46 protein-coding genes and 1 pseudogene (1 of these 47 only partly in view) are annotated in these 51128 nt (G+C 73.0%); 19 read left to right on the top strand and 28 right to left on the bottom strand.

The window, feature by feature from the left end; translation table 11 throughout:
• Nucleotides 1-381: 381 nt before the first annotated feature.
• The 6 genes from ACLQ2X_RS22930 to ACLQ2X_RS22905 are packed head-to-tail and all read left to right on the top strand — an operon-like array spanning nt 382 to nt 5617.
• A complete protein-coding gene (locus ACLQ2X_RS22930; RefSeq protein ID WP_425683142.1) occupies nt 382-870 on the top strand; it encodes a YbaK/EbsC family protein in 489 nt (162 codons plus the stop codon).
• Entirely contained in the window at nt 867-1595 is a 729-nt protein-coding gene (locus tag ACLQ2X_RS22925) for a monooxygenase (protein ID WP_425683141.1), read from the top strand. Before ACLQ2X_RS22930 ends, ACLQ2X_RS22925 begins: the two co-directional genes overlap by 4 nt.
• Nucleotides 1592-2146, top strand: coding sequence for a GNAT family N-acetyltransferase (locus ACLQ2X_RS22920; protein ID WP_425683140.1), 555 nt, complete (start codon nt 1592-1594; stop codon nt 2144-2146). Before ACLQ2X_RS22925 ends, ACLQ2X_RS22920 begins: the two co-directional genes overlap by 4 nt.
• Nucleotides 2143-2994: a carotenoid biosynthesis protein gene (locus ACLQ2X_RS22915; protein ID WP_425683139.1), complete on the top strand. Its 852-nt coding sequence runs from the start codon at nt 2143-2145 to the stop codon at nt 2992-2994. Before ACLQ2X_RS22920 ends, ACLQ2X_RS22915 begins: the two co-directional genes overlap by 4 nt.
• Nucleotides 2991-4118 (top strand): glycosyltransferase, encoded by a 1128-nt coding sequence (locus tag ACLQ2X_RS22910; RefSeq protein WP_425683138.1) that lies wholly within the window; start codon nt 2991-2993, stop codon nt 4116-4118. Before ACLQ2X_RS22915 ends, ACLQ2X_RS22910 begins: the two co-directional genes overlap by 4 nt.
• 11 nt (nt 4119-4129) lie before the next feature.
• Nucleotides 4130-5617: a phytoene desaturase family protein gene (locus ACLQ2X_RS22905; protein WP_425683137.1), complete on the top strand. Its 1488-nt coding sequence runs from the start codon at nt 4130-4132 to the stop codon at nt 5615-5617.
• A 122-nt stretch (nt 5618-5739) separates the two neighbouring features.
• On the opposite strand, the gene ACLQ2X_RS22900 is transcribed toward ACLQ2X_RS22905, so the two are convergent.
• Nucleotides 5740-6429 (bottom strand): CDP-alcohol phosphatidyltransferase family protein, encoded by a 690-nt coding sequence (locus ACLQ2X_RS22900; RefSeq protein ID WP_425683136.1) that lies wholly within the window; start codon nt 6427-6429, stop codon nt 5740-5742.
• 44 nt (nt 6430-6473) lie between these two features.
• Nucleotides 6474-7391, bottom strand: coding sequence for a methylenetetrahydrofolate reductase [NAD(P)H] (gene metF / locus ACLQ2X_RS22895; protein ID WP_425683135.1), 918 nt, complete (start codon nt 7389-7391; stop codon nt 6474-6476).
• A 226-nt stretch (nt 7392-7617) separates the two neighbouring features.
• Between metF and ACLQ2X_RS22890 the strand changes: the two genes are divergently transcribed.
• Nucleotides 7618-9009, top strand: a complete 1392-nt coding sequence (locus ACLQ2X_RS22890) for a helix-turn-helix domain-containing protein (RefSeq protein WP_425683134.1) — start codon at nt 7618-7620, stop codon at nt 9007-9009.
• A 71-nt stretch (nt 9010-9080) separates the two neighbouring features.
• The gene (locus tag ACLQ2X_RS22885) at nt 9081-10163 is read left to right on the top strand and encodes a polyprenyl synthetase family protein (RefSeq protein ID WP_425683133.1); all 1083 of its coding nucleotides are present in this window, start codon (nt 9081-9083) and stop codon (nt 10161-10163) included.
• Nucleotides 10164-10306: 143 nt separating this feature from the next.
• On the opposite strand, the gene ACLQ2X_RS22880 is transcribed toward ACLQ2X_RS22885, so the two are convergent.
• Entirely contained in the window at nt 10307-10687 is a 381-nt protein-coding gene (locus ACLQ2X_RS22880) for an Rv2175c family DNA-binding protein (protein ID WP_425683132.1), read from the bottom strand.
• 141 nt (nt 10688-10828) lie between these two features.
• Here ACLQ2X_RS22880 and pknB point away from each other — a divergent pair, with 141 nt between their 5' ends.
• Together pknB and ACLQ2X_RS22870 are read left to right on the top strand one after the other, a co-directional pair.
• Nucleotides 10829-12811: a Stk1 family PASTA domain-containing Ser/Thr kinase gene (gene pknB, locus ACLQ2X_RS22875; protein WP_425683131.1), complete on the top strand. Its 1983-nt coding sequence runs from the start codon at nt 10829-10831 to the stop codon at nt 12809-12811.
• A gap of 23 nt (nt 12812-12834) precedes the next feature.
• Nucleotides 12835-13677 carry a deoxyribonuclease IV gene (locus ACLQ2X_RS22870; protein ID WP_425683130.1) on the top strand — a complete coding sequence of 281 codons (843 nt, stop codon included), beginning with the start codon at nt 12835-12837 and terminating at the stop codon, nt 13675-13677.
• Nucleotides 13678-13724: 47 nt separating this feature from the next.
• On the opposite strand, the gene ACLQ2X_RS22865 is transcribed toward ACLQ2X_RS22870, so the two are convergent.
• The 4 genes from ACLQ2X_RS22865 to ACLQ2X_RS22850 all read right to left on the bottom strand — a co-directional run bounded on the left by ACLQ2X_RS22865 (nt 13725) and on the right by ACLQ2X_RS22850 (nt 18590).
• Entirely contained in the window at nt 13725-14744 is a 1020-nt protein-coding gene (locus ACLQ2X_RS22865) for a threonine aldolase family protein (RefSeq protein WP_425683146.1), read from the bottom strand.
• A 60-nt stretch (nt 14745-14804) separates the two neighbouring features.
• A complete protein-coding gene (locus tag ACLQ2X_RS22860) occupies nt 14805-16211 on the bottom strand; it encodes a class II 3-deoxy-7-phosphoheptulonate synthase (protein WP_425683129.1) in 1407 nt (468 codons plus the stop codon).
• 57 nt (nt 16212-16268) lie between these two features.
• On the bottom strand, nt 16269-16790 hold the full coding sequence (locus ACLQ2X_RS22855) for a hypothetical protein (protein ID WP_425683128.1): 522 nt from the start codon (nt 16788-16790) through the stop codon (nt 16269-16271).
• A 174-nt stretch (nt 16791-16964) separates the two neighbouring features.
• On the bottom strand, nt 16965-18590 hold the full coding sequence (locus tag ACLQ2X_RS22850; RefSeq protein ID WP_425683127.1) for a glycosyl hydrolase family 18 protein: 1626 nt from the start codon (nt 18588-18590) through the stop codon (nt 16965-16967).
• Nucleotides 18591-18733: 143 nt separating this feature from the next.
• Here ACLQ2X_RS22850 and ACLQ2X_RS22845 point away from each other — a divergent pair.
• Nucleotides 18734-19221 (top strand): annotated as a pseudogene (locus tag ACLQ2X_RS22845) (glutathione peroxidase).
• 61 nt (nt 19222-19282) lie between these two features.
• On the opposite strand, the gene ACLQ2X_RS22840 reads toward ACLQ2X_RS22845, so the two are convergent.
• The 12 genes from ACLQ2X_RS22840 to ACLQ2X_RS22785 form a co-directional block, all read right to left on the bottom strand.
• Complete coding sequence (locus ACLQ2X_RS22840; protein WP_425683126.1) at nt 19283-20086, bottom strand: SGNH/GDSL hydrolase family protein; 804 nt, start codon at nt 20084-20086, stop codon at nt 19283-19285.
• Between the two features lie 227 nt (nt 20087-20313).
• Nucleotides 20314-20664 (bottom strand): DUF2203 domain-containing protein, encoded by a 351-nt coding sequence (locus tag ACLQ2X_RS22835; protein WP_425683125.1) that lies wholly within the window; start codon nt 20662-20664, stop codon nt 20314-20316.
• Between the two features lie 122 nt (nt 20665-20786).
• The gene (locus ACLQ2X_RS22830) at nt 20787-22433 is read right to left on the bottom strand and encodes an ammonium transporter (RefSeq protein ID WP_425683124.1); all 1647 of its coding nucleotides are present in this window, start codon (nt 22431-22433) and stop codon (nt 20787-20789) included.
• Nucleotides 22411-23481 carry an urea transporter gene (gene yut / locus ACLQ2X_RS22825; protein WP_425683123.1) on the bottom strand — a complete coding sequence of 357 codons (1071 nt, stop codon included), beginning with the start codon at nt 23479-23481 and terminating at the stop codon, nt 22411-22413. Before yut ends, ACLQ2X_RS22830 begins: the two co-directional genes overlap by 23 nt.
• Nucleotides 23482-23494: 13 nt before the next feature.
• Nucleotides 23495-24412, bottom strand: coding sequence for an urease accessory protein UreD (locus ACLQ2X_RS22820; protein ID WP_425683122.1), 918 nt, complete (start codon nt 24410-24412; stop codon nt 23495-23497).
• On the bottom strand, nt 24409-25038 hold the full coding sequence (gene ureG / locus ACLQ2X_RS22815) for an urease accessory protein UreG (RefSeq protein WP_425683121.1): 630 nt from the start codon (nt 25036-25038) through the stop codon (nt 24409-24411). The genes ACLQ2X_RS22820 and ureG overlap by 4 nt, the downstream gene beginning before the upstream one ends.
• A 28-nt stretch (nt 25039-25066) precedes the next feature.
• Nucleotides 25067-25753: an urease accessory protein UreF gene (locus tag ACLQ2X_RS22810; RefSeq protein WP_425683120.1), complete on the bottom strand. Its 687-nt coding sequence runs from the start codon at nt 25751-25753 to the stop codon at nt 25067-25069.
• 10 nt (nt 25754-25763) lie between these two features.
• Nucleotides 25764-26327: an urease accessory protein UreE gene (gene ureE / locus ACLQ2X_RS22805; RefSeq protein ID WP_425683119.1), complete on the bottom strand. Its 564-nt coding sequence runs from the start codon at nt 26325-26327 to the stop codon at nt 25764-25766.
• 48 nt (nt 26328-26375) lie between these two features.
• On the bottom strand, nt 26376-28094 hold the full coding sequence (locus ACLQ2X_RS22800) for an urease subunit alpha (RefSeq protein WP_425683118.1): 1719 nt from the start codon (nt 28092-28094) through the stop codon (nt 26376-26378).
• A 38-nt stretch (nt 28095-28132) separates the two neighbouring features.
• Entirely contained in the window at nt 28133-28606 is a 474-nt protein-coding gene (locus ACLQ2X_RS22795; protein WP_425683117.1) for an urease subunit beta, read from the bottom strand.
• A 43-nt stretch (nt 28607-28649) separates the two neighbouring features.
• A complete protein-coding gene (locus ACLQ2X_RS22790) occupies nt 28650-28952 on the bottom strand; it encodes an urease subunit gamma (RefSeq protein ID WP_425683116.1) in 303 nt (100 codons plus the stop codon).
• Nucleotides 28953-29052: 100 nt separating this feature from the next.
• On the bottom strand, nt 29053-30306 hold the full coding sequence (locus ACLQ2X_RS22785) for a sugar porter family MFS transporter (RefSeq protein WP_425683115.1): 1254 nt from the start codon (nt 30304-30306) through the stop codon (nt 29053-29055).
• 361 nt (nt 30307-30667) lie between these two features.
• On the opposite strand from ACLQ2X_RS22785, the gene ACLQ2X_RS22780 reads away from it, so the two are divergent.
• The 3 genes from ACLQ2X_RS22780 (at nt 30668) to ACLQ2X_RS22770 (ending at nt 32081) form a co-directional block, all read left to right on the top strand.
• Nucleotides 30668-31414, top strand: coding sequence for a YoaK family protein (locus ACLQ2X_RS22780; protein ID WP_425683114.1), 747 nt, complete (start codon nt 30668-30670; stop codon nt 31412-31414).
• A gap of 75 nt (nt 31415-31489) precedes the next feature.
• Nucleotides 31490-31684, top strand: coding sequence for a helix-turn-helix transcriptional regulator (locus ACLQ2X_RS22775; RefSeq protein ID WP_425683113.1), 195 nt, complete (start codon nt 31490-31492; stop codon nt 31682-31684).
• Nucleotides 31671-32081: a hypothetical protein gene (locus ACLQ2X_RS22770; RefSeq protein ID WP_425683112.1), complete on the top strand. Its 411-nt coding sequence runs from the start codon at nt 31671-31673 to the stop codon at nt 32079-32081. Before ACLQ2X_RS22775 ends, ACLQ2X_RS22770 begins: the two co-directional genes overlap by 14 nt.
• A 118-nt stretch (nt 32082-32199) precedes the next feature.
• Here the strand turns inward: ACLQ2X_RS22770 and proC are convergent, their stop codons facing one another.
• Nucleotides 32200-33018, bottom strand: a complete 819-nt coding sequence (proC, locus tag ACLQ2X_RS22765) for a pyrroline-5-carboxylate reductase (protein ID WP_425683111.1) — start codon at nt 33016-33018, stop codon at nt 32200-32202.
• 77 nt (nt 33019-33095) lie between these two features.
• A complete protein-coding gene (locus ACLQ2X_RS22760; RefSeq protein WP_425683110.1) occupies nt 33096-36290 on the bottom strand; it encodes a VWA domain-containing protein in 3195 nt (1064 codons plus the stop codon).
• Between the two features lie 350 nt (nt 36291-36640).
• Between ACLQ2X_RS22760 and ACLQ2X_RS22755 the strand changes: the two genes are divergently transcribed.
• The 3 genes from ACLQ2X_RS22755 to ACLQ2X_RS22745 all read left to right on the top strand — a co-directional run bounded on the left by ACLQ2X_RS22755 (nt 36641) and on the right by ACLQ2X_RS22745 (nt 39135).
• Complete coding sequence (locus tag ACLQ2X_RS22755; RefSeq protein ID WP_425683109.1) at nt 36641-37975, top strand: TrkH family potassium uptake protein; 1335 nt, start codon at nt 36641-36643, stop codon at nt 37973-37975.
• Complete coding sequence (locus tag ACLQ2X_RS22750; protein WP_425683108.1) at nt 37965-38633, top strand: potassium channel family protein; 669 nt, start codon at nt 37965-37967, stop codon at nt 38631-38633. The genes ACLQ2X_RS22755 and ACLQ2X_RS22750 overlap by 11 nt, the downstream gene beginning before the upstream one ends.
• Before the next feature lie 151 nt (nt 38634-38784).
• Nucleotides 38785-39135, top strand: coding sequence for a hypothetical protein (locus tag ACLQ2X_RS22745; protein ID WP_425683107.1), 351 nt, complete (start codon nt 38785-38787; stop codon nt 39133-39135).
• Between the two features lie 223 nt (nt 39136-39358).
• Here ACLQ2X_RS22745 and ACLQ2X_RS22740 read toward each other — a convergent pair whose 3' ends face one another.
• The 7 genes from ACLQ2X_RS22740 to ACLQ2X_RS22710 form a co-directional block, all read right to left on the bottom strand.
• Nucleotides 39359-40966 (bottom strand): serine/threonine-protein kinase, encoded by a 1608-nt coding sequence (locus ACLQ2X_RS22740; protein ID WP_425683106.1) that lies wholly within the window; start codon nt 40964-40966, stop codon nt 39359-39361.
• A gap of 71 nt (nt 40967-41037) precedes the next feature.
• Entirely contained in the window at nt 41038-42588 is a 1551-nt protein-coding gene (locus ACLQ2X_RS22735; protein ID WP_425683105.1) for a fused MFS/spermidine synthase, read from the bottom strand.
• A gap of 34 nt (nt 42589-42622) precedes the next feature.
• Nucleotides 42623-43660, bottom strand: a complete 1038-nt coding sequence (locus ACLQ2X_RS22730) for a coiled-coil domain-containing protein (protein WP_425683104.1) — start codon at nt 43658-43660, stop codon at nt 42623-42625.
• A 199-nt stretch (nt 43661-43859) separates the two neighbouring features.
• A complete protein-coding gene (locus ACLQ2X_RS22725) occupies nt 43860-44669 on the bottom strand; it encodes an inositol monophosphatase family protein (RefSeq protein ID WP_425683103.1) in 810 nt (269 codons plus the stop codon).
• Entirely contained in the window at nt 44662-45114 is a 453-nt protein-coding gene (locus ACLQ2X_RS22720; RefSeq protein ID WP_425683102.1) for a response regulator, read from the bottom strand. Before ACLQ2X_RS22720 ends, ACLQ2X_RS22725 begins: the two co-directional genes overlap by 8 nt.
• Entirely contained in the window at nt 45111-46886 is a 1776-nt protein-coding gene (locus ACLQ2X_RS22715; RefSeq protein ID WP_425683101.1) for a sensor histidine kinase, read from the bottom strand. The genes ACLQ2X_RS22720 and ACLQ2X_RS22715 overlap by 4 nt, the downstream gene beginning before the upstream one ends.
• A gap of 28 nt (nt 46887-46914) precedes the next feature.
• On the bottom strand, nt 46915-48108 hold the full coding sequence (locus ACLQ2X_RS22710) for a PP2C family protein-serine/threonine phosphatase (RefSeq protein ID WP_425683100.1): 1194 nt from the start codon (nt 48106-48108) through the stop codon (nt 46915-46917).
• A 312-nt stretch (nt 48109-48420) separates the two neighbouring features.
• Between ACLQ2X_RS22710 and ACLQ2X_RS22705 the strand changes: the two genes are divergently transcribed.
• Together ACLQ2X_RS22705 and ACLQ2X_RS22700 are read left to right on the top strand one after the other, a co-directional pair.
• Nucleotides 48421-50799, top strand: a complete 2379-nt coding sequence (locus ACLQ2X_RS22705; protein ID WP_425683099.1) for a M28 family peptidase — start codon at nt 48421-48423, stop codon at nt 50797-50799.
• 74 nt (nt 50800-50873) lie between these two features.
• A protein-coding gene (locus tag ACLQ2X_RS22700; RefSeq protein ID WP_425683098.1) for a fluoride efflux transporter FluC crosses the window boundary here: on the top strand, nt 50874-51128 show its 5' portion. 144 nt of this gene lie beyond the right edge of the window; 255 of the gene's 399 nt are visible here — the first part of the coding sequence; its start codon is at nt 50874-50876; its stop codon lies off the right edge, out of view.

Below are 51128 nucleotides of genomic sequence, written 5' to 3'. Positions count from 1 at the left end.
GGGGGGGGGGGGGGCGGGCGCCCCCCCCCCCCCCCCCCCCCCCGCGCGGGGGGGGGGGGGGGGGGGCGGGGCCCGGGGGGGGGGGGGGGGGCGGGGCCCCCCACGACCTGCCTGACGGGCCCGGACTCGCGACTGTCCGGAACCCAGGTGCGGCCCGCGGTGCCGCACCTCCCGGAAGCCGATGCCGCGAAACACCGCTTCCGGAGCGTGTCACGGGTGTGCGACCGGCTCAGGGGAGTCAGGAGCCGTATCGAACACTCGTTCTAACTGCCCTGACAGTACACCTCCCCCCCGACAAAAACGCAACGTGTGACGCGCCCCGGCGGATCGCGGCGGATGCCCTCGACGAGGACGCGCGGCGGTGGGGGGAAGAATGGAGTCATGCAGCCACACCCGAACGTGCAGGCGGTGCAACGGGCGCTCGACGACGCGGGCGCCCGCAACGGATCGGGCGGGACCAGCCTCGTCCGACTGCTGCCCGATGCGGTGCACACCGCCGCCGCGGCGGCCGAGGCGCTCGGCGTCGAGGTCGGCGCCATCGCCAACTCGCTGATCTTCGACGCCGACGACGCGCCGCTGCTGGTGCTCACCTCCGGCGCGCACCGGGTGGACACCGCCGCGCTGTCCGCCGGCCTCGGGGTGACCCGCCTGCGCCGAGCCACCCCCGACTTCGTCAAGCGGCACACCGGACAGGTGATCGGCGGCGTCGCCCCGGTCGGCCACCCCCAGCCGCTGCGCACCCTGGTCGACACCGACCTGGCCGGGTACGCCGAGGTGTGGGCGGCCGGCGGCGTGCCGCAGGCGGTCTTCCCCACCACGTACGCGGAACTGCTGCGGATCACCGCCGGCACCCCGGCCGAGGTGGCGTGAACCCCGAACACGTCACGCTGCACGTGTGGCGCATCCCCCGCCGGGCCGTACCCGGGGCGCTGACCCGGATGGCCACCCACCCGGCACGGCTGCGCCGGCTGCCCGGCGTCCGCTTCGCCAAGCTGCTCGGCACCGGTACCGGCACCGGCTTCGGCCCCGGCGACGCCGACCTGACCCGGTGGGCGGCGCTCGTGGTCTGGGACTCCCCCGCCGCGGCGGCCGGCTTCGACACCTCCCCGGTCGCCCGCTCCTGGGCCCGGATCGCCCGCGCCCGCGTACGGGTGGAACTGCGCCCGCTGACCAGCCGCGGCCGGTGGTCCGGCCGGGAGCCGTTCGGCACGCCGCCCGGCGGACGGGTCACCGGCCCGGTGCTGGCGCTGACCCGGGCCCGGCTGCGGGCCCGCCGGGCGGGCACGTTCTGGCGGGCCGTCCCGCCGGTCGCCACCGCCCTGCACGCCGCGCCCGGACTGCTCGCCCGGTTCGGCGTCGGCGAGGCGCCGCTGGGCTGGCAGGGCACGGTGAGCGTGTGGCGCGACCCGACGGACCTCGTCGCGTTCGCGTACCGTTCCCCGGAGCACCGCGCCGCGATCACCCGCACCCCCACCGAGGACTGGTACGCGGAGGAACTGTTCGCGCGGTTCGCGGTGGGCGACGTGGTCGGCGACCGCGCGGTGCTCGGCTGGGTCGCCGCCGAGGGCGACCCGACAGCGAGAGGGTACGCATGAGGCTGGTGCGGTGGACACCGGACGACCTGGTCCGGCGGCTGGACGACGTGGTGGCCGTCTACGGCGAGGCGATGGGTTACCGGACCGATCTGCTGGAGTCCCGACGTGGCTATATCGCCACCCACGTGCGCCGGCCCGGTTTCCGCGCCGTCGCCAGCCTGACCACCGAGGGCCACCTGGCCGGCTTCGGGTACGGCTACCGGGGCGCCGCCGGACAGTGGTGGCACGACCAGGTGCACCGGGCGTTGGACACGCAGGCCCGGCAGCGCTGGCTGACCCACCCGTTCGAGGTGGTCGAGCTGCACGTGCGGCCACCCGCGCAGGGGCACGGCCTGGGCGCCCGCCAGTTGCGCGCGCTGCTCGCCGTGGCCGAGGGCGACACCACGCTGCTCTCCACCCCGGAGGCCGACGAGCGGACGTCCCGGGCCTGGCGGCTGTACCGCCGGTTCGGCTTCGTCGACGTCCTGCGCCACTTCCACTTTCCCGGTGACGAACGACCGTTCGGTGTGCTCGGCCGGGACCTGCCGCTGCCCCCGCCGGAGCAGTCGTGAGGGCCGCCCGGCTGCCGTGGGCGCTGCTGGCCGTCCTGGTCCTCGCCCAGATCTGCTACCCGCTCACCGGCGGCGCGACCCGCGCCGGGCTGACCGTGGCCACGGTGGCGCTCGGCTGGCTGCTCTCCGTCGGCCACGCGCTGCTCACCCGGGGCGCCCGGACCGCCGCCGCGCTGGTCGCGGTCGTCACCGGCGGCGGGTTCGCGGTCGAGGCGCTCGGGGTGGCCACCGGATTCCCGTTCGGCAGCTACGACTACTCGGGCGAGCTGGGCCCGAAGCTGGCCGGGGTGCCGTTGATCATCCCGCTCGCCTGGACCTGGATGGCCTGGCCGGCCTGGCTCGCCGCGGTCCGGCTCACCCGGCCGCCGGGCGGGAGCCCGACCGGCACCGGGCACGTCGGGTGGGGAACCCGCCTGACCCGCATCGGGCTCGCGGCGGTGGGGCTGGCCGCGTGGGACCTGTTCCTCGACCCGCAGATGGTCGCGGAGGGCTACTGGACCTGGCGGAACGCCACCCCGGCGCTGCCCGGCCTGCCCGGCATCCCGGTCAGCAACTACCTCGGCTGGCTGGGCTTCGGGGTGCTGCTGGCCGTCGCGCTGCGCCCGCTCGCCGGGGCGGCCGTGGACCGGGTCGACGGCCGGGACGCCCCGATGTTCGCGCTCTACCTCTGGACGTACGCCTCCAGCGTGCTCGCGCACGCGGTGTTCCTGCGGCTGCCGGTGTCCGCGCTGTGGGGCGCGGCCGGCATGGCGGTCACCGCGGTGCCGCTGGCGGTGACGCTGTGGCGGGCCCGCCGGGACCGGGCCGGCATGCCGGAACCGGCGTCCCGCGTCGACATCCCGGTATGACCGCCGTCCTCGCGCTGTTCGTGGCGGTCGCCGCGCTTACCGGGCACACGCTCGTCAACGCCCTGGCCTGGCTGCGCCGTCCCCCCGCCGGGCCGGGCGGGGTGACCGAGGCGGTGGCGGTGCTGCTGCCGCTGCGCGACGAGGCCGACCGGGTCACCCCGTGCCTGCGCGCGCTGCTCGCCCAACGCGGGGTGCCCGGGCTGCGGATCGTGGTGCTCGACGACGGCTCGGCCGACGGCACCGCCGACGTGGTCCGCGCGGTGGCCGGCGCCGATCCCCGGGTCACGCTGCTCGACGGCGGCGCACCCCCGCCGGGCTGGCTGGGCAAGCCGCACGCCTGCTGGCAGTTGGCCACCCGCACCGACCCGGAACCGACCGTGCTGGCCTTCGTCGACGCGGACGTGGTGCTCACCCCGTACGCGGTCGCGGCGGCGGTGACCGAGTTGCGCGCCGCGGGCGCGACGCTGCTGTCGCCGTACCCCCGGATCGTGGTGCGGACGGCGGCGGACCGGCTGGTGCAGCCGCTGTTGCAGTGGTTGTGGCTGACGTTCCTGCCGCTGCGCGCGATGGAACGCTCGCCGCGGCCGTCGCTGGCCGCGGCGGGCGGGCAGTTCCTGGTCGTGGACCGGGCCGGCTACCTGCGGGCCGGCGGGCACGCCGCGGTGGCGGACAAGGTGCTGGAGGACATCGAACTGGCCCGGGCGGTGAAGCGGGCCGGCGGCCGCATCGCGCTGGCCGACGGGTCCCGGTTGGCCTCCTGCCTGATGTACGACACGTGGCCGCAACTGCGCGACGGCTACACCAAGTCGCTCTGGGCCACGTTCGGGCACCCGGGAGCCGCCGCCGCCGTGCTGGCCCTGCTGCTCCTGCTCTACACCGCGCCGCCGCTGCTGGCCGTCGGGGCGCTGCTGGCCGGCGCGCCGACGGTGGCCGCGGTGGCGTTCCTGGCCTACCTGGCCGGGGTCGCCGGGCGGGCGGTCAGCGCCCGGGCCACCGGCGGGCGGGCCTGGCCCGACGCGCTGGCACACCCCGTGTCGGTCGTGGTCCTCGGTTGGCTGACCATCCGGTCGTACCATCTGCGGAAGCGGCGTCGGCTCACCTGGCGGGGTCGCCCGGTCACCTAGGAGGGCACGTCATGGCGCGCATCGTGGTCATCGGCGCCGGCGTGGGCGGCCTCGCCGCCGCCGCCCGGCTCGCGGTCACCGGGCACGAGGTCACCGTCCTGGAACGGGCGGGCACGGTCGGGGGCAAGCTCGGACGCCACGTCCACCACACCCCGGAGGGGGTGTGGCACTTCGACACCGGCCCGAGCCTGTTCACCCTGCCGCAGGTCTTCCACGACCTGTTCGAGGCGACCGGGGCGAAACTCGACGAATACCTCGACCTGGTTCCGCTGGACCCGATCGTGCGGCACGTCTTCTCCGACGGCGGGCCCACCCTGGACTCGTGCGCCGACCCGGACGAGTTCGCCGCCCGCGTCGGCGCCGCGTTCGGCGACCGCTCCGCCGCCGACTGGCGGGGGCTGTGGCGCCGCGCCGACCGGGTGTGGGCGGCCTCCCACCGGGACATCCTGCGCCGCACCGTCGACTCGCCCCGGGACCTGGCCGCGCTGGCCTGGCGGCTGGGCGACCTGGCCGCCATCGGCCCGGGCCGCACGCTGCGCGGGCTGGGCCGCCGACACCTGTCCGACCCGCGGCTGCGGATGCTGCTGGACCGGTACGCCACGTACACCGGCGCCGACCCGCGGCGCGCCCCGGCCGCGCTGGTCGCCGTCCCCTACGCCGAGTTGACGTACGGCGGCTGGTACCTGCGCGGCGGGTTGGGCACGCTCGCCGACGCGCTGCTGTCCCGCTGCCTGGACCTGGGCGTGGTGGTACGCACCGACACCGAGGTCACCCGGATCGACGCCGCCGGAGGGCGGGTGCACGGGGTACGCGTGGCCGGCTCGCCGGTGCCCGTACCGGCCGACGTGGTGGTGGCGAACGTGGACGCGTTGACCGTCTACCGGGACCTGCTGCCCGACCCGCGCCGGCTGGCCGCGCTCACCGACCGCAGCCTCGCCGGGTTCGTGCTGCTGCTCGGCGTACGCGGGGACTCCGGGCTGGCCCACCACACCGTCTTCTTCCCCCGCGACTACGACGCCGAGTTCGACGCGGTCTTCGGCGACCCGGGTCGCGGCCGGCGGGCCCGCCCGGCGACCGACCCGACGGTGTTCGTCACCGCGGCCGACGACCCGGCGGTCCGGCCGGACGGCCACGAGGCGTGGTTCGTGCTGGTCAACGCGCCCCGGCACGGCACCGCCGCGGGCGCGGTGGACTGGCGGCGGCCCGGCCTGGCCGAGGCGTACGCGGACCGGATCCTGGACGTGCTGGCCGAGCGGGGGGTCGACGTGCGGGACCGGCTGGTGTTCCGGGAGATCCGCACCCCGGCCGACCTGGACGTGGCCACCGGCGCGCCGGGTGGGGCGATCTACGGCACCGCGGGTGGGCTGCTGCGTCCCGCGAACCGGGGCCCGGCCGCCGGGCTGTGGCTGGTCGGCGGTTCCAGCCATCCGGGCGGCGGCCTGCCCATGGTGGCCCTGTCCGCGGAGATCGTCGCCGACGCGGTCGGCCCCGCCTGGTGAGGTGTAAAGGAAGGGCCCCTTCTTAACGCCTCCGGTAGAGGCGGGGCCCCTTCTTAACACCCGCCGCCGCACGCCGCGCACCCGCCGCCGGCGTCTCTCGTGCGGCCTCTCTCGTGCGGCGCTCAGCCGGCGTCGACCAGGGCGCGGCGGACCGTGGAGAGCAGTTGCCCGAGGCCGAACCCGGCGAGCAGCACCCACACCGTGGTGGCCATGGTGATGGTGCCCGCGGTCAGGTCGGCGTCGACCAGCCCGGTGAGCCCGGCCACCACCAGCCCGACCAGGGCGACGCAGACCCGGGTGGGCCGCTCCCCCATGGTCACCGCGCCGATCTCCCGCATCCCGGCCGAGACGGCCCGCGCCCGCACGTACTCGTGCAGCCAGGACAGGCCGCCGGCTGCGGCGACCAGCGCGCCCGGCGCGCCGAGCAGCCAGAACGCGATCAGCCAGGCCACCTCGCCGAGCCGGTCGGCGACCGAGTCGTAGACGTACCCCAACCGGGTGGTCCGGCCGGTCGCCACCGCCACCGCGCCGTCGACGCTGTCCGCCACGGCGGCCAGCAGCACGAACAGCGCGCCCAGGAACGGCCCGTCGCCGACCCGACCCACCAGCAGGGGTACGCAGAAGCAGAGCAGCACCCCGAACACGGTCACCGGGGTCGGTCCGATCCGTAGTCGGCCCAGCACGTAGCCGAGGTGATAGGCGAAGCGCAGCCAGGCGCGCACCACCGGCGCGGCGCTACGGGGATCGAACCCGCCGTGCAGCCGCGCCCACGCGGTCGCGTACTGGTCCCAGTTCAGCTGTGTGCCCACCACGGATCAACCGTAGAAGGGCGGCGCGGGTGGCGTGCGGCCGGTGGTCACACTCGCGCGTCGGCGCGCAGCCGCTGCCAGACCTCGCGGGTGGCCGTGGACCGGTTGAGCGTGATGAAGTGGATCCCCGGCACGCCCTCGGCCAGCAGTTTCGCGCACATCTCGCCGGCCTGCTCGACGCCGAGCCGCCGCACCGCCTCAGGGTCGTCGGCCACCTGCGCGAACCGTTGCGCCAGCGCCCGGGGGAACGGCGCGCCGGACAACTGCACCGACCGCTCGATCGTGCTCATCTGGGTCACCGGCATCACCCCGGCCAGGATCGGGGTGTCGCAGCCGGCGGCGGCCACCCGGTCGCGCAGCCGCAGGTAGTCGTCGGCGTCGAAGAACATCTGGGTGACCGCGAACTCGGCGCCGGCCCGGCACTTGCGGACGAAGTACGCGGTGTCGCTGGCCACGTCGGGCGACCGCGGGTGTTTGTACGGGAAGGCCGCCACCCCGACGCTGAAGTGGCCGCTGTCGCGGACCAGCCGGACCAGGTCCTCGGCGTACCGGACGCCCTCGGGGTGGGCGATCCACTCGCCGCCCGGGTCACCCGGGGGGTCACCCCGCACGGCCAGCACGTTGCGGACGCCGACGGAGGCCAGCCGACCGATGACGTGCCGCAGCTCGGCGACCGAGTGGTTGACCGCGGTGAGGTGCGCCATCGGCAGCAGCGTCGTCTCGGTGGCGATCCGCTCGGTCACCGCCACCGTGGTGTCGCGGGTCGAGCCGCCCGCGCCGTAGGTGATCGAGACGAACGAGGGGCGCAGCGGCTCCAACTCGCGGATGGCCTGCCAGAGCAGCTTCTCCCCGGCGGGGGTCTTCGGCGGGAAGAACTCGAAGGAGAACGTGGGACGGCCGTCACGGATCAACTCCCCGATGCCCGGCTGGGGGTTGGGCAGGACCGAGGGAAGACCGAGCGCCACGGACCGACTGTAACCGGACCGGCACGACTTGCCGAGGATCTTCCCAGTCCGCGAGCACCTTCCCGGCGCGACGTCGTACCCCGGGGGTAGAAAGACGGCAGCGCGGTGGGGCGGGCGGTGGCCAGCCCCCGGGGTCCGCGCGGGGGTCGCCAACCACGACGACGCGCCGGTGCGCCACGGCCGGAGGTCCGCGTCGCCACCCGTGCCGTCACCCCCGGAGGTCCCGATGATCCCGTCCGCGCCGTCCGGTCCGCTTCCGCTCGGGCCGTTGCTGGCCGAGTTGCGGGCCGCCCGCGGCTGGAGCCAGCAGCGGGTCGCGGCCGAGCTCTGCGCCGCGTCCGGCGTGCCCACGTTGACCCGGCACGAGGTGTCCCGGTGGGAGCGTCAGCTCCGGTTGCCCGGGGATTTCTGGTCCGCCTGGCTGGCGACGGTCCTGGGCGTTCCGGGTGAGCTGCTCGCCGAGGCGGCTGCGCGCAGCCGGTGGCTCGGTGCGACACCCGCGACGGTCGACCCGCCCGGTTCCCGCGCGCGGGTGGCGTTGCTCACCCTGGCCCACCGGTGGGCCGCCGACCCGACCGGCGGGACGCTTGCCGGCCCGTTCGCCGCCCGGGAGGCGACGCCGCCCGCGCCGACCTCGGGTGGGGACCGGGCCGGGGCGGGCGACGGGCACGCCCCGGCCGACGCCGGCGCCGGGCCCGGTCCGGCCGACCCGGGGCGGCGCCTCCCGGCCGGCCGGGCCGCCCTGGCCACGCTGCGGCGCTGGGACGACCTGCTCGGCGGCGGCGACCTGGCCGGGCACGGGGCGCGCGGGCTGCGCCACGCGGTGCGCGGTTACCGGCGTGCCGGGCCGGCCGGCCGCCGCCGGCTGCTGCCCGGGCTGGCGGAGTCGGCGCAGCTCGCCGGCTGGCTGGCCGCCGACGCCGGCGACCTCACCGGTGGGCTGGTCGCCTACCGGCTGGCGTTGCGGGCCGCGGTGGCCGCCGGGGACGTGCCGCTGGCCGGGCACGTGCTCGGGTCGGCCAGCCACCTGCTGGCCGGCGCCGGCGACCCGGCCGGGGCGCTCGTCCTGGCCCGGATCGGGTACGCCACCTGCCGTGTGGCCGCCTCACCGGGCCTGCGGGTGCTGCTGCTGCACCGGGTGGCGCTCGCCGCGGCGCTCGACGGTCGGCGGGCCGCGGCCGGCCGGGCGTTGGCCGACGCCGAGCGGGTCGGTCCGCCGGATCCGGGCGGGGAGCCGCCCTGGCTCTACTGGCTCGACCCGGCCGAGCTGGCCGCGATGACCGGACGCACGCTTGTCGCGTTGGGCCGACCGGCCGCCGCCGTACCGCTGTTGACCCCGGTGGTGACGGCGCGGGGCGGGCCACGCCGGGCGGCGGTCTACGGCGGCTGGCTGGCCCGCGGGCACCTGGCGCTCGGCGCCGCGCCGCTGGCCTGCGCGGTGGCCGGGGAGGCGCTGCTCGACGCGGTCCGCTCCGGCTCCCCGCGGGCCGTCGACCAGCTCACCGGGTTCCGCCGTGGGCTGGCCGGCCACCCGCCGGGGCCGGCCACCCGGCGGCACGCGGAACTGGTCGCGGCGGCCCGCCCGTACCTGCCGGTCGCCGCCCACCGACGCGGCTGACGGCGGTGCGCGGCGTGGCACGCCGGGGCCGGGACACGACGGGAGGGGGTGGGACCGGCTAGCGTCGTGGCGTGACCCACGCTGCTCCCGTCTCCCCCGTCGACCGCGCCGGTCTGCGCGAACGCATCGACAAGGCGCTCACCGAGTTCCTCGCCGGCCAGCGCGGCTGGCTGACCGCCGTCGACGACGGCCTGTTGCCGGTCGCCGAGGCGATCGAGGCGTTCGTGCTGGGCGGCGGCAAGCGGCTGCGCCCGGCCTTCGGCTACTGGGGTTACCGGGGCGCCGGCGGGATCGACTCCGACCAGGTCGTCGCCACCCTGGCCGCGTTGGAGTTCGTGCAGGCCAGCGCGTTGATCCACGACGACCTGATGGACCGGTCGGACACCCGGCGGGGCGAGCCGGCGATGCACCGGCGGTTCGCCGCCCGGCACCGCGCGGCGGGCTGGGGCGGCGACGCGGACTCCTTCGGCGACGCCGCGGCGATCCTGCTGGGTGACCTCTGCCTGGTCTGGTCCGACGAGCTGCTGCACTCCGCCGGGCTGCCACCGGCGACGGTGGCCCGCGCCCGGCCGGTCTTCGACGAGATGCGCACCGAGGTGACCGTCGGGCAGTACCTGGACGTGCTGACCCAGGCCACCGGCGACACCTCGGTGAGCCGGGCCGGCAAGGTGGCCCGGTACAAGTCGGCGAAGTACACCGTGGAGCGTCCGCTGCTGCTGGGCGCCGCGCTGGCCGGCGCGCCGGCCGAGGTGCACGCCGCGTACTCGGCGTACGGCCTGCCGCTGGGCGAGGCGTTCCAGCTCCGCGACGACGTGCTCGGGGTGTTCGGCGACCCGGAGCGCACCGGCAAGCCGGCCGGCGACGACCTGCGGGAGGGCAAGCGCACCTATCTGGTGGCGGCGGCCCTGGAGACGCTCGACCCGGCCGGCCGGGACCTGCTGCTGGCCGGGCTCGGCGCGGCGGGCCTGGACGCCGCCGGGGTGGACCGGCTACGCGAGCTGATCACCACGAGCGGCGCGGTGGAGCGCACGGAGCGGCGGATCGCGGCGCTCACCGAGAGCGCCCTGGCCGCGCTCACCGCCGTCGACCTGGACACCGAGGCCCGCCAGGCCCTGGTCGACCTGGCCATCGCCGCCACCCGCCGGCCCGCCTGACCGGCCCACCACCGGCTGCCCCGCACCTGTCGATCACGAAGCTGACGGCTCGATCACCGAACTGACGGCTCGATCACGAATCTGACGGCCACGTCGAGCCGGGTCGGGCCGCCGGGTTCGTGATCGACCGGTTCGGGTGCGGGCTAGAAGGCCGTGGCCTGGGCGCGGCGTTTGACCTCACGGGCCAGGTCGCCGCCGAGCGCGGCGGCCGGGGTGCCGGGCAGCGTCGGGTCCTCCCGGTAGAGCCAGCGCAGCGCCTCCTCGTCGTCGTACCCGGCGTCGCCGAGGAGGTTCAGCACGCCGGGCAGGTGCTTGAGCACAATCTCGTTGGCCACCAGGTCGGCCGGGATGCGGCGTACGCCGTCGCGGCGCACCGCGAGCAGCTCACGGTCCCGGATCATCTGGTGCACCTTGCTGATCGACAGGTCGAGGCGCTCGGCCACGTCCGGCAGCGTCAGCCAGTCGGCCGGATCGGTCGGTCCGGCCAGGTCGGGGCCGGTCTCGGCGGGTACGGAATCGGTCACCCGATCAGCCTGCCACGCGCTTGTCGTGCCGGGTCACGGCACCCCCGGCCGGCCCGCCGTGCGCGGCGACCCCCACGGGTGGCATCCCGGCGGTAGCATCCGGTTCTGCGTTCACCCGTCCGACACATAGACTGCCTACCGATGGACACACAGGTCGCCGACACGTTGCTGGGCTCGCTGATCGAGGGGCGCTACCGCATTCGCGGGCGCGTCGCCCGCGGCGGCATGGCGACCGTGTACACCGCCACCGACGAGCGCCTGGAGCGCACCGTGGCGGTCAAGATCATTCATCCGACCCAGGCGCCGCAGGCACAGGCGCAGATGGCCGGCTTCGTCGAGCGCTTCACCGACGAGGCGAAGACCATCGCCCGACTCACCCACCCGAACGTGGTGGCGGTCTACGACCAGGGCGTCCACGCCGGCCTGCCCTACCTGGTGATGGAGTACGTGCGCGGTCGCACACTGCGCGACGTGCTCGCCGAGCGCCGCCGGTTGAACCCGGACGAGGCGCTCGCGATCGCCGAGCAGGTGCTCGCCGCGCTCGCCGCCGCGCACCGGGCCGGCCTGGTGCACCGCGACGTCAAACCGGAGAACGTGCTGGTCGCCGAGGTGCCCACCGGCGGCAGCCGCAACCTCGTCGACAGCGTGGTCAAGGTGGCCGACTTCGGGCTGGCCCGGGCCGTCGAGGCCAGCGCCGAGGACGAGAACGGCAACCAGCTCATGGCGACCGTTGCCTACGTCGCGCCCGAGCTGGTCACCCACGGCCACTCGGATGCGCGTACCGACGTCTACTCCGCCGGCATCGTGTTGTTCGAGATGCTCACCGGCCGGGTGCCGTACGACGGCGACCGCCCGGTGGAGGTCGCCTGGCAGCACGTCGACCGGGACGTGCCGGCCCCGTCGACGCTGGTGCCGGCGCTGCCGTCGGCCCTCGACGCGCTCGTCACCCGGGCCACCCGGCGGGACCCGGCCGCCCGGCCGGCCGACGCCGCCGCGCTGCTCGCCGAGGTGCAGACGGCCCGCGAGCAGCTGGGCGACCCCAACGCGCACACCGCGGTGCTGCGCAAGCTCAGCGACGACACGGCCGTGTTGAGTCAACCCACCCAGATGGTGGCCGCGGTCCAGCCGGTCGAGCGCCCACCGTGGGCCCGGCTGCCCGAGGGCGCCGCGCCGCGTCCGCACCACCGCCGGGCCGGCGACGCCGACGGTACGGCGACCGGGTTCGCCGCCCTACGTACCCGCATCATGGGTTCGCCGCGCGGCCGGCTGGCCGTCGCCGCGGCGGTCGTGGTGCTCGGCCTGGTCGCCGCCGTGGGTGGCTGGTGGTTCGGCGTGGGCCGGTACACCGTCGCGCCGCAACTGGTGAACCTGACCAAGGCGGAGGCGCAGGCGCAGGCGCAGCGTGGCGGTTTCGCCCTGCGCTACGACACCCCCCGCTACGACGAGAAGGTCCCCAAGGACGCCGTGCTCGGGCAGGCCCCGAGTTCGGCCACCCGCATCGTCAAGGGCGGCACGATCACGCTGACCCTGTCGCTCGGCCCGGAACGGCTGCCGGTGCCGGACGTGGTGGGCAAGGACTTCACGCTGGCCCAGGCCGAGCTGGAGGGCCTCAAACTGGTGGCGGCCAAGGGCGGCTCCCGCTACGACGACGCGCTGCCGGCGGGCGTGGTGCTGGCCACCGACCCGAAGGTGGGCACGGTGGTCAAGCCGGGGGCGAAGGTGACGCTGATCCTGAGCAAGGGCCGCGCCCCGGTGACCGTGCCCAACCTGGTCGGCAAGAGCCTCGCCGAGGCACGCGCCACCCTCGCGCGGCTCGGGCTGACGCCTGTGGAGACGGTGAAGGAGTCCGACAAGCCGAAGGACGAGATCCTCGCCCAGAGCCCGGCCGACGGCACCGGTGTGGAGAAGGGCACCCAGGTCAAGCTCGAGGTCAGCAAGGGCCCACCGCAGGTGGCCGTCCCCCGGGTGATCGACCTGCCCTGCCAGCAGGCCAAGCAGACCCTGGAGAGTCAGGGCTTCCCGGTCAACATCCAGCTCAACCCGAACGGCGTGGTCCGGTTGCAGAGCCCAGCCGAGAACACACCGGTCCCACCGGGCACCACGGTCACGGTGACGTGCCTGTGAGCGCGGGGAACGGGTGCCGCCAGGTGGGGTCGCACACCCCCACCTCGGGCGGCCTGGCGCGGGCGGCCCTGCCGTACGTCGACGCGGCCGGCTCCGAGGTCGTGCAGGTCTACGTCTCCAACTCACGGGGTTGGGCGTTGCCGCCCGGCGACCCCGCCCAGGACACCCTGTTCCGCGATGGCTGCCGCGAACGCGGCCTGCCGGTGTTCATCCACGCCGCGCTGCTTGTCAACCTCGGGTCGCCGACCCCGGCGACGGTCGCCCGGTCGGCGCAGACCCTGGCCCACGCGCTGCACCGGGGCCGGGCCATCGGCGCGCGGGGGGTGGTGTTCCACGCCGGCAGTTCGGTCGACGCCGGCCACGCCGAGGCGGCCCTGCGGCAGGTCCGGGAGGCGCTGCTCCCCCTGCTCGACGAGGCGGCGGCCACGGATGGGCCGATGCTGCTGGTCGAGCCGAGCGCCGGGGGCGGCCGGTCGTTGGCCTCCCGGGTCGAGCACCTGGGTCCCTACCTGGACGCGGTCGACAGGCATCCGATGCTGGGCGTCTGCTTCGACACCTGTCACGCCTGGGCGGCCGGCCACGACCTGGCCGCCGAGGGCGGGATGACCGCCACGCTGGACACGCTCGTCGCCACCGTGGGCGTCGACCGGCTGCGACTGGTGCACGCGAACGACTCGAAGGACCTGTGCGGCTCCACCCGGGACCGGCACGAGAACATCGGCAAGGGCAACATCGGCGAGCCGGCGTTCGCCGAGCTGATGCGACATCCGGCCACCGCCGGCGTGCCGGTGCTCGTGGAGACCCCCACCGAGAAGCACGTCGGCCACGCCGCCGACATCGCCGCCCTCAAGCGCCTCCGTCCCTGACCCACCCGCCGCCGGCTCGCCCCGGCGGGTACGGGTGCGGCGTCGGGTCAGGCGCGCAGGGCCGCGTCCAGAATGCCGGCGGCGCGGTCGACCTGCGTGTCCGTGACGTCCAGGTGGGTGACCAGCCGGGCGGTACGCGGGCCGAGCACCGAGATCAGCAGGCCCTCCGCCCGGGCGGCGGCGGCGAGCGCGTGCGCGTCGAGCGGATGCTTGGTCAGGTCGAGCGGCACGATGTTGGTGCGCACCACACCGGCGAGCACCCCGTGCGGGGCGACCGCCTCGGCCAGCCGGGCCGCCCTCGCGTGGTCCTCGGCGAGCCGCTCGACGTGGTGCGCCAGCGCGTACCGGCCGGCGGCGGCGAGGATGCCGACCTGCCGCATGCCACCGCCCATCCGCTTGCGCAGGAACCGCGCCCGGGCGACCTTCTCGGCGCTGCCCAGCACGAGCGAGCCGACCGGCGCGCCGAGCCCCTTGGACAGGCACACCGAGAGCGTGTCGAACAACGCCCCGTACTCGGCAAGCGGCACCCCGTCGGCGACGTGCGCGTGCCAGATCCGGGCGCCGTCGCAGTGCAGGGCCACCCCGTGCTCGTCGGCGACCGCCCGCAGCCGGCGCAGCGTCGGCAGCGGGATCACCCCGCCGCCACCCCGGTTGTGGGTCTGCTCCACGGCGATCACGCGGGTCGGCACCGCGAAGTAGCCGTCCGGCCGGACCATCCCGGCGACCACGTCGGGGTCGACGTCCGCGCCCACCGCCGGCCACGTCCGCGACGAGATCCCGCCGTACGCGGCGGCGGCCCCGATCTCGTACGTGACCACGTGCGCGTCGGCGTCGCAGAGCAACTCCTCGCCCGGCGGGACAAGCACCTGGAGCGCCACCTGGTTGGCCATCGAGCCGGTCGGGGCGAACAGCGCCGCCTCGTGCCCGAACCGGGCGGCCACCTCCGCCTCCAGCGCGGCGACGGTGGGGTCCTCGCCGTAGACGTCGTCGCCCACCTCGGCACCGGCCATGGCCTCGCGCATGCCCGGCGTCGGCCGGGTCACGGTGTCCGACCGAAGATCGATCAGGTCAGCCACGAAGTTCACCTTCGGCCGCCGACTGCGGGGCTCGCAAGCTCACTCCTCGCGTCACCCACGGAGCATCTCCGCCACCAGGAACGCCAACTCCAACGACTGCTGGGTGTTCAACCGGGGGTCGCAGGCCGTCTCGTACCGGTCGGGCAGGTCGAGGTCGTCGATGCCCTGGGCGCCGCCGAGGCACTCGGTGACGTCCTCGCCGGTCAGTTCGACGTGCAGGCCCCCGGGGTGGGTGTCCAGACCGCGGTGCACCTCGAAGTAGCCGAGCACCTCGTCGACGATCCGGTCGAAGTGCCGGGTCTTGTAGCCGTTCGAGGACTCGTGGGTGTTGCCGTGCATCGGGTCGCACTGCCAGACGACCTTCGCGCCGGCGGCGGTGACCTTGGCCACGATCGGCGGCAGCGCGTCCCGGACCCGGTGGTTGCCCATCCGGCTGATCAGCGTGAGCCGGCCGGGGATGTTGTCCGGGTTGAGCTTCTCGCAGAGCTCGATGGCCTCGTCCGGGCTGGTGGTGGGCCCCAGCTTGACGCCGATCGGGTTGGCGACCCGGGAGATGAAGTCGATGTGCGCGCCGTCGATCTGCCGGGTCCGCTCGCCGACCCAGAGGAAGTGCCCGGACAGGCCGTACGCCCGGCCGTCGGAGATCCGGGTCAGCGCCCGGTCGTACTCCAGCGCCAGCGCCTCGTGGGAGCAGTGGAGCGTGACCGTGCGCAGGGCCTCGTCGTCGGTCATCCCGCAGGCCCGGATGAAGGCGAGCGCCCGGTCGATCTCGCGGGCGATGGCGTCGTAGCGCTCCCCGGCCGGGGAGCGGCGGACGAAGTCCTTGTTCCAGTCGTGCACCGCGTGCAGGTCGGCCAGCCCGCCGGCCAGGTAGGCCCGGAGCATGTTCATGGCGGCGGCCGAGTTGGCGTACGCCCGGATCATGCGCTGCGGGTCGGCGACCCGCGCCTCCGGCGTCGCCTCCAGCGAGTTGATCATGTCCCCGCGGTACGCGGGCAGGCCGCGGGCGTCGGTGGGCAGGGACCGGGGCTTGGTGTACTGACCGGCGACCCGGGCCACCTTGACCACCGGCAGCGACGCGCCGTAGGTGAGCACGATGGCCATCTGCAGCAGGGTGCGGGCGTTGGCCAGCAGGTGACTCTCGGTGTTGTCGGCGAAGGTCTCCGCGCAGTCACCGCCCTGGAGCAGGAACGCCTTGCCCTCGCACACCAGGGCCAGCCGCTGCCGCAGTTGGTCGACCTCGTAGGGCGCGACCACCGACGGCACCGTGTCCAGCACCCGGCAGACCTCGGCGACCTGGGCCGGGTCGTTCCACGGCGGGGTCTGCGCACGTGGCAGCTCCCGCCAACGGTCGAGGCCGAGGGCCGCGTCCTCGGCGGAGTCGGCGGTCGGGCGACTGGTCTGCAGACCCGGGCTACCCACGGCGGGGTGACTCAGCTGATGCCACTCATGGCGCATGAGAGAAAGCGTACGGCGATCGTCCGCGTCACACACCGCCGAGGGGGACGGTCCCGGTCACTGGGCGGGAACCGGCGCGGCCGGTGGCGACGGTTCCGAAGGGCTGACGGTCGGTTCGACCGGGCCGTCGGCGGGCACCTCGCCGGAGATGCACCAGTCCGTCCCGGCACGGGTGACGGTGAACAGCAGCGACCGGGTGCCGGTGCGGGAGCCGGCGCGCACCGTCACCGACGCCCGGACCTCCTGCCCGTTGGGCCCGGAGCGGACGTCTCCGACGACTGCCTGCGGCACCGTGAAGTGATCGGCGAAGTCGCCGTTCGGGCCGGTGGCGGCGGCGTCGAAGGCGGCATGCATGGGGGCGCAGAGCTGGCTGCGACCGGCTGCGGGGTCGCGCGCGATCAGCGCGTCCAGGTACGCCTGCACCCGCTCGCGGCTCTTGGTCGTGGCCTCCTCGGCCGCCGCCCGGTCGGGGGCGGGGGTGTCCGCGCCACCGGCCTTCGACCCGCAGGCGGCCACGGCGGTCGGCAGGAGCACGAGGGTGGCGAGCACGGTGATCCGGCCCCGGTGGCGGCGACCCATCGGTCCTCCCGTCGGCGTGGACGTCATCGAGCGGCGAGTGTGTCACACCGGCCGTACGGCCGGACGACTCCCCATCCTGGCCCGGATCGACGCGTTCGGCCAGGCCGGCGCGCGGGCGGGGAGGGACCGGTACGGTCCCTCCCCGCCCGGGTGGGTGGTGCGTGGGCACTCGACTCAGCCGAGGCCGCCCTTGATGGCGCCGATCAGTTCACCGTTGCTGGTGTCGCCGGAGAGTTCCCAGAAGAACGCGCCGCCGAGGCCCTGGCTGTTGGCGTAGCCCATCTTGCCACCGATGGTGGCCGGGGTGTCGTAGCTCCACCAGTTGCTGCCGCACTTGGCGTAGGCGGTGCCGCCGACCGTGCCGGTGGCCGGGCAGGTGTTCTTGAGCACCTTGTAGTCCTCGATGCCGGCCTCGTAGGTGCCTAGGGCCGCGCCGGTGGCGGCGCCGCCCGGTGCGGCCTGGGTCACGCCGGTCCAGCCGCGTCCGTAGAAGCCGACGCCGAGCAGCAGCTTGTTCGCCGGTACGCCCTTGGACCTGAGCTTCTGGATCGCCGCGTCGGCCCAGAAGCCCTGCTGCGGGATGCCCGGGTAGGAGTAGAGCGGGGAGTGCGGCGCGGTCGGTCCCTGGGCGTTGAAGGCGCCGAAGTAGTCGTACGTCATCGGCATCAGCCAGTTGAGGTTCGCCGCGGCGCCCGCGTAGTCGGTGGCGTCGATCTTGCCGCCGTTGCTGCCGTCGGCGGTGATCGCCGCGGTGACCAGCGAGGTGGAGCCGAACCTGCTCCGCAGCGCGGAGACCACGTTCTTGAACGCGTTCGGGCCGCTGCTGTCGCACTGGAGCCCGCAGGCGTTCGGGTACTCCCAGTCGACGTCGATGCCGTCGAAGACGTCCGCCCAGCGCGGGTCCTCGACAAGCGCGTGGCAGGACTCGGCGAACGCGGCCGGGTTCTGCGCCGCCTGGGTGAAGCCGCCGGACCAGGTCCAGCCGCCGAAGGACCAGATCACCTTGAGGTTCGGGTACATCTTCTTCAGCTTGCGTAGCTGGTTGAAGCTGCCGCGCAGCGGCTGGTCCCAGGTGTCGGCGACGCCGTCGACGCTGTCCGCCGCGGTGTACGCCTTCTCGTAGTCGGCGTAGCTGTCCCCGATGCTGCACCGGCCGCCTGTGGTGTTGCCGAAGGCGTACAGGATGTGGGTCAGCTTGGCGGCCGAGCCGCTGGTGTGGATGTTCTTGACGTGGTAGTTGCGGGCGTAGACGCCCCACTCGGCGAAGTAGCCGACGATCTTCTTGCCACCGGGCGGTGGCGGCGTGGTGGGCGGCGGCGTCGTCGGCGGGGTGGTCGTCGGCGGCGTGGTGGTGGGTGGCGTCGTCGTCGGCGGCGCGGTGGTCGGCGGCGTGCCGCCACCGGCGCAGGACCCGCCGTTGACGGTGCAGCTCACCGGCGCCCTGTACGCGCCGGTGCCGTTGTAGCCCCAGCTGAAGCTGGCGCCCGGGGCGAGCGTCGCGGCCCAGCTCTTGTTGACCGCGACGTAGCGGTCGCCGCTGCGGGTCACGTCGGCGTCCCAGGAGCTGCTGATCGAGGTGCCGGAGGGCAGGGTGAACTCGATGCGCCAGCCGTTGACGGTGGCACCGGTGCCGTTGGTGACGGTCACCCGCCCCTCGTGGCCGGTCCCCCAGTCCTGCACCTTGGCGAATGTGGCGGTGACGCTGCCGGCGGCCGACGCGGTGGTCATGGGCACCGCGGCGACCGCGAGCGCGACCACGGCGCCGGTGGCCCACAGGGCGCGGCGGAGCGATCTTTTCATACGGCATCCCTCCAATAGTTAGGAAACTTTCCAAATTGATTGGTGAGACGCTACTCACGCCGTCATCAGTTCGTCAAGATGTCGATACATCGATTTCCGCCGGTGGCGCGGCGCGGTCCGTGCGACGGCCGTAGCCTCCGGGGATGACCGTTTTCGACGTGCAGATCGACACCCTCACCGGCGACCCGACCGACCTCGGCCGCTATCGGGGCCGCGCCCTGCTGGTGGTCAACGTGGCCTCCCGCTGCGGCCTGACCCCCAGTACGCGGGCCTGCAGGAGCTCGCCGACACGTACGCCGCACGGGGACTGACGGTGCTCGGCGTGCCGTGCAACCAGTTCGCCGGCCAGGAGCCGGGCAGCGCCGCCGAGATCGAGCAGTTCTGTCAGGTCAACTACGGCGTGACGTTCCCGCTGACGGAGAAGGTCGACGTCAACGGGCCGGACCGGCATCCGCTCTACGCCGCGCTGGTGTCCACGCCGGACGCCGAGGGGCACACCGGCGACGTGCGCTGGAACTTCGAGAAGTTCCTGGTCGCGCCGGACGGCACGGTGGCCGCCCGGTTCGCCCCCCAGGTCGCCCCCGACTCCCCCGAGCTGCGTGCGGCGGTCGAGAAGGTCCTGCCGGCCTGACTGCGGACACGACGCGGCGGCACGCCTCCGTCGGGAGACGCGCCGCCGCTGTCGTGGCGGGTCAGTCCGCGGCGGACCGGAAGACCGGGTAGTAGCCACCGGACTGTCCGGCGGCCGTCGGGTGGTACGACTTGGTCAGGCTCAGCACGTTCAACGCGTGCAGCCACTTCGTCCCGTAGCTGCACAGCTGGTGGCCGACGAAGATGGAGCGGACGTCGGCGAACGTGAAGCCGGCCGAGGTGGCCGCGGTCCGGATGATGTCGTCGAGCAGGTTGATGCCTTCGTTGATCTTCGCCCGGGACGTGGCGCTCAGTCCGACGCAGGGCGTGCCGAGCTGGTAGAAGACCGGGTAGCCGACCACCACGACCCGGGCCGAGGGCGCGCGGCCCTTGATGCCGTTGTAGACGTTGGCGAGGCGACCCGGCATCTGCGTGCGGGCCACGTTCATGGCGGACTGCACGGCGGCCACGCACTGGGTCTCACCCTGGAGCACGCAGGTGCTCATGATGGTGGCGAAGCCGACGTCGTTGCCGCCGATCGTCACGCTGACGAGCGTGGTGGTCGAGGAGAGCGCGGAGAGCTGGTTGTTGATGACGTCCGCCGTGGTGGCGCCCGAACAGGCCACCGAGCGGTACGAGGCGGGCTTGATGTTCGCGTTGTAGAGCGCCGGATAGGCCTTTGTGCTGCGTAGACAGTTGCCGCTCTCGGAGGTGTAGCTGTCGGCGCCGACGCCGGAGGCGTACGAGTCGCCGAGCGCGACGTAGCGGTCGGACGGGGCCGCCTGGGCGGGGGCGGCCATGGACAGGGTGACTCCGACCGAGGCGGCCAGGGTCAGGGCGAGGGTGGCAAGACGGGATCTCCGCACGTCGCACTCCTGGGGGCGTGAAGTGGTGGTGAGAGATAGATATCAATAAGATCACAGGGGGCGGAAGATCACCGAATTACGGGCCCGCGCGCATAGCGACTTGTCCCGACAAATCGCTGCCGGCCAGGCACGACGGAACGAAGGACCTCGCCGGGTCGGAGCGGCCGGTCCAGATCGGCCGGCTCGGGGGCGGGCGCCGGCTTCGGGTCAGGCGTCGGCGCAGCGGCTCACACCGGGCGACGGCCGGCGAAACCGCACTCGACCCGGTGGTACCACCGGATGTCGGTGTCGCCCTCCAGCCAGCACCAGAGCACCGCCCGGCCGTCGCGCTCCCCGGGGAAGTCCAGCAGCACCGGCGCGATCCCCTTGACCGCGATGTCGTGCTGCTGGAACTCGTCCACCACGGCGTGCAGCCGCGCCTCCAGGCCCTTGACCTCGGCGAGCCCGCCGAGCACGCTGACCCCGTGGTCGGCCAGGTCGACGCGCAGCTCGGCCAGGTCGGCCCGTAGTCGGATCAGCTCGTCGACGCGGGGGCGCAGGGTGGCCACCAGGTGCCGCGCCTGGGCGAGAGTGAACACCGGGCCAGTATGCGGCACGACCGTTTCGTGTCGCCCCCCGGCGCTTGTGGTGTCCACCTCGACATCGGCCGCGGCGGCACCCGTGACCCCAGCCCTGCCCGGCCGGCACCCGTGGCCCGTCCTCAGGACGGGATTCGTTCCGCCTCCTGCACGAACGTGTCCGCCCGGCCCGCGCCGAGCCGGTCCAACTCGGTCAGCACCGCGCCCACCCCGTCGCTCTCGACGAGCACGCCGACGTGCAGCCGCTCCGACAGCGGCTGGTCCTGCCAGTAGCCGCGGGGCAGCAGCCGCGCCGCCGCCGTGGTGCTGGCCACCGCGGCATCGCTGATGATGACCGAGATGGCGCCGGCGCGCAGCAGGGCGTCGCGCAGGTCGGCGCTGTCGGTGGCCAGGTCCGGTTCCAGCAACGCGGTGACCAGCCGGACCCGGGTGGCCGACGGCGCGGCCGGCTGGTCGCCTCCGACACCGCCGTCTCCGGTGCGGCGTCGCGGCGCCCCCGGCGCGGCGAGGCTCGTCACCCCGCCCAGGTGGTAGGCGTCGGCGCCCTGTTGCGCCTGGTCCAGCCGCTGCTGGTCCCGCGCCGGGGCGCGCAGGCCGATGAGCGCCTGCACCCCGGAGGCGATCAGCCAGGTCAGCACGAAGGAGAACGCGACCACGCTGACCACGCCGACGAGCTGGTCCCAGAGCAGGCCGCCTCCACCGCCGAGGAACAACCCGTCCGCGCCGAGCGGGTTGACGCCGCGGTTGCCGAACAGGCCGAGCAGGAGCGTGCCGAGCATGCCGCCGACGAAGTGCACGGCGAGCACGTCCAGCGCGTCGTCGAGACGCAGCAGGTACTTCACCTTCAGCGCGAAGTGGCAGACCAGCCCGGCCAGCGCGCCGATCGCCACGGCGGAGGCCGCGTTGACGTACCCGGCGGTGGGGGTGACCGTCGCCAGGCCCGCCACCGCGCCGGAGACGGCGCCCACGACGGTGCTGTGCCCGTCGGTGACGCGTTCCAGCGCCAACCACACAAGCATCGCGGCCGCGGCGGCGAGGTGGGTGTTCAGGACGGCCTGCGCGGCCACCCCGTTGGCCTGGAGTCCGTCGCCGCCGTTGAAGCCGAACCAACCGAACCAGAGGATGCCCGCGCCGACGATGGTCAGCGGGATCGAGTTCGGCGGCGCGGCGGTGTGCGGCCAGTCCCGGCGGCGACCGACGACGAGCAGGACGGCGACGACCGCGGCCCCGGCGCTGGCGTGCACGACGAGCCCGCCCGCCCAGTCCTGGGTGCCGAGCTTCGCCAGCCACCCGCCGGGGTGCCAGAGCCAGTGCGCGATCGGCGCGTACACCACGACCGACCACACCGCGAGGAACAGCACCCAGCCGCCGAACTTCAGCCGGCCGGCGGTGGCGCCGGTGACCAGCGCCGGGGTGATCACCGCGAACATCATCTGGAACAGCACGAACGCCAGCGTGGGGATGGTGATCCGGCCGTCGACGACGTGCAGGTGGGGGGCGGGGGGCACCCTCAGGTCGGTCAGCCCGAACAGCTCCAGATTGCCGAACAGGCCGCTGCCGGCGTCGTCGCCGAAGGCGATGGTGTAGCCGACCAGCACCCAGGTCAGGCTCACCACACCCAGGGCGATCATGTTCTGTTGCAGCATCGCGAGCACGTTCCGGCCGGGCACCATGCCGCCGTAGAACGCCGCGAGGCCCGGCGTCATGAACAGGACGAGGCCGGCGCAGACCAGCACCCAGGCCGTGTCACCCGCGTTCGGAGCGGACACGGTTTCCCCCTTTTTCTCGCAGGTGGACGGAGTCGCGGACGGTGGACAGGAGGCTGTCCTTGACCCGTTCGTGGTTGGGCACCGGCGCGAAGTGCCGGGCGGGCAGCAGGAGCAGCCAGGTGGCGATGTTGAACGGCCCGGTCAGCACCGGGATGCCCACCGGCGTGAGCATGGTGGTCAACGCCATCTGCACGAACAGCGTCAGCACGATGCCGAACAGCGTGTAGACAGTCACCAGTGCGCCAGGGCGGTGCGCGACCGCACCGACCACGATCGCGGTCAGGACCGCGTTGAAGGCGAACAGCCCCTTGTCCAGCGACGCGCCGTCGGCGCCGAACCAGAGCGCCAGCAGCGTCGCGACGACGGTGCCGATCACCGCGAACAGCGCCGACCACCGCGAGTTGATCAGCAGGGCGACCAGCACGAGCAGGCCGGTGACCCAGCTCTCGATCAGGAAGATCTGGGACACGCCGTTGAGCATGCTCGGCAGCAGGCCCCAGTCGAACGCCCCGCCGGCCGGCGACCCCTCACCGGGAAACTTCGGCGTCAGCTTGGTGAGCACGGTGAACCTGTCGAACTGGTAGGCCGCCATCAGCAGGAACCAGGTGGTGAGCACGAACGGGAAGGTGTAGGCGGTCAGGTTCCAGCGCTTGAAGACGGCGTTGAGGGCCAGCGTGACCACCACCGTCGCGATCGCGCCGAGCACCAGGTAGAGCCACATCAGCGGGCGCTGGTCGAGAAACGTCGGCACCGCGAGGCCGGTCAGCACCGGGCTGAAACCGAACAGGCCGCTGCGCCAACTGGGCATGTCCACCTGCAGCGCCAACGCCGTGGCGGTGCCGACCACCAGACCGAGCACGCCGCCGCCGAAGACCCGTGGCGTTCCGTTCTCGAACGCCCCCCAGGCGAGCGCGACCAGGATGAGGAGGCCGCTGAGCGGGTTGTTCTGGAGCACCACCTGCGCCGGCCCGCGCAGGCAGGCGTCCACGAATCGGATCAGGGGGTTCCGCTCGGCCAGCCGGCGCCAGCCTCGTCCGCTGTCGGCCATGTCGCTGCTCCCGTCAACGCCAACTGAAGACCGGCGGGAACGTGCAGCCGGTCACCTCTTCGCGGGCGGCCACGCAGAACGCGCGCAGCGCGGCCCGGACCGGCTCGGTCTCCTGACCGAGCACCTTGCACACCAGACCTGCGTCGTTGGGCAGCCGGCTGACCGCGGTGGCCAGCGGCGTCGCCTCGTCCCACACCGGCGTCTCGGTGCGGGCGAAGACCCGGGCCGCCCGCTGCGGGTCGGTGAGCAGCACGGCGTTGCCGAAGACGTGGAAGCGGTCCATCATCCCGACCCGGGACACCGGGAACCGGCCCGGCGTGATCACGAACTTCTCGGCGAACAACCGGCGGCCGTCCGGACGCTCGGCGCGCAGGGCGGTGGAGAACAGGTCGTACGCGAAGAGCTCACCGTCGCGGTAGTACTTGCGGCCGGGTTGGAGCACCTCGGCGTACAGCATCGTCGCGGTGTCCGGGAGCCGGACCACGGTGTCCGAGACGAACCGGCTGCGCCGGAACGGGATCACCGGCTCGGGCAGGAACTCCAGGTAGGCGTCCTCGGCCAGGGTGAAGCTCTGCGCCTGGGTGCCGTAGTTGGCGTCCATCTCCTGGATCTTGGTGGCGGCCTGGGTGACCAGGTGCGCCTGCGCGCCCGGCCCGAGCGTCACGTCCATCCGCAGCCGGTCGCCCTGGAGCACCCCGCCGGAGGTGGTGAGGATCATGACGCAGGGCAGACCCGGCATCTCCTCGTCCCAGTACAGCGCGCGCTGCACCAGCAGCGGCGACTGCCGGTACATGTCGCGCAGGATCGTCCGGTCCCCCCGCCGCTCGAACCCCAGCCGCAGCACGCCGACCTTGCCGTTGGCGGCGGCCGGCAGCTGCGCCGGCTGGTCCTGGTAGGGCGTGAGTTCGCGGACGGAATCCAGTGTGGTCATGCCAGCACTTCGGCGTCGAAGAGCGCGTTGCGGCGCACCAGGTCGACCAGTTCGTCGATGCCTTCGCCGGTCTTGCAGTTGGTGAAGACGAACGGCTTGCCGCCGCGCATCAGCTCGGCGTCGTGCGCCATCACGCCCAGGTCGGCGTCGACGTACGGGGCCAGGTCGGTCTTGTTGATCACGAGGATGTCGGACTTGGAGATGCCCGGGCCGTTCTTGCGGGGGATCTTGTCGCCGGCCGCCACGTCGATCACGTAGATGAAGTAGTCGACCAGGGCGGGGCTGAACGTCAGCGTGAGGTTGTCCCCGCCGCTCTCGATGAGCACGACGTCGCTGCCCGGGAACCGCGTCTCCATGTCCTCCACCGCGGCGAGGTTCATGCTGGGGTCCTCGCGGACCGCGGTGTGCGGGCAGGCGCCGGTCTCCACCCCGACGATCCGCTCCTCGACCAGCACCCCGGTCAACGCCCGACGGACATGCTTGGCGTCCTCGGTGGTCACCACGTCGTTGGTGATGACAAGGATGCGCAGACCCTGGTCGACCAGGCGGGGCACGACAGCCTCGATGATCGCCGTCTTGCCGCTGCCGACCGGGCCGCCGACACCGATCCGACTCGCTGATTTCATTTCCGTTGCCCTTCAGGTGGATGAGCGCTCAGCTCATGAACAGCCGTACGTGTGCGTGCTGGTGCGCGCCGGCCAGCACGTCGAGGTGCGGGGCGAAGCCCTGCATGTCGTCGAGGCCCGCGGTTCGCAGTTCCTCGTAGTCCTCGCCGACCCGTTCGTTGACCGCGAAGAGGATCGACTGGGTGTCGAGGTGGTCCACCCGCATCAGCCGGACCGCCGCCCCGAGCACCATCGACGCCGCGCCGTACTGGTGGGCCGCGAACGCGTCCCGCTCGTCGACCCCCAGGTCGGCGAAGAGCACGCCGAGCGCGACCGGGTAGGTCACCGGGATGCCGGTGCCGCTCTCCGCGGCCCGCTTGCGCAGCAGGGACTCCCCGACCACGCGGTCGGCGGCCTCGGCGAGCTTGCGGCCCATCCGGACCGTCATGGTCCGCGTCTCCTCGTTGAGCTTGCGGACGTGTACGGCCTCGTCGGCGCGCCGGATCCGGTCGAGGTCACCGGCGCGGGTGGCGCGGTGCGCGACCAGGAGCGCCACCCCGTCGCCGGTGGCGGCGACCCGGGTCACCGTGCGCACGAACTCCTGCAGGGTGCTCCGGTCGTGGACCGTGCCCTGCTCGACCGCCGTCTCCAACCCGTTGGAGAAGGAGAAGGCGCCGACCGGGAAGACCGAGTCGCCGAACTGGAGCAACTTCAGGGCCTGGGTCACCGTGGACACGCCCGGCCCCTCAGTTGAGGTCGGCGGGCAGGTGCGAGTGCGGGGTCGAGTCGGCCCCGCCGAACAGCCGCCGCGACTCGTGTGGGGCGAGATACGCGATGATCTCGGTGCCCGGGACGAACTCGTGGGTGAGACCGGTGAACGCGTGGGTGCGCATCACCGAGTCCATGACCTTGCGGTCGACGGTCAGCGGCACGTACATCTTGGTGCCCTTCACCACCGCCGGCCAGTGCTGGTTGCCGATCGCGTGGCCGAGTTCGACGGCCGAGCGCACCACCATCTCCGGGGACTCGCCGTGCAGCGTGTCGAGGTGCACGACCATCACCTCGCCGAGCGCGACCCGGGCCACCACGGCGGTCGCGGTGGCCTCGTCCCAGGCCAGCACGTCGCCGTCGCGCAGCCGCACGCCCCGGGCCAGCGAGAGCGCCAGTTCGGTGCCGAGGCTGGTGGCCCGGCGTAGCCGGCTCTTCTGGGCGTCCCACTGGTCGAGGACGAGTTCGTCGACCTTCGCCTCGCGAAGCCGCTCGGTCCAGGTCGGCTCGCTCACGTTGCCGAGCACCGTTTCGACGAGCATGTGTTCTCCTTTCACGCGGCCCCGCCGCAGGGCACCGGGCCGCGTCGGTCAGCTGAAGAAGTAGAGCTGGCTGAGGGGAAGGTTCTTGGCGGCCGGCACCGTCGCGTGCACGCCGTCCATCTTCACGGCGAAGGTCTCCGGGTCGACTTCGAGCTTGGGCGTACGGTCGTTGCGCACCATGTCGCGCTTGGTGAGGTTGCGGCAGCCGTAGACCGGCATGACCCGACGCCGCAAATCCAGCTTCTCGGCGACGCCGGACTCGTGGGCGGCCCGGGACACGAACGTCACGCAGTTCTTCGCCACCTGCGAGCCGGTGGCGCCGAACATCGGTCGGTAGTAGACCGGCTGCGGGGTGGGCAGCGAGGCGTTCGGGTCGCCCATGATCGACCAGGCGATCATGCCGCCCTTGAGCACCATTTTCGGCTTCACCCCGAAGAACGCGGGCTCCCAGAGAACGAGGTCCGCGAGCTTGCCCGGGGTGACCGAGCCGATGACGTGCGAGACGCCCTGGGTGATGGCCGGGTTGATGGTCATCTTGGCGACGTACCGCAGGACGCGGAAGTTGTCGTTGGCGTCGGAGTCCTCGGCGAGCTTGCCCCGGGTGTTCTTCATCTGCCCGGCGAGCTGGATGGTGCGCAGCCAGGTCTCCCCCACCCGGCCCATCGCCTGCGAGTCGCTCTGCATCATCGAGATGACGCCCTCGTCGAGCAGGACGTCCTCGGCGGCGATGGTCTCGGTGCGGATGCGGCTCTCCACGAAGGCGACATCCGAGGGCACCTTCGGGTTGAAGTTGTGGCAGACCATGATCATGTCGTACAGCTCGGACTGGCTGTTGATGCCGTACGGCACGGTGGGCGTGGTCGACGCGGGCAGCACGTTCATCTGGCCGGCGACCTTGATGATGTCCGGGGCGTGTCCGCCGCCGGCGCCCTCGGTGTGGAAGGTGTGGATGGTGCGGCCCTCGAAGGCGGCGATGCTGTCCTCGATGTAGCCGCTCTCGTTGAGGGTGTCGGTGTGGATGCTGACCTGGACGTCGTACTCGTCGGCGACGGCCAGGCAGGTCCGGATCACCGCGGGCGGCGCCCCCCAGTCCTCGTGGATCTTGAAGCTGGGCACGCCCGCCATGATCTGCTCGACCAGGGGCGTGCGACCGCTGCTGTTGCCCTTGCCCAGCAGGCCGATGTTGATCGGCAGGTTCTCGAACGCCCGCATCATGTTCTGGATGTTCCACGGGCCGGGCGTGATGGTGACGCCGTTGGTGCTGTCGGTGGGCCCGGTACCGCCGCCCCAGAGGGTGGTGACACCGTTGCTGAGCGCGGCCCACACCTGCTGCGGAGTGACCAGGTGGACGTGCGCGTCGATGCCACCGGCGGTCAGGATCAGGTGCTCGCCGGAGATCGCGTCGGTACCCGGGCCGGTCACCAGGCCGGGAGTCACTCCGTCCATGACGTTCGGGTTGCCGGCCTTGCCGATCCCGGCGATGTTGCCGTCCTTGATCCCCACGTCCGCCTTGACCACGCCGAGCATCGCGTCGACGATCGTCACGTTGGTGATGACCAGGTCGACCACCCCCTCGGCGGTGGTGGCCTGGCTGTTGCTGCCCATGCCGTCGCGCAGCGTCTTGCCGCCGCCGTACATGACCTCGTCACCGAGGACCCGCAGGTCCTTCTCGATCTCGATGTAGAGGTCGGTGTCACCCAGCCGGATCTGGTCGCCCGTGGTCGGGCCGTACATTCCGGCGTATTCCTGCCGTGAGATCTGACTCATGCGTTCTCGCTCCAGCTCTGGCGCGTCGAATTGGCGGCCTACTGCTTGCCCTTGCCCTTGCCCTTGCCCTGCTCCTGCTGCTCCTGCTGGGCCGACTTGAAGCCGCGCGTCTGGGCGTTGTGCAACGCCTCGGCGCGGTCCGGCCGGTATCCGGGAATCGGCCCGTCGCCGGTCCAGCCCTGGACCAGCCCGTTGAACCCGTACACCCGCTGCAGGCCGCCGTACGGGACCAGCTGCACCGTCTTACGGTCGCCCGGCTCGAACCGGATCGACGTGGTGGCCGGGATGTTCAGCCGTTTGCCGAAGGCCGCCGGGCGGTCGAACTCCAGGAAGCGGTTGGCCTCGAAGAAGTGGAAGTGGGAACCGACCTGAATGGGCCGGTCGCCGGTGTTGTGCACGACCACCTCGGTCACCGGTCGCCCGGCGTTGAGTTCCAGCGGTTGGTCGCTGAGCTTGTAGCCGCCGATGGGCCGAAGGTGCTTCGAGTTCGGGCCCGGGTGTTGCTTCGCCATGTCGCCCCCGCTCTGCCGGAGGCCGGCGCCTCCGGTCGCTGCTCTACTGGATGGGTGAGTGGACGGTGATCAGTCGGGACCCGTCGGTGAAGACCGCTTCGACCTGGAGCATCGGGATCATGTCCGGCACGCCGGGAATCACGTCGTCGGCCGTGAGCACGGTCCGCGCGTCGTTCATGACCTCCTCGACGGTCTTGCCGTCGCGCGCCCCTTCGAGCGCCGCGGCGCAGATGACCGCGACGGCCTCGGGGTGGTTGAGCTTCACCCCTCTCGCCCTGCGCGAGTTCGCCACCATCGCCAACGAGTGGATGGTCAGCTTGTCGAATTCCCTCGGCGTGAGATGCACTGCGCGATCCCTTCGCATGCGGTCGCTGGTCCGGTCGGGTCGCGTCCGGCTGCCCGCTCAGGGCGACGACCTCCGACAACCTCGCCAACGTACTAAGGAATTAGGTGCTTTGTGGGCCTTTGGGGTTGTTTCCGCTACCCGAGTGGCTTCCGGAGCGGCGCCGGTAGTCGGCCAACCACATCTCCTGGATCTGTTCGAGCGTCCTGCCCTTCGTCTCCGGCAGGTAGCGCCGCACGAACAGGAAGCCGAGCACGCACAGGCCGGCGAAGAGCGCGAACACCCCCGAGCGCCCGAGCGCGTCGAGCAGGCTCAGGAAGAACTGCGTGATCAGGTACTCGGTGCCCCAGTGGGTGGCGGAGGCAATCGCCACACACCGGCCGCGGATCGGGCCCGGATAGATCTCGTTGATGACGGTCCACGCCGCCGGGCCGATGGACACCGCGTAGAATGCGACGAAGAGGATCACGCCGGCCAGCAGGAACCGGCCCCGTGAGGTGATCCCGCCGGCTCCCGCACCGACCCCCGCGCCCAGGAAGCTCAGGCTCACCACGGCCAGCGAGGCCGCCATCCCCAGCAGCCCGACAAGCAGTAGCGGCCGGCGACCCACCCGGTCGAGGAGGCCCACCGCGACAAGCGCGAACGCCGCGTCCACCGCGCCGATCGCCCAGGTGGTCGCGGAGAGCTGCTCCTGCGGGGTACGGAATCCGGCCGCCGAGAAGATCGAGTCGGCGTAGTAGATGATGCCGTTGATCCCGGTCGTCTGCTGGAACAGCGCCAGTCCCACGCCCAGCGCGAGCGGGCGCCGCCACTGCGGGCTGAGCAGTTCCCGCCAGCTCGCCCGCCGGCCGTGCAGGCTCTTCTCGATGTCCTGGAGACGCTGCTCCACCCGACGCTCGGGAACGGTCCGGCACAGCGATTCCCGGGCGCGGCGCCGGTCGCCCCGCTTGAGGTACCAGACCGCCGAGTCCGGCACCACCACGGTGACAAGCATCAGGGCCACGCCCAGCACGACGGCGGCCCCGAGCAGGTAGCGCCACGACCCGCCGCCGGTGAACAGTTCGTCCGCGAGGTAGCCGATGAAGATCGCGAAGGTGGTCGAGAACTGGTAGACCGCGAGCAGGCCGCCCCGGATCCGCTCCGGCGCGGTCTCGGCCGCGAACATCGGCCCGGCGACCGACGCCACGCCGATCCCCAGTCCGAGGAGCAGCCGCGCGCCCAGCAGGACACCGATAGTCGGGGCCGCCGCCTGCGCGACGGTGCCGACGACGTACGCCCCGGCGGCGACCCACAGCGCCCCCCGCCGGCCGATCCGGTCGGCGAGGTGACCACCGGGCCAGCGCGCCGGCGAGCGCACCGAGCGTCACCCAGCTCGCCGCCACCTCCACCTCGAAGGTGTCCACGTCGAACGCGTGCCTGATGTCGTGCAGGGTGCCGCTGATGACGCCCTGGTTGTAGCCGAAGAAGGCCCCGGAGAGGACGACTATCGACAGGATCGCCACGAGGTTGTGCCGGGGCGGCCGGTGGGCCGCGCGTCCGCTCTCCGCCATCGCACCCCGCCCCCGCCGACCGCCGGAAGAAGCGGCCCAAAACACGCATCCGGGATATATAGTAGGCCCGCCCGAGCAGCCCGACAGCGAAAACGACCCGACGCGCCCCGGTGGCGCCACCTGCCGCACCCGACCGGCACCGGTCCTGTGCGCACGGACGGAGGAACGGTGGACCGGTCGGCACCGCCCGCCGGGCAGCCCGGTCCCACCGACTCCTTCCGCGAGTTCCGCCACCCGCTGACCGCGCTGATGCTCGCCGTGGTCGTCGCCGGAGCCCTCGACGCCTTCGCGTTCCTGCGGTACGGCGCGTTCGTCGCGAACCAGTCCGGCAACGCCGTCTTCCTCGGCATCGGCCCGGCCGGGGAGCACCCGGCGTGGCCGGTCTCCGCCGCCTCCCTGGTCGCGTTCGCCACCAGCGCCGGCCTGGTCGATCTGCTCCGGCACCGGGCGCGTCCGGCCGTGGCCCCCCTGGTCGACATCGTGGTCACCGAGGTGGGCATGGCCGCATGGACGGTGCTCAACCTGGTGCTCGCGTACGGCCGGGACGGCATGGGGTCCCGGATCGCGCTCGCCGCGGCCGGCGCGGTCGCCATGGGCAGCCTGACCACGGTGGCCACCCGCACCGCGGGCGTCGCCACCCCGATCACCTACCAGTCGGACACGACCGCGAAGACCGGTGAACGCGCCGCGCGCTGGCTGCTCGGCCCGCACGCCGGCCGGGCCCGAGCCCGGCGCGGCACCCTGCTCGGGCTGCTCGCCCTCGGCAGCTACACCATCGGTGGCGCGCTGGGCACCCTCGCCCAGCACCAGCCCCGCTGGGTGCCGCTCTACGGAACGCTCGGCCTGGCCGCGCTGATCCTGCTGCTCCGCCGGGGCGCGCCGCGACCGTCCCGCCCAGACGCGGCGACGCGCTAACCGCCGGCCGGCCCTCGGTCCGCCGACCTGTCAAGCTTGCTTGACAGGTCGGCGACTGACAAGCATCCTTGACACATGCGCAACACGGTACGAGCGCTGCGGACGCGCCGCGGCCTGTCGCAGGGCGAGCTTGCGGCGGCGATGGGCGTCTCGCGCCAAACGATCAATTCCATCGAGACCGGGAAGTACCTACCTTCCCTTCCGCTCGCGATCGGGTTGGCGCGCTTCTTCGAGACGCCTGTGGAGGAGGTCTTTCATGTCGAGCAGTGACCGGACGATCCGTAAGACGAGGTCATGGACCAGGTGGGCCGTCCCGGGCTTCGCGGCCCTGTTGGGCCTGACCTATCTCGTGGTGGGGTGGGTCGGCGGTGACCGCGGGTTCGGCCTCCAAGGCCTCGGCATCATGCTGGCCGTCGCGGTGGCGCTCCTGGTCCTGAGCCGCAGGAGTGAGACGGTCACGGGCCTGCTTGACCGCCGAGACGAACGCATCAACCAGATCGACAAGGACGCGACCGTCTTTGCCGGTGTGACGGTGATCTGCGCGGTGTTGATCGGGTTCGTCGTCGAGATCGCGCGGGGGCAGGACGGGATGCCCTACGCGGCACTCGGTGCGATCGCCGGAGTGGCATACGTGCTGGCCCTTGTGGTTCAGCGCATCCGCGGCTGAACGGGCCCCGGAACCGCCGCCGCGGCGGGATCCGGGCCCGTGCCGCACACCGAGCTTGGCGAAGCGGGTGGCCGCCGCACGGTGGCGCTTCGGGCCCTCGCGGGCGTCGAGACAGGCGCTAGTCGGCCTGCGCGGCGAGTTCGCGGGCCCGGTCCCGGGCCGCCTCCAGCGCCGCCAGCATGGCCGCGCGTACGCCGTGGTTCTCCAACTCCCGGACGGCCGAGATGGTGGTGCCCGCGGGCGAGGTGACCGCCTCGCGCAGCTTCACCGGGTGCTCACCGGAGTCGCGCAGCATCACCGCCGAGCCGATCGCGGTCTGCACGATCAGCTCGTGCGCCACCTGGCGCGGCAGGCCCAGCAGGATGCCCGCGTCGATCATCGCCTCGACCAGCAGGTAGAAGTAGGCGGGGCCGGAGCCGGAGAGCGCGGTGACCGCGTCCTGCTGTGACTCGGGCACCCGGACGGTGGCGCCGAGCGGGGAGAACATCTCCTCGGCCAGGGCCAGGTGCTCACCGGTGGCGTGCGCGCCGGCCGAGATCGCGCTCATCGCCTGGTCGACGAGCGCCGGGGTGTTGGTCATCACCCGCACCACCGGGGTGCCCTCGGGCAGCCGGCGGTTGAAGAAGCCGGTCGGCAGGCCGGCGCAGAGCGAGATGACCAACTTGTCGGCCGGCACCTTCGCGCCGATCTCGTCGAGCAACGCCCCGGCGTCCTGCGGCTTGACCGAGACGGCGAGCACCTCGGCCTCGTCCACCGCGGTGAGGTTGTCCACCACCCGGACGCCGTAGCGGTCGGTCAACTCCGCCGCGCGCGCCGGCCGCCGGGCGGTGGCCAGCAGCCGCTCCACCGGCCAGCCGGAGCGCAGCAGACCGGAGAGCACCAGCTCACCGATCTTGCCGGCGCCGATCACCGCGACGGTGTGCACCTCGCGTGCCATCAGGCGTACCCCTTCCCGGGTCGGCGGGGGGGGGGGGGGCCCGCCCCCCCCCCCCCCCCCCACTCTCCGTCGACTGGTCAGGCGATCGTCGACCGCCTCCGCCGCCGGCTCATCAGCAGCAGCATCCCACCCGCGGCCACCGCCAGCAGGCCACCACCGATGATCCCGGTCATCTGGAGACCGGTGACCGGCAGGCGCCCCTTGCCGTGGTGCGGCGGCGGACCGGGCTTCATCGTGGCCCGGTTGCTGAAGGTGCAGGTGACGTCCTGCCCCCGCGCCGGGGTGACCACTCCGTCGACCACCGGCACCGTCTCACCCCCGTCGGCCAGTACGCACTCGGGCGGGCCGACCTGCTCGTACCCGTCGGGGCCGCCGGACTCGCTCAGCCGGTAGCCGACGCCCACCTGGACCCGCACGTCGGTGACCGCCGGGCTGCCGGACCGCCCGCTGATCGGCGTCGCGCCGTTGACGGGCGTCGCGGTGAGCAGCCAGTCGGTGGGCTCGGCCTTACCGCCGCCGCCACCTTCCTTGCCGTCCCAGCCGTCAAGCACCTTCTTGACCAGGGTCAGGTGGGCGCTGCCCGGATCGACCTGGCCGTTGCGCCAGGTGCAGGTGTAGCTCTGACCGGCGGCCGGGGTGAACACGCCGTCCGGCGCCGGAAGCGGCGTCTGGGTGCCGTTCAGCACACAGGTCACCGGGCCGAGCTGCTCGTACCCGCTCGGGCCCCCGGTCTCACTGAGCGTGTAGCCGACACCCCCGACGGCCGCCACGTTCGTGACCTCCGGCTGGCCGCTGCGACCGCTGATCGGCGTCGCGCCCGGTCCGGCCGGTGGCGTCGCGTTCAGCAGCCAGTCCTGCGGCTTGGCGGTGCCGCCGAAGTCGCTCTGTACCTGCTTGACCAGGGTCAGCCGGGCGGGCGCGGGTGGCGGCACCTGCTCGTTGCGGAACGTGCAGGTGACGTCCTGCCCGAACGTCGGGGTGAGCCGGTTGTTCGGCGTCGGCACCACCGTCGTCGTCCCGGTCAGCACACACTGCGGGGTACCGACCTGCTGGTAGTCGTCCGGCCCGTCCCGTTCCAGGAGCTGGTACGGCACGTTCGGGAACGCCCCCGCACCGGTCACCGCCGGGGTGCCGCTACGCCCGCTGATCGGCGTCGGCACCGGTACGCCGTTACGCGGCACCGGCAGGGCCTCCAGCACCCAGTCCTGCGGCTGGGCCGTACCGCCGGCGACCTCCTTGACCAGCGTCACCCGGGCCGGCTGGGCCGCGTTGACCGCGGTGCAGACCGCCGTCTCGCCCAGCGGGACGCTGACCTGCCCGTTCGCGCCGGCGTAGACCGGTCCGACGCTCCCGTCCCTCTGGCGCAGGCCGCAGTTCCAGCTACCGGTGGCGGGCGGGACGATGTCCACGCCGTCCGTCACAAGCTGGGTGAACCCGGGGACGTTGGTCTCGGCGAGCGAGTGGGTGATACCCGGCTCGACCGGACCGGTCACGCCGTTGGTGCCCTCGACCACCGTCGAACCGTCCCGGATCGCTCTCAGCGTCCAGGCGTTCAGTGACGGCTCGGGTGCGCCGTAGGGGTTCTGCAGTTCCTTGGCCAGCGTCAGGCTGGTCGAGCAGGTGACCGTGTTGACCACCCGGAACTCGTTGCGGCCGGGCCGGCTCAGCACGACGGGACCGAGGTCGCCGGTGGCCGCGACCGGACCGCAGTTGGTCGGCAGCAGCTCCTCGTCGACCGTCTCACCGATGGTGACGCTCGCGCCGGTGGCGAAGCCGCCGTACTCGGTGTTCCAGGCCGGGCCGGGGATGCCGCTGATGGACAGGCCGGACTGGAACGCCACCGGCTGATCCGGGTTCTCGAACGACTCGCCGTTGATCACCCAGGTCTTGCGCACCACGATGCTGGAGCGCTGCTGCTCGGCCTGCCGGTTGAGGATCACGCAACTGACGACGGCGTTCGCCCGGGCAACGACGGTGAAACCGTTGTCGCCGCTGTTGGTCACCGGAATCGCCGTGCCGTTCGCGGTGCAGGCGGCGTTGTCGCCGTCCTGCTGCTCCAGCGTGAACCCGGCCTGCGGCGTCTCCGCCAGGGTGACCGGACGGCTGGTGGCGCCACCGAGATTCACGTCGAAGTTCACCGCGCCGGTGGTGGGGTCGGTGACGGCGCTGCCGGGGTCGACCCCGGCGGTCGTAGTGGAGACCGTCCAGCCGCCGGCGGGCTGCGCGTCGGCGGGGGTGCCGCCGGGCGGGATCACCTCCTTCACCACGCTGACGGTGCCGGCGCACGTCTCCAGGGCGAGTTGGCGGAAGAGCGCCGCGAGCTGTGCGTACCCCGTCTGGTAGTAGTCGGAGCCGGCGACCGGGCCGGAGATCGCGGCCAGGTTGTTCGCGGCGCCGCTGACGCCCGCCCCCACCCCCACAGCGACCACCCGGGTGCCGAGAGCCTTGACCGAGTTGGCGGAGAAGACGCCGTTCTCCACCTCCCTGAATCGGGTGAAGTCGCCAGGCCCCTGCGCGGGCGGCGGCCCGTAGAAGGTGGGGCTGTCGTCGGTCAGGATGATGACCGCGTCGTACGTGGTCGGGGCGGCCGCCACCCGGAAGAGGCCGGCGTCCCAGTTGGTGGCGCCGCCGGTCGTGAGCCCGTTGATCGCGGTCTTCACGGTGTCCGCGCCGGCGGTGTCGGAGACCGGGACCGGGTTGAGCACTGTCGCCGCGTTGGTGGCGAACGTGTACAGGCCGATCTGGGATGGGGTGCCGGTCAGCGCGTCCACGAAGCCGTTCGCGGCGGCCTTGACGTCGTTCAGGTTCGGCGCGATCGAGCCGGAGACGTCGATCAGCAACGCGATGCTGAGACCGCACTGCCCGGGCAGGGGCGGGTTGTCCCGGGCGTCGGCCCAGACCGCGCCGCGCGCCGTCCGGTTGGTGTCGCCCGTCGTGCTCACGGGGAACGCGTACGACACGTTGTTGGAGACCCGGCCGGTGAAGACGCCGTTGTAGACGGTCGACGTGGTCGTGGTGCCCCCGGTGTCCAGGCTCTCGAGCAGCCGCCAACCGTCCGGCGCGCTGCGCTCGATGATCCAGTAACCCTGGTTCAGGCCGGTCCGTCCCGGCACGTCCACGCTGCAGCTTCCGTCGGCCCCGGTGGTGCACGAGGCCGCCGCATCATCCCCGGGCCCGGGGCGGGTGCCGCCGACCCCCGGGTAGAAGTCGAAGGTGGCCCCGGCAAGCGGGCCGACTGTGTCGACCGACGAGCGTTGCCCGCCCTTGTTCACGGTCAGGGTGGCAGTGGTCGGACCGGCGGCCCGGGCGGGCTCGGCGGCCTGTGCCGATCAACGGGAGCAGGCTCGCGACCAGCGCGAGCGCCGCCGCCCCACCCCACCGTCGGCGCCCATGCGCCGTTACGACAACAGACATCATCAACCTCCGCACGCAGACCGGCCCAGGATGCGAGCCATGTTAGGATTATTGAGGCTTTTGTCCGGCTATGAGGCTGATTTCGATAATGAGGATCCCTCGCCTGCCGATACCGTCTGGTCGGCGAACACCGCCCTCCGGGCCCAGGTCGAGGAACAGCTCGTCGATTCCTGACCTGCCGGTGAATCTCCGGACGGAAGATGACGGGGTGCGCCGCCTGCTCCGCAAGCCCGTACGGCTGGTGCCGTTGGGGTTCCTGGCGGTGATCCTGATCGGCACCGGCCTGCTCATGCTGCCCTGGGCCACAAACGAGCAGCGGTACACCCCGTTCGTCACCGCGCTGTTCACGTCCACGTCGGCGGTGTCGGTGACCGGGGTGGCGGTCACCGACACGCCGAACTACTGGAACGGCTTCGGGCTCGTGATGATCACCGTGCTGACCCAGATCGGCGGTCTCGGCATCCTGACCGGAGCGTCGCTGGTGATCCTGGCGGTATCCCGCCAGCTCGGCCTGCGCAACCGGCTGCTGGTGCAGGCGGAGACCGCCGAGTTCAGCCTCGGCGACGTACGCCGGCTGCTGGTGCGCATCGCGGCGACGGTGTTCGTCGCCGAGGCCCTGATGACGGCGGTGATCGCCGCGCGCCTGTTCCTCGCGTACGGCTACCGGCCGGGCCGGGCGCTCTGGTCGGCGGTGTTCCACTCGGTCCAGGCGTTCAACAACGGCGGGTTCACGCTCTACTCCGACGGGCTGATCGGGTTCTCCCGCGACGGCTGGGTGGCACTGCCGCTCACCATCGGCGCGATCGTCGGCGGGCTGGGCTTCCCGGCGCTGTTCGAGGCGGTACGCGAGTGGCGGCGGCCGGCGCGCTGGGCGGTCGCCACGAAGCTGACCGTCTGGGGCAGCCTGGTGCTGGTCGTCTTCGGCGTCGCCTATCTGCTGTTGGCCGAGTGGGCCAATCCGTTCACGATCGGCACGTACGACGTGCCGGGCAAGCTGCTGGCGTCGTTCACCCAGATCGCGTTGAGCCGTACCGGCGGCTTCGACGTGATCCACGTCGGGCGGCTCACCGACGAGAGCTACCCCATGCTGGTCGGCCTGATGTTCATCGGCGGCGGCAGCGCCAGCACCGCCGGCGGCATCAAGGTCTCCACGTTCTTCCTGCTCGGTTTCGCTGTCTGGGCCGAGCTGCGGGGCGAACCGGACACCACCGTCGGGCGCCGCCGGGTGGCGGCGACCAGCCAGCGGCAGGCGCTGACCGTGGCGCTGCTGAGCATGGCGCTGGTGGCCGGCGGTACGGTCGGCCTGATCGCGATGACCTCGCACGTGCCGTTCTCGGCCGCGCTGTTCGAGGTCACCTCCGCGTTCAGCACCACCGGCCTGACCATCGGGGTGGCCGGGCAGCTCTCGCCGCCGGGCCAGTACGTGCTGACCGCGCTCATGTACATCGGCCGGGTCGGGCCGCTCACCCTCGGCTCGGCCATCGCGTTGAACACCCGTCGGCGGCTGTACCGCTATCCGGAGGAGCAACCCATTGTCGGCTAGGCGTTCGGAGGAGACGGGCGTCGCGGTGATCGGCCTGGGCCGGTTCGGCTCGCGCCTGGCGAACTCCCTGTCCCGCCTCGGTCACGAGGTGCTGGCGGTCGACCGCGACCCGGTCCGGGTCCAGCACTGGTCCGGCGAGCTGGACCGGGTGGTGCAGGCGGACACCACCGAGGAGGCGGTGCTGCGGCAGCTCGGGCTGGCGGACTTCGGCCGCGTCGTGGTCGCGATCGGCGCGTCGCTGGAGGCGAGCGTGCTCACCGTACTGGCCCTTGCCGAGCTGGGCGTCGAGCAGATCTGGGCGCGGGCCACCTCGGAGAAGCACGCGAAGATCCTGCATTCGGTCGGCGCGCACCACGTGGTCTTTCCCGAGGCGGAGACCGGTGAGCGGGTCGCGCACCTGATCGTCAGCCGGATGCTCGACTTCATCGAGTTCGACGACGACTTCGCCATCGCGAAGATCAGAGTTCCCGGGCCGCTGGTCGGCCGGTCGCTGCGCGACATCGCCCCGCAGGACCGGTACGGCGTGATGGTGGTCGGCGCGAAACTGCCGGGCGAACCGTTCCAGTACGTCGGGCCGGACACGGTGCTGGAGGCGGACAGCGTGCTCATCGTGGAGGGCGGCATCACCCGGGTGCAGCGCTTCTCCGCGCTGGCCTGACCGCCGCGCCCGGCGGGCCGCGAAGGCTCCCCGTCCAAATAGGGCGAAGTACCAAGATCCACGCCGCTTTTCCGTCGAGCCTTGATCATCATGGCTCTGACCGGTAGAAACAGGCGCAACCAGAAGCACTGGTCACACCATCAACGGGGAGGTGTTCCGCAGCATGCGGAAAACCACAATTGTCAAGCGGGTGTTTGCCGCCACCGCGGCCGCCGTGTTCACCACCGCCATCGCGCTGACCGGGACCAGCGCACCGGCACAGGCGGTACCGAAGGGCTGCACGACCTACAAGACGTGGAGCGTTCCGGGCTGGGCCGACACCTGGTGCACCGGCGGCACCGGCTACTTCATCACCAGGATCTACTGCGCGATGACGCCCGGCGGGCGAGGCGCGTACTTCAGCGGGAAATGGGCCGGTGTGGACGACGCGCTCCCACTCTCCGTCGCCAAATGCTCGTCGACCTATCCCTACCTGGTAGATGCCTGGCACGAGAAGAAGTAGACGGTAGCGAGCGTCCACCTACGACTCGGCCGATCTTGGTAGGAAACGGCCCCCGTAGGGGCGCGCATCTTCCAAGATCTCCCGAGAAGACGATTTCCGGGGTGCCCGCCGTTCCGGCAGGCACCCCGGACACGCAAGCCGTGCCAGCGGTAGGCCAGGTGGCCACGTCAGCCCTTCGGACCCTTGCCCTTCGCCTTGCCGTGGTCACCCCCCTTCGGCCGGTCTACCTTGCTTTTCCCTTCTGCCCCGCCTTGCCCTTACCGGGCTTCGCCGGGCCCGCCTTCGGTTTCGGCGGCGCCGGCTTCGCCTTCGCCGGCCCGCCCCTGGTGGCCGGCTTCGCAGCCGGCTTCACCGGCACCTTCGGCGGCGCGGCGGCGGTCGGCGCCGAACCGGCGATGCCGGACACCTGCACACCGCAGGTGCTGTCGCCCACCGTGAACTGCACCGGCAGCGTGTTGCTCCCGGTGTACCGGCCGGCCAGCGTGAGCTTCGTCGACGCGCCGGGCGCCAGGGCGGGCGCGGCCACCGACACGGTGCGCCCCTCCTGCCGTACCGGCGGCTGGGCGGAGGTGACCGCCTGCTTGCCCGGGAACGTGAACCGCATCGTCCAGTCCCGCATCTCCCGGGTGCCGGTGTTGGTCAGGGTCACCTCGGCGGAGAAGTCCCGACCGGTGTCGCGGCGCAGCGAGTAGTCCACGGCGCAGGGCGTCGGCTCGGGCAGCCCCATCCGCGCCTCGGTAGGCTCCACCCCGCCGCTGGCCGGGCTCCGCGACGTCAACCCCCACAGGGTGGCGGTGACCGCGATCAGGCCGGCGGCGGCCACCCCGGCCTCCAGCTTGCGGCGCCGCGTCACCGCCCGCCGGGTGCGGGTGCGGACCACCGAGAACGGCAGCGCGTCGGTCTCCGCCGACCAGGGCAGGATCGTGGTGCCGGCGTTCTCCGCCAACGCCGGGTCGGGCCGGCCGAACGCCGGCGACACCGGCACGATCGCCGCGATGCCCGCCGCCTCGGCGAGCGTACGGGCCACCTCGGCGGTGGCCGGGCGGTCCTCGGGTCGCTTGGCCAGGCACCGGTGCACCAGGTGGGCGACCGGCTCGGGCAGGCCGGGGACCGGCGGCATCGGGTCCGGGTCGCGGTACATGTGGGCGCGCAACATCTCGGTGGTGGTGCTGGCCTGCCAGGGCAGGCGGCCGGTGAGCATCCGGTACAGCAGCAGGCCCACCGCGTAGACGTCGGTGGCCGGCGAGACGTGCCCGTTGTCCAGGCGCTCCGGGGCCAGGTAGGCGGGCGTGCCGAGCAGCGCACCGTCCGGACCCTTGTCGCTCTCCCCCACCAGCGCCGAGATGCCGAAGTCGACGACCTTCACGCCGGTCGGGGTGAGCATGACGTTGCCCGGCGTCACGTCCCGGTGCACCACACCCCGGGCGTGCGCGACGGCCAGCGCCGAGGCGACCTCCGCCCCGATGGTCATCGCCTCCCGCCAGGGAAGCTGCCCGTCCCGGCCGAGCCGGCCGCTCAGCGGACCGCCGTCGACAAGTTCCATGACCACGTACGGAACGGTGAGCCCGACCTGGACGGACTCACCGTAGTCGTACACGTTGGTGATGTTGGGGTGGCAGAGTCGCGCGGCGGCCTGCGCCTCGACGCGGATCCGGTGGCGGAACGCCTTGTCACTGGCCAGCCGGGAGGCGAGCACCTTGACCGCCACCTGCCGGCCCAACACCTCGTCGTAGCCGCGCCAGACGACCGACATGCCGCCCGCACCCAACTGTTCGACCAGCCGATATCGCTCGCCGAGCAGTTGCACGCCGTTCCTGACCGGTCCACCCATGGTCGGTCCTATTGCCCGAAGTCGACCCCGGTACACCTGACCTGTCGGAATCGGTCAGGACAGTCACCCGTTCAGGGCGTCGCCAGGAGCTGGTCCACCGGGGCGTAGTCGTCGGTGAGCACCATCGCGTCGCCGACCCAGTCGCGCAGCTTCGCCCCGTCGAGCAGCTCGGCCGGCTCGGGCAGCAGCGTCAACCGGGGTGGGATCGCGGCCAGCGGCAGCGGCGCGTCCGAGGCGATGATCAGGAAGTTGGCGCCCTGCCGCCCGTCGAACGCCCCGGGCGGAGCGATCAGCGCGACGTGCGCGAACTCGGCCGCCACGGTGGCCACCTCGGACCTGATGAACCGGCCCGGCGGATAGTCGATGACGTTCTGCACGTAGACGCCGCCCGGGCGCAGCACCCGCCGGACGTCGGCGGCCATCTCCCGGGTGGCCAGGTGCCAGGGCACCACCAGGTGCCCGAACGCGTCGCCGACGACGAAGTCACGGCTGTCCGTGGGCTCCCCGCGCAGCAGCACCCGCGCGTCACCCACCCGGGCGCGCATGTCCGCGCCGGTGCGCAGGCCCAGCTCCCGCCGGTCCAGCTCGACCAGCTCGCCGTCGAGCTCGAAGACCAGGTTGTCGGTGCCGGGCCGGGTCGCCGCCAGGTAGTGCGGGACGGTGAACCCGCCGCCGCCCAGATGCAGCGCGTCCATCGACTGGCGTGCCGGCCGGGCCACGTCGGCGACCGCGCCGATCCACTGCGTGTACGCGTACTTCAGGTGGGTCGGCTCGCCCAGGTCGACATACGAGTGCTCGGCCGAGTTGAGGTAGAGCGTGCGCCCCGGCGGCCACTGCGGGTCCACCTCGACGCGGGCGCAGTGGTAGGCGGTCTCCACGTCGCACGGGTTCGGCGCGGCGGCGGTGAGTCCCGCCGCGGCGAGGCCGAGCAGGGCCAGCGCGGCCTTGGCCCGGCCGGGCGTGGACAGTTCGGTGCCGGAGTGCCGGCGCAGCCAGAAACCCAACGCCAGCCCGGTCACCCCGAGCACGGCGGCCAGCGCCAGCACGATGACCGAGCTGGGCAGCGCTGCCACCAGGATGAAGCCGGTGCCGAGGGTGGCGGTGATGCCGCCGAGCGTGCCGATGCCGGACAGCTTTCCCACCACCTGGCCGGTGCGGCGCAGGTCGGCGAGTTGGAGTTTCACCACGAGCGGGGTGATCCCGGCCAGGAGCGCCGCCGGCAGCAGCACGGTCACCGCGGTCAGCAGCAGCACCCCGCTCGCCGCGCCGCCACGCAGCAGCTCACCGGCGTAGCGGACGATCGGCAGGGTGACCGCGGTGGCGATGCCGGCCAGCACCAGCGCCGGGGCGAGCATGGTGCGCGGGTCACGCCGGTCGGCGAGCCACCCGCCGAACCACGCCCCGTACGCGATGGCGGCCAACGCCATGCCGATCACCGAACTGGTCACCTGCAACGTCACCCCGACGTACGGGCCGACGAGGCGCAGCGAGACGGTCTCCAGCACCAGCACCGCCCCGCTGGAGAGGAAGACCAGGAACGCGGCGAGCCCGTTCGGCAGGGCGCGCGGCGGGGCCGGCGCGTCGGCCGGCGCCGCGGCGATGTCGGGTGATGTGCTGCTCACCGGGCGATGGTACGCAGCGTCGCTGGGAACCAGGTCAATACATGGAGATGTGAACGTGGTTCGTGTGGTCCGCCGCCGGACTGCCGCCGCCGCTGTACGCCCGCCAGCCGGTGCCCGGCATCCAGATCTGCCGATACCAGATCACGTACATGATGCCGAGCCGGCTCGCGTTGTTCTTCGCCCAGGCGGCGAGGCTGTCGCCGTAGGACTTGTCGCCGCCGGTGGCGGTCTTGTTCTCGAAACCGCCGCTGGCGGCGGCGAAGTCGCAGGCCCGGCCCTTGGGGTGCTCGCCGCCTCCCCCCGTCCGCTTGCAGTAGGCGTACCGCTTGTAGCCGGCCGCCTTGGCCTGCTGGAGCATGTGCGCCGTCCGGGGCGTGATGCAGCCGGTGCCCGGCGTCGGATCCTCCACCGAACAGGACTCCGACGGCCACGACCCGTCCGAGTTGCGCGGCGCCGGCCTCGCCGACGAGGAACCGCCGCTGAACCCCGAGCCGGCGCCGGAACTGACCTTCGCCAGCGCCACCTCGGCGTCCTTCTTCTTCCGGGCCAGCGCGGCGACCTGCTTGGCCTGCTCGCGCACCTCGGCGTCGATGGCCAGCTTCGACTCGGCCGCCAGCGCCTTCGCGTCGGCCAGCTCACGCAGCCGCTTGCTGTCCCGCTGGGCCATCACGTCCAGGTCGGCGGCGCGCTTGAGGAAGTCGTCCGGGTCGGCGCTGGACAGCAACACCGACGCCACGTTCAGCCGGCCCATCCGGTACGCCTGCACGGCGACCTCGCCGGCCTGCTCGGACAGGCCCACGAGACGTGCCTCGATGTCCTTGAGCTGGGCGGCGAGCGCGGCCTGCCGGCGCTTGGAGTTGTCCAGCTTGTTCTTGGCCTCGATGTGGCCCTTCGCGGCGGCCTCCAGCGCATCCCGCAGCTGCTTGTTGTCCCCCTCCTCGGGGGCGTTCGAGTTGGGCTCGGCGACGGCCGGCCCGGCAGCGAGGCCGGCACCGAGCAGCACGGCCACCGCGGTCAACACCGCGAGCAGCGAGCGGCGGACGCGGCGGCGAGTGGGCCTGGTCCTGGGCACGTGATGGGTCCTTCCGTCGACCCCGTCACCTGGCGGCATCTCCACCGGCGCCGGGCGGCGGTCTCCACCGGCGCCGGGCGGCGGCCTGCTGGCGGAGACCGCCGGTCACGATACCGGAACGGGCGCGCCACGCCAGGCCGGCGACCGCCGGGCAGCCGAAACATCGACGCAGCGTGTCGGGGACGTCGCGCAGCGCCGCTCAGCTCCCCAGCAGCGCGGCGTGCACCTCGTCCCAGATTTCCGGGCTGGCCGCGACGAGCAGGCCCCGACCCTCGTCGGCCGGGTGGTAGTCGGCCCCGTCGAACCGGCGGGCCACCCCACCGGCCTCCCGCACCAGCAGCGTGCCGGGGGTGTGATCCCACGGCAGGGTGCGCCAGAACAGCAGGAACTGCTGCCCGCCGGTGAGCATGTCCAGGTATTCCCGGCCGGCGCAGTGCTGGCCGGGCAGCAGCTCGCCGATCCGCCGCCCACCGTCCTCGACCTGACGGCGCAACTCCGGCGGCAGGAACTTCGTCGCGGCGGTGCCGCGCAACGCCCCCGCTGCCGGCGCCGACCGGGCCGGACGCACAAGCGTGCCGTCCAGCAGGGCGCCCGCGCCGAGCCGGGTCGCCGCCATCGTGCCCTCCAGCGGGTCGTAGACCCAGGAGGCCACCGGCACGCCGTCGGTGAGCAGGGCCGCCATCACCGCGAACGGCCGCCGGCCGGCGGCGAAGTTGGAGGTGCCGTCGACCGGGTCGACAAGCCAGACGTCCCCGCTGCCGCGCAGGTGCCGCAGCAGGTCCGGGTCCGCGGCGACGGCCTCCTCGCCGACCACCGCCGAACCGGGGCGCAGCCGCCGCAGCCCTTCGGAGATCAGCGCCTCGGCCTCGCGGTCGGCGACGGTGACCACCTCGCCGGGGGCCTTCTCGGAGATGTCGGCCGGGTCGAGCCGGCGGAACAACGGCACCACGACCTTGGCCGCCGCCTCCCGCAGCAGCGCGCCGACATCGTCCAGCAGCGGGTCAGCCACGCGGCGGCAGCTTGACCACGCTGACGAAGAACTCGTCGATCTGGCGGACCACCGAGATGAACCGCTCGAAGTCCACCGGCTTGGTCACGTAGGCGTTGGCGTGCAGCTGGTAGCTGCGCAGGATGTCCTCGTCGGCCTGCGAGGTGGTGAGCACCACGACCGGAATCCGGCACAGCAGCGGATCCTTCTTGATCTCTTCCAGCACCGCTCGGCCGTCCCGCCGGGGCAGGTTCAGGTCGAGCAGCACCAGGTCGGGCGTCACCGCGTCGGCGTACCGGCCCTCACGGCGCAGGTAGGCCAGCGCCTCAGCGCCGTCGGAGACGACCGTGAGACGGTTACGGAGCTTGTGCTCCTCGAACGCCTCCTGGGTCATCAGCACGTCACCCGGGTCGTCCTCGACCAACAGGACCTCGATCGGGCTCTTGCCGTCCGCGGGCGCGGTCATCCCACCGTCTCCTTCATGCCACCGTTCGTTCCGTGTCCGTCCGCCTGCGCGGGTGCCTCCTGCGACGCCGCACCCTCCGGGTGGGACGCGACGTCCGCCTGACCGCCCCCGGCGGTCTCCACCTGCCCGGTGTCCGACCCTGCCTCCGCCGGCTGGTCCCCGTCCTGCGCCTGGTCCCCGGCCCGGGTCTCCCCGGCGGCCAGGGGCTGCCGCGCGGCCTCGATGTCGGCTTCCAGGGCCGGCAGGGTGAACCGGATCGTGGTGCCCACCTCGCCGTCGGTGTCCACCCAGACCCGACCGCCGTGATATTCCACGATCTTCTTGACGATGGCCAGCCCGATGCCGGTGCCCGGGTACGCGTCCTTCGAGTGCAGCCGCTGGAAGATCACGAAGATCTTGTCGGCGAACTCCGGCTCGATCCCGATGCCGTTGTCCCGGCAGCTGATCTCCCACTCGTCGTCGACGAGCCGGGCCGACACGTGCACCTTCGGCGGCACGTCCGGGCGGCGGAACTTCACCGAGTTGCTGACCAGGTTAACCAGCAGGTTGGTCAGCAGCGGCTCCTCGCCGCGGATCGCCGGCAGCGAGTCCCAGGTCAGCTCCGCGTCGGCGTACTGCAGGGCCGCCTCGGTCTGCCCGGCCACGTCGCCCATCACCTTGTTCAGGTCGACCTCGGTGAACCCGGTGGTCAACCGGCCGATCCGGGAGAACGCGAGCAGGTCGTTGATGAGCCGCTGCATCCGCTGCGCGCCGTCCACCGCGAACGCGATGTACTGGTCGGCCCGCTCGTCGAGCTGCCCGGCGTAACGCCGTTGCAGGAGCTGGCAGAAGCTGGCCACCTTGCGCAGTGGCTCCTGGAGGTCGTGTGAGGCGACGTAGGCGAACTGCTCCAGGTCACGGTTGGACCGGGTCAGTTCCTCGGCCTGCTTCTGCAACTGGGTGTTGACCCACTCGATCCGCTCCCGGGCCTGGCGTACCTCGTCCAGCTCCTGGGCGATCTTCATCCGCATCTGGTCGATGTCGTCGGCGAGGCGGCGGAACTCCGGCGGACCGGACCCCTCGATGTGGTGCCGGTAGTCACCGGCGGCCACCACCCGCACCTGCTCGACCAGGCCGGCCAGCGGGCGGATCAGGATCCGGTCGAGCGAGAGCAGCATCACCACCCCGGCCACGGTCACCACGAGCGCCGCGACGATCAGCAGTATCACGAGCGCGTTGCTCGTGGAGTTGACCCGCTCGGCGGTCTCCTCCCGCACCGTCAGGATCTCGTCCTGGAGCGTCTCCACAGACGACCGGATGCCCTCGAACCGCTGCCGGGTCTGGTCGGTGATCAGCGCCTGCCCGGCCTCCGGCCCGCGGCTGCCGGTGGTGGCGATCACCGGTTCGGCCACCTGGCTGCGCCACTGCGCGGTCAACTGCTCGACCTGCTCCAGGGTGCGGCGCACGTCCGGGTAGTCCTCGGACAGGTCCCGGATGGAGGCCACCAGGGCCTGCTCACGCCGCACGCCCTCCTCGTAGGGCGCCAGGTCACCGCGGTCGCCGTTGACCGCGTACCCGCGCACCGACGTCTCCTGGTCCAGCAGCGCGCTCATCAGCTCCTGCGCCTGCACCCGCAGCGGACCGGTCTTGAGCAGCACCGCGTCGATATTCTGCCGGTTCTGCGCGGCCACCGCCGCCTCCGCGCCGGCCAGCCCGAGCAGCAGCACGACCAACACGCCGAGCAGCGCGCCCACCCGCCGACGGAGGGTCCACCCCTGCTGGTAAGCCTTCACAGCTCAGTCCCCCGCCCGTTCCTCACGCTCACCGGCCGGTGCCCCGGCTGACCAGCAACATTGCCACGTCGTCGGCCAACGGCCCGCCGTTGATCTGCTCGGCCCGGCCGACCAGCCAGGCGGGCAGCTCGGCCAGCGGCACCGCCTGGTTGGCCGGGTCGGCGAGCAGGCCGGTCAGGCCGGGCACGTCGAGTCGTTCGTCGCTGCTGCCGACCCGCCCCTCGATCAGGCCGTCGGTGTACATCAGCAGGGACCAGTCGTCGGTGTCGAACTCCAGGTCGAACGCGACCGGACGCCGGGGCCGGACGCCCAGCAGCAGCCCGCCCTTGGCCGGCACCGGGGTGACCTTGCCGCCGCTGAGCAGCAGCGGAGGCGGGTGACCGGCGAGCCGCACGGTGGCCCGCGCCGACGCCAGGTCGAGCCGTGTGGTGGCCACCGTCGCGAAGATCTCCTGGAGCCGACGCTCGCTCATCAGCACCTGCTCCAGCGCCGGCAGCACCTCCTCGTCGGGCACCCGCGCCAGCACCAGGGCCCGCCAGGCGACCCGCAGCTCGACGCCGAGCGCGGCCTCGTCCACGCCGTGACCGCAGACGTCGCCGACGATCAGGTCGATGCGGTCCGGCTCGGTCTGCACCACGTCGAAGAAGTCGCCGCCGATCAGCGCGGCGTGCCGGCCGGGCCGGTAGAACGTGTGCACCGACACCTCGTCGGTGGTCATCAGCGGCTGGGGCAGCAGGCCCCGCTCCAGGCGGGCGGACTCGGCCTGGCGCAGCTCCACCTCGCGCAACCGGCGGGCGTTCTCGTCGGCCCGCTTGCGCTCCACCGCGTACCGCAGCGCCCGGGTCAGCAGCACGCCGTCGACCTGGCCCTTGACCAGATAGTCCTGCGCGCCCTCGGCGACCGCCACGATCCCCAGGTGCTCGTCGGACCGGCCGGTCAGCACACAGACCGCGGCGCTGCTGGCCATCTCCAGCACCTGGCGCAGCCCGTCCAGGCCCTGCGCGTCGGGCAGGCCCAGGTCGAGCAGGACGCAGTCGACGCCCATCACCCGCTGCCGGGCCTCGCGGAGGCTTGTCGCCACCAGCAGGTCGATCATCGAGTTGGTCTCGGCGAGCAACTCACCGACCAGGAACGCGTCGCCCTCGTCGTCCTCGACGAGCAGCACCCGCAGCCGCTCACCCGGCGGGATGCCGCCGTGCAGGCCCGCCCCGGCGTGCGGCATGACGGCAGCGCCCGACGCGCCGGTCCCCCGGTGCGGGCGCCCCACCGCCGCGAGTCGCGGGAGTTCGCTGGTGATGTCGCGCTCCTTCCGACGATCGTGGCGATCCTGGCCTGACACACGGTCGCACACCACACGACCGCGCCCCGCCGGGAGGCGGGTGATCCGCCCACCCGGACAGCGGCGTAATTGACCCACGATGTTACGCGGCGGTGCCACCGGCCCGGCAGCGCACCGATGCGGGAATGCCGTATCGGCCGCCGGGGGTGCAGGATGATGCGCACCCCCCGTAGATCCACCCCCCGAGGAGTTCCCGTGGGCGCACCCCCCACCCGCCCCGCCGACCGGGCGTTCACCCGTCCCCGCCGCCGACCGATCGCCGCGCTCGCCGCACTCGTCGCGCTGCTCGCCGTCGGGGCGGGCGTCCTGGTCGACCTGTCCACCCCGACGCCCCGCGCGGCCGACGCGCCGGCCGGCGAGTTCAGCGCCGCCCGGGCGTACCGGAACGTGGAGGTGATCGCGGCCCGGCCGCACGTGGCCGGCAGCGAGGCCAACGACCGGGTACGCGAGCACCTGGTCGGGGTGCTGCGCGGCCTGGGCCTGGAGACGGAGGTGCAGGACGCGGTGGCGCCGGAGGCCGGGCAGCTGTCCGGCGCGGCCGGCGGGGCGACGGTGGCCCGGGTCCGCAACGTGGTGGCCCGGCTGCCCGGCACCGACCCGACCGGGAAGGTCTTCCTGGTCTCCCACTACGACTCGGTGCAGACCGGGGCGGGCGGCAACGACGACGCCGCCGGCACCTCCGCCGTCCTGGAGGTGGCCCGCGCGCTGAGCACCGGCCCGCGCCCCCGCAACGACATCGTCTTCGTGTTGACCGACGCGGAGGAGGCCTGCCTGTGCGGGGCGGCGGGCTTCGCCGCCGACCATCCGCTGGCCGCCGACGGCGGCGTGGTGCTCAACCTGGAGGCACGCGGCTCCACCGGCCCGGTGATCATGTTCGAGACGTCCCGGAACAACGCCCGCCTGGTGGACGTGTTCGGCCGGGCCGCGCCGCACCCGGTGGGCACCTCGTTCGCCGTGGAGATCTATCGGGCGCTGCCCAACGACACCGACTTCACCGCCTTCCTCGACGAGCGTTTCGTCGGGCTCAACTCGGCGTACATCGACGGGGCCGCGATCTACCACACGCCGCTGGACGTGCCGGCCCGGGTGGACCGGGGCAGCCTCCAGATGCACGGCGACAACGCGCTCGGCCTGGCCCGCGAGTTCGGCCGCACCGACCTGGGCGGCCTGCGCTCCGGGCACGACGCCACCTACTTCCCGGTGCCCGGCGGGCTGGTCCGCTACCCGGGATGGCTGACCCTGCCGCTGGCCGTGGCCGCACTGCTCGCCGTCGGTGCGCTCGGCGTCCTGCTGCGCCGCCGGGCCCGGGCCACCGCCGGCACGCTCGCCGCCGGCGTCGGCCTGACCCTGGTGCCGATCGTCGTGGCCCCGCTCGGCGCGTGGCTGCTCTGGGCCGCGGTCACCACGATCCGTCCCGGGTACGCCGATCTGCTCGACCCGTACCGCCCGGGGGCGTACCGGCTCGCCGTGGTGGCGCTCGCCGCCGCAGTGCTGTGCGGCTGGTACGCGCTGCTGCGCCGCCGGGTCGGCCCGGCCGCGCTGGCGTTCGGCGGGCTGACCTGGCTGGCCCTGCTCGGGGTGCTACTGGCCGTGTTCGTGCCCGGTGGGGCGTACCTGACGACCCTGCCGGCGCTGGCCGGCGCGCTCGCCGGGTTCGCGGCGCTGGCCACCCGGAGCGACGGCCCGTGGCCGGTGGTCGCGGTGACGCTCGCCGGCGCGGTGGCCGTGGTGGTCCTGCTGCCGCCGGTGGTGCTGCTGTTCCCGGCGCTCGGCATGGGCATGGGCGCGGTCGCCGCGCTTGTCGCGGTGCTGCTCGGCCTGGCCGTGCTGCCGGTGGTGGACCTGCTGCACCCGCGCGCCGGCGGGCAGCGCGGCCTGCTCGCGTTGCGCGCCCGCCGGCTCGGCGTGCTGCCCGCCGGGGCCGCCGCGCTCGCGGCCGTGGTGCTGGCCGGGGTCGGCCTGGCCGTGGACCGCTTCGACGCCGAGCACCCGGTGCCGACCCACCTGATGTACGCGCTTGACGCGGGCACCGGCACGGCGACCTGGCTCAGCCGGGAGGAGAAGCCACAGCCCTGGACCGACGGGTACGTCGACGGCACCGCCCGGGTGGCCGACGACTTCCCCGGGCTGGGCGGCACCGGCCTGCGCTCCGGCCCCGCCGTCGCCGCGCCCCTGCCCGCCCCGAAGGTGGAGACGCTCGCCGACACCCGCACCGGCGACCAGCGGGTGCTGCGGGTGCGGGTGACGCCACAACGGCAGGTACGCCTGCTCACGCTGCACGTCGACACCACCACCGCCACCGTGCGCGCCGCCACGGTGGCCGGGCGGGACGTGCCGGTCGAGCCGGGCGACGGCAGGTGGGGATTCGGGGTCGTGTTCCACGCCCCGCCACCGGAGGGCGTGGAGATCACGTTGACCCTGACGTCGACGGGCGGTCCGGTGAACCTGCGGGCCATGGACGCCAGCGACGGGCTGTCCTCGGTGGCGGGGTTCCGCCCCAGGCCGACGGGTGTGGGCGTGGTCGGCTCGCACAGCTCGGAGATGCTGGCGGTGGCGCGCACGTACCCGCTCTGATCACCGGTCAGTCGTTCGGGTGAGATCCCCCGGAGGCTCTGGGCCGCGACCGTCGGTGGCGCACATTCGGGTGTGTGAAGACGCTCGCGATCATCCTCGGGGGTGGGATCGGGGCCACCCTGCGGTACGTGCTGTGGCAGAGCTTCGCCGAGCCCACGCCACCGCACTTCCCCTGGGTCACCTTCGGGATCAACACGGTCGGCGCGTTCGCCCTCGCCGCCGTGACGACGCTCGTCGCCGCGCACGTGCTCAGAGGGCCGTGGGGCAAGCCGTTCCTGTCCACCGGGCTGATCGGCGGCTTCACCACCTGGTCGCACTTCATCGTCGAG

This window comes from Micromonospora sp. DT31, from assembly GCF_049841795.1.
Classification (GTDB): Bacteria; Actinomycetota; Actinomycetes; order Mycobacteriales; family Micromonosporaceae; genus Micromonospora.
Note: the sequence above shows the minus strand (reverse complement) of the source record. Positions and strands in the feature narration are given on the sequence as shown.

What these genes read in the sequence shown, in the direction of transcription:
- ACLQ2X_RS22710 (WP_425683100.1), bottom strand. Translation starts at nt 48,108, where the DNA reads ATGCCGCACGCCGGGGCGGGCCTGCACGGCGGCATCCCGCCGGGTGAG.
- ACLQ2X_RS22910 (WP_425683138.1), top strand. Translation starts at nt 2,991, where the DNA reads ATGACCGCCGTCCTCGCGCTGTTCGTGGCGGTCGCCGCGCTTACCGGG.
- ACLQ2X_RS22770 (WP_425683112.1), top strand. Translation starts at nt 31,671, where the DNA reads ATGTCGAGCAGTGACCGGACGATCCGTAAGACGAGGTCATGGACCAGG.
- ACLQ2X_RS22775 (WP_425683113.1), top strand. Translation starts at nt 31,490, where the DNA reads ATGCGCAACACGGTACGAGCGCTGCGGACGCGCCGCGGCCTGTCGCAG.
- ACLQ2X_RS22855 (WP_425683128.1), bottom strand. Translation starts at nt 16,790, where the DNA reads ATGGGTCGCCGCCACCGGGGCCGGATCACCGTGCTCGCCACCCTCGTG.
- ACLQ2X_RS22800 (WP_425683118.1), bottom strand. Translation starts at nt 28,094, where the DNA reads ATGAGTCAGATCTCACGGCAGGAATACGCCGGAATGTACGGCCCGACC.
- ACLQ2X_RS22720 (WP_425683102.1), bottom strand. Translation starts at nt 45,114, where the DNA reads ATGACCGCGCCCGCGGACGGCAAGAGCCCGATCGAGGTCCTGTTGGTC.
- proC (WP_425683111.1), bottom strand. Translation starts at nt 33,018, where the DNA reads ATGGCACGCGAGGTGCACACCGTCGCGGTGATCGGCGCCGGCAAGATC.
- ACLQ2X_RS22920 (WP_425683140.1), top strand. Translation starts at nt 1,592, where the DNA reads ATGAGGCTGGTGCGGTGGACACCGGACGACCTGGTCCGGCGGCTGGAC.
- ureE (WP_425683119.1), bottom strand. Translation starts at nt 26,327, where the DNA reads ATGCTCGTCGAAACGGTGCTCGGCAACGTGAGCGAGCCGACCTGGACC.
- ureG (WP_425683121.1), bottom strand. Translation starts at nt 25,038, where the DNA reads ATGAAATCAGCGAGTCGGATCGGTGTCGGCGGCCCGGTCGGCAGCGGC.
- pknB (WP_425683131.1), top strand. Translation starts at nt 10,829, where the DNA reads ATGGACACACAGGTCGCCGACACGTTGCTGGGCTCGCTGATCGAGGGG.
- ACLQ2X_RS22905 (WP_425683137.1), top strand. Translation starts at nt 4,130, where the DNA reads ATGGCGCGCATCGTGGTCATCGGCGCCGGCGTGGGCGGCCTCGCCGCC.
- yut (WP_425683123.1), bottom strand. Translation starts at nt 23,481, where the DNA reads ATGGCCGACAGCGGACGAGGCTGGCGCCGGCTGGCCGAGCGGAACCCC.
- ACLQ2X_RS22860 (WP_425683129.1), bottom strand. Translation starts at nt 16,211, where the DNA reads ATGCGCCATGAGTGGCATCAGCTGAGTCACCCCGCCGTGGGTAGCCCG.
- ACLQ2X_RS22850 (WP_425683127.1), bottom strand. Translation starts at nt 18,590, where the DNA reads ATGAAAAGATCGCTCCGCCGCGCCCTGTGGGCCACCGGCGCCGTGGTC.
- ACLQ2X_RS22930 (WP_425683142.1), top strand. Translation starts at nt 382, where the DNA reads ATGCAGCCACACCCGAACGTGCAGGCGGTGCAACGGGCGCTCGACGAC.
- ACLQ2X_RS22795 (WP_425683117.1), bottom strand. Translation starts at nt 28,606, where the DNA reads ATGGCGAAGCAACACCCGGGCCCGAACTCGAAGCACCTTCGGCCCATC.
- ACLQ2X_RS22740 (WP_425683106.1), bottom strand. Translation starts at nt 40,966, where the DNA reads ATGGGTGGACCGGTCAGGAACGGCGTGCAACTGCTCGGCGAGCGATAT.
- ACLQ2X_RS22890 (WP_425683134.1), top strand. Translation starts at nt 7,618, where the DNA reads ATGATCCCGTCCGCGCCGTCCGGTCCGCTTCCGCTCGGGCCGTTGCTG.
- ACLQ2X_RS22820 (WP_425683122.1), bottom strand. Translation starts at nt 24,412, where the DNA reads ATGACCACACTGGATTCCGTCCGCGAACTCACGCCCTACCAGGACCAG.